The following is a 57671-nucleotide window of genomic DNA, read 5'->3' on the forward strand; positions in this document are numbered from 1 at the left end:
TATGAATTGTTAAAGACTATGGCCTAGTCTCGATGCATTGAGAGAGCATGGGAGTCCGGGCGTGCAGAGCAGTGCGGGTGTCATCAGGAACAATTACCTGAGCAAGGAAGAATCCTTCATGTATGACCGCGAAGGCCGGTTCCGCATGGAAGATACCATGAATGCGGCACGCATCGAATATACCGAAAAGGCCGTCATGCACATGGCGGCGCGCCGCTGCGACGTCATCCGCATTTCCCAGACCGAAGCGGTGCTGGCGCTGCTGACGAAATATAACCTGCCCAACCAGTTTTACCTCGATATTCCCGACGCCCGCATCACCAAGATCGGCTGCGTCATGTTGCGCGTCAACGCCAACAATACGATCCACGTCCGCTTCCTGCGCATGCTGACGCAGAAGGAACTGGACCGCATCTTCGTGTTCAGCACGCATCCGGCGCACAAGGACCGGAAGCTGGATATCCGGTCATTCTGACCATCTGTGGATCGGCAAAATGATCTGACAGGATCAGTGCGTCGTCCATATGTCCATCATGCGTCTGCCGCTACTGGATTGAGCTGTGCACCCGAAATCGCAGGCTTAAGAAAGTCCGCCCAGAACAGTCTGCTTCAACTTCACATCCGCCACCTCGGTGAAGGTCAGGTCGGCACGGCCGAAATAGGATTTCTGGTTGGTGGCTGACCAGTCGTTGCAGACCAGCTTGTAGCGCTCTTTCTTTTCCGGCTTTTCCGGCATGGCGTAGAGATAGTCGCCGGTGCGGGCGGCGAGTGGGATGTCGCCATCCTGGTTGCATCGCTTGAGGATCTGGACGAGCGCCTCACCGTCCACTTCCGTTACCATAAGCTTGCCGTCGAAACGCAGCGAAGCGTTGAAATCATAGCGGCGAATATCGCCCTCGGGCAGGCCGGCGCCGAAGGAGGTGTGGCCGACGAAGCCGACATCCGCGCCGGTTTTTGCGGCGATGAGTTGCGCCACATGGCGGCCTGCCTCATCGACGGTCATCGCCTTGGCGGACTTGCCGACGATTGCCCGCTCTTCGGCGGTGAGGTGCTTTTCCAGCGTCTGCTCGATCAGGCTCTTGAGGGCCGGGGAGGCGGGAGCGCTGCGATCGATGGCGACAGTCTCGATGGCAGCGGCCTTGCCGGGACCGGCGATCGTCGCCACCGTCATGGAGGTGCACCAGGAGCCGGTATGGACATAACGCGTCGCGCCCTGTTCATGCACGAAGTTCAGGTGATCGTGGCCGCCCACCAGCAGCGTACCGTCCGGCAGCAGCGGCAGGATATCGCGGTCGGCGACGACACCGGCGTGGCTCAGAACGATGCTGATCGCATCCGTCTTGACGATCCCCGGCAGATTGGCCTTTGCCCATTCGACCGGCTGCGGAATGTCGAGCATTTCTCGCGTTGCCTTCGGATAGGTATTGATCGCATTGGTGGCGAGGCCCGCCAGAACGACCTTCCGGTCGCCGGCGTTCACCTCGGCACTGGCTGGCGCATAGGGTTTTCCGCTGCGCTTGTCGATGATGTTGGAAAGCACGGTGACGCCGAGCGCCTGGGCGCGGGTAACAAAATTGGCGAGGTCGTTATCGATATCCGGCTCATGATTGCCGATATTGATGACGGTGGGGGCGAGCTTCGCGAGCGCCGAGAGGAATGTCCACTCGATTTCGCCGGCAGAACGTGCGGCCACTGCATTGCCGATCTCGAACAGGTCGCCGTTCAGCAGAATGATATGGGGTGCCTTGTCGGCGGCGATACGGGTTTCTATTGCCGCGAGAAGCTGGCCGATGCGCTCATAGGCGGAATGCAGGTCGGAGATGACGATTGCCCGCAGGGCCACGTCCTGTGCCATAACCGGCGTTGCCGCCACCAGCAGCGGCAGCATGGCGGTGCCGGCCATAAGCTTCAGCACATCACGGCGTTTGCTTGAGAAAATCGTCATGTTCTATGCCCCATCATCCGAAACTATGCCGCCGTCCCCCGGCCGATCGAAGAAGGCCCTAAAGGGAGATCATCACAGCCGCATGACAAGTCTGACGTTTAAGGAATGGGAAATAAAGCGGTTTCTGCGCAGGCTCATCCCGAGCGACACGATGCGGTCAAGCGTTGCCGCGGAGCAGAGTTGCAAGGCGAAAGCCCCGACGGGCCTTCGCCTTGCGAAAGGTCAATGGAACAGAACGCTGGCGCCCTGATCGGCCGGGCCGGCATTGCGGCGGAAGGGAGCGAAAAGTTCGCGGCCCATACCCCATTCATTGCCGGAAAGATCGGCGCGCGCCGGTTCGCGTTTCGCCAGCTCGGCGGCGGAAACAAGCACCTCAAGCGAGCCGGAAATGGCGTCGAGACGGATGATGTCGCCATCGCGGATGAGCGAGATCGGGCCACAATCGGAGGCTTCCGGCGTGACGTGGATGGCGGCCGGCACCTTGCCGGATGCGCCGGACATACGCCCGTCCGTGACCAGAGCCACCTTGAAGCCGCGATCCTGCAGCACGCCGAGCGGCGGCGTCAGGCGGTGCAATTCCGGCATGCCATTGGCTTTCGGCCCCTGGAAGCGGACGACGGCGATGAAGTCGCGGTTAAGCTTGCCGTCCTTGAAGGCGTCCTGGAGTTCCTGCTGGTCATGGAAGACGATCGCCGGCGCTTCGATGATGTGGCGCTCTGGCTTGACGGCGGAAATCTTGATGACCGATTTGCCGAGATTGCCGGTCAGCATCTTCAGGCCGCCGGTCGGCTGGAACGGGGTTTCGATGCTGGAAAGCACCTTCGGGTCGTGGCTCTGCTCGGGGGAGGGCTGGCGGGTGACGGCGCCCTTCTCGTCGAGCAGGGCATCCACGGTGTAGGCTGCGAGGCCCTGTCCGAAGACGGTGCGCACGTCATCGTGCACGAAGCCCTGTTTCAGCAGCTGCTTGATGAGGAAGCCCATGCCGCCGGCGGCGTGGAAATGGTTCACATCGGCAAGGCCGTTGGGGTAAACGCGGGCGAGCAACGGCACGATGTCGGAGAGGTCGGAAATATCCTGCCAGGTGAGGATGATGCCGGCGGCGCGCGCCATGGCGATCAGATGCATGGTGTGGTTGGTGGAACCGCCCGTCGCATGCAGGCCGACGACGCCGTTGACGACGGATCTCTCATCAATCATCTCGCCCGCCGGCGTGAACTCATTGCCCTGCGCGGTGATCGCCAGCGCGCGCTTGGCGGCCTCGCGCGTCAGCGCATCACGCAGCGGCGTGCCGGGATTGATGAAGGACGAACCGGGCATATGGAAGCCCATGATTTCCATCAGCATCTGGTTGGAGTTCGCCGTGCCGTAGAAGGTGCAGGTGCCGGGGCCGTGATAGGATTTGGATTCCGCTTCCAGAAGCTCGGCGCGGCCAACCTTGCCTTCGGCATAAAGCTGGCGGATGCGCGACTTTTCGTCATTCGGCAGGCCCGATGTCATCGGCCCGGCGGGAACGAAGACGGCGGGCAGGTGGCCGAAGGCGAGTGCGGCAATGACGAGGCCCGGCACGATCTTGTCGCAGACGCCGAGATAGACGGCGGCGTCGAACATGTTGTGCGACAGGCCGATGCCGGCCGCCATGGCAATGGCATCGCGGGAAAACAGCGAAAGCTCCATGCCCGGCTGGCCCTGGGTCACGCCGTCGCACATGGCGGGAACCGCACCCGCCACCTGCGCTATGCCGCCCGCTTCCTTCGCCGCATCGCGGATGATCGCCGGGAAGGTCTCGTAGGGTTGGTGCGCCGAAAGCATGTCGTTATAGGCGGTGATGATGCCGAGATTGGGCACCCGGTCGCCGGCAAGGATATCCTTGTCGGCGGGGGAACAGACCGCAAATCCATGCGCAAGATTGCCGCAGGACAGCACGGAGCGGTGAACACCCTTCGAAACCTGTAGCCGCAGCCGTTCGAGATAGGTCTCGCGGTAGGGCTTGGAACGTTCGACGATGCGGGCGGTAATGGCCTGAATGCGGGAATCGGCGGACATGGGCGTTCATCCTGTTCGTTGGTCGACAACCGGCGTTCCGGGAGGCGAATGCCGGTTGTCGTGTTTCAGTCTTCATGTCTTCGGGGCGCTTTAGCGGGCCGCTATCGCGGCAGAATGCTGGCCTAGGGCGCCCAGTATATATCCACGGGCGTTTCTGCCCGGTTCAGCACGGCGCGGATCGGCATTTCGTCCTCATCCTCGCCCGATTGTGCTTTCTCCAGCGTCGCCTTCTTGGCGGCACCTTCGATATGCAGCACCAGAAAATCGGCATCGTGCAGGCTGGAGAAGTTGAAGGTCAACCGCTCCTCTCCCGCATTCTCTGCCGCCATGGTCAAAACGCCGCGCGGTTCGTCAAGGTCCAGCGCCTCGTAGAGATTGTCGCCGCCCGGGAAGAACGATGCCGTGTGGCCATCCGTTCCCATGCCGAGAATGACGACATCGAAGGGGTCGCAGATCGCTTCGGTCTTGACGGTCGCAAGCGTGGCCGCATCTTCCGGCGAGGCCGCCGGCTGGAACAGCGGCACGAAATAGGCCGCCTTCGCCTTGTCCTGCAGAAGATTTTCGGCAACGAGGCGGTGGTTCGAGCGGTCGCTTTCCGGCGGCACGAAACGCTCGTCCACCAGTGTCACGCTGATATTGGGCCAGTCGAGATCGTGCCTGGAAAGCGCCTGAAAGAACAGCTTGGGCGTCGAACCGCCGGAGACGGCGATGCTTGCCGCCCCGTGATCCTTTGTTGCCGCATCAAGGCGCTTGGCAACCTCCGCCGCCAGAGCGGTGGCGAGTTCGGCGGCGGTGTCGAAGACGTGGATCGTTTCGCTCATCGCCAGGCCCTCAGTCGGCATCATGCCAGGTGCGGCCGTCGCGCTCGATCAGTGCGATCGAGCCGCTCGGACCCCAGGTTCCGGCCGTGTAACCCTGCACGCCTTGGGCCAGATCTTCCCAGCTCTTGAGGATGGGGTCGATCCAGTCCCATGCCGCTTCCACTTCGTCGCGGCGCATGAACAGCGTCTGGTTGGAGCGGATGGTATCCATCAGCAGCCGCTCATAGGCATCGGGGCTGCGCACGTTGAAGGCTTCGGCAAAGCTCATGTCCAACGAAACCTGACGCAGGCGCATGCCGCCCGGACCGGGGTCCTTGATGAGGAGCGACTGCTTGACGCCTTCATCCGGCTGCAGGCGAATGACCAGCTTGTTGGCTTCGATCTTGCCGGCCGCATCGTCGAAGATCGAATGCGGGATCTGCTTGAAGGTGACGACGATTTCCGAAACGCGGGTCGCGAGGCGTTTTCCCGTGCGGATGTAGAAGGGAACGCCGGCCCAGCGCCAGTTGGCGATTTCAGCCTTGATGGCGACGAAGGTTTCGGTGTTGGAAACGCCGCCTTCCAGCTCTTCCAGATAACCCTTTACCGGACCGCCTGCGGAAGCACCGGCGCGATACTGGCCGCGAACCGTCTGTTTTTCGACATTGCTGGTATCGATCGGCTTCAGCGAGCGCAGAACCTTGAGTTTTTCGTCACGCACGGCTTCCGCATTCATGGATGCCGGCGGCTCCATGGCGACAAGGCAAAGCAGCTGGAGAATGTGGTTCTGAACCATGTCGCGCAGCGCGCCGGCCTTGTCGTAATAACCGGCGCGGCCTTCGAGACCGACCGCTTCGGCAACCGTGATCTGCACATGGTCGATATGGGCGGAATTCCACAGCGGCTCGTAAAGCGCATTGGCGAAACGCAGCGCCATCAGGTTCTGCACCGTCTCCTTGCCGAGATAGTGGTCGATACGGAAGATCTGCTCTTCCTTGAAGACATGGCCGATGGTGTCGTTCAATTCCTGGGCGGAGGCCAGATCGCGGCCGATCGGCTTTTCAACCACGATGCGGGTCGAACGGGTGATCAGCTTGTGCTCGCGGATCTTGTCGGCGATATCGCCGAAAATGCCCGGCGCGACGGCCAGATAGAAGGCGCGTACGCGATCCTTGCCCTCATCGAGCAGCTTCTTCAGCACGTCCCAGCCATTATTGGTCTTCGCGTCGACCGGCACGTAGAAAAGCCGGTTGAGGAACAGGGAAACCTGCGTGTCGTCATATTCGCCAGCCTTCAGGTGTTCCTTCAGGGCGTCCTGCGCGAATTTGCGATATTCCTCATGGGTCATGACCGAACGCGACGCACCGATGATCCGTGTCGGCTCCGTGAACTGGCCTTCGACCTGGCGATGATAAAGGGCCGGCAGAAGCTTGCGCTCCGCCAGATCGCCTGTGCCGCCGAAAACGACACAATCAAAAGCTTCAACAGGAATGATCTGACTGCTCATATCGATTCTCTCGATCTTCAAGGGTTGGGGGCATCAATAATCTAATCGATTTAAAAATGCCAGACTCAGTTATGTGAAATTATGAATTTTGCTTCCGCCAACTCGTCTGCCGCCGGCAACAGTCTGTAAACATTGGCCTAAAACCTGTCTCGCAATGCATACCAAGAAAGCGCCAGGAAAAGCAGCGGCGTGCGCAGCGATGCCCCGCCGGGGAAGGAGGGCACCTTCAGCCGCGCAAACGGCGCCAACATGTCCTTTTTGCCGAGAACGAGATCGGCGTAGAGCTTGCCGCAATAATTCGACAGCATCACGCCATGGCCGGAGTAACCGCCGATGGAGGTGACGCCGGGCATGACCTCGCGCACAAAGACCTTGCGTGGCAGGGTAATGCCGACGGAGCCGCCCCAGGAATGGGTGATGTCGATGTCCCTGAGTTGGGGATAGATTTCCGCGATCTGCCGGCGGATATGGCTGGAAATATCGCGCGGCGTATCGGCCGTATAGGCCTCGCGGCCTCCGAACAGCAGGCGGTTATCGGCCGTCTTGCGGAAATAGCGCACCACGAAACGGGAATCGGCCACGGCTTCCTTGCCGGGAATAATCTCCGGATAGGCATCGAGCGGCGCGGTTGCCCCGATGAAGGAGCGGATGGGCATGATGTGAGCCGCCGTCACCGGTTCCAGATTGCCGATATAGGCATTGGTGGCGATCAGCACCCGCGGCGCGGTGAGTGTGCCGAAGGGGGTTTCGATGATGGTTTTGCCGCCCACTTGCCGGATGGATTTTGCCGGTGTCATTTCGTAAATGCCGGCACCTGCGGCCTGCGCGGCTTTGGCAAGCCCGACCAGCAGTTTCAGCGGGTGGATATGGCCGGTGCCGGTATCGCGCGTGCCGCCGAAATAGTGAGTGGAGCCGACACGTTTGCGCGCCTCGCCCCGCTCCATGTAGGAAATATGCGGATAGCCGTAGCGATTGTTCATCGCATCGACGCTTCTGCGATAATCATCCTCGTAAGCGGCCTTGTGCGCCACATAAAGCTGCCCGGGCAGATACTCCATGTCGATGCCGCGGCTGCTGGCGAAGTCACGCACGTAGTTCTTGGCATCTTCGGCGATGTCGAACAGAAGCTTGGATTGCTCGAAGCCGATCTCGCCTTCCATCTCGTCCGGAAAGGAGCGCTGGCCGGTGCCGAATTGCCCGCCGTTGCGTCCGGAAGCGCCATCGCCAAAACGATGCGCCTCGATGAGGGCGACGGAGACGCCGTTTTCTGCGAGGTTGCAGGCGGCCTGAAGGCCGGTATAACCGCCGCCGATGATCGCGACATCAACCTGCTTCGACCCGTCGAGGGCTGGATAGTCCGGCCGCTCGCCGACGGTTGCCTGATACCAGGAAATCCCCGGCGCAATCGGGCTTTGCCATGTCATGCTCGAGGTTCCTTACACGTTGAGAAGCAGGAATTCCCGCTCCCAGGGGCTGATCACCTGCATGAAGGTCTCGAACTCCCCGCGTTTCAGGCCGGCATAGAGGCCCACGAATTCATGGCCGAACACCCGGTCGAACTGCTCTTCGCCCTCCAGCAACGCCACGGCCTCAAGCAGACCACGCGGCAGTTCGATGGAGCCTTCATTGGCCGTATCGGCGGTGGGTTCGGTCGGCTCGATATTGTTGACGATGCCGAGCCAGCCGCAGCCGAGGGAGGCGGCAAGGGCCAGATACGGATTGGCGTCCGAGCTCGGCAGGCGGTTTTCGACGCGCCGCGCCTGCGGACCGGAAATCGGCACCCGGAAAGCGGTGGTGCGATTGTCGTAACCCCAGGCATTGTTGACCGGGCAGGCCATGTCCGGCGTCAGGCGGCGATAGGAATTCACGTAAGGCGCGAGCATGACCAGCGCGTTCGGCACATAGCGCTGCATGCCGCCCACGAAGTTGAAGAACTCCTTGGAAGGGCCGCCATCCTTGTTGGAGAAAATATTGCGGCCGCTGTCGATCTCCACCACTGACTGGTGGATATGCATGGCCGAACCCGGCTGGCCCTGCATGGGCTTCGCCATGAAGGTGGCATAGATGCCGTGTTTCAGCGCCGCCTCGCGGATGGTGCGTTTGAACAGGAAAACCTGGTCGGCAAGCTCGATAGGATCGCCATGGCGCAGGTTGATTTCCAGCTGTGCCGGACCCTCCTCGTGGATCAGCGTATCGATCTCGAGGCCCTGTTTTTCCGAGAAGTGATAGATGTCGTCGATCAGCTCGTCGAACTCGTTGATGCCGGCGATGGAGTAGCTCTGCCCACCGACGATGGAGCGGCCGGACCGGCCCTTCGGCGGGTGCAGCGGATAATCCGGGTCGTCATTCATGGCGACGAGGTAGAATTCGATTTCCGGCGCCACGACCGGCTTCCAGCCCTTTTCGGTATAGAGCGAAAGCACATTCTTCAGCACGTTGCGCGGCGTGTAGGGCACGAAATTGCCTTCCGCATCCACCACGTCGCAGATTACCTGCGCGGTCGGGTCGGTTTCCCAGGGCACGACGGACAGCGTGGAAAGATCGGGCACCAGCTTCAGGTCGCTGTCGCGCGGCTCATAACGGAAATTGGCGGTCTCGTCGGGATATTCGCCTGATATCGTGTGGCGGTAGAGCGCAGACGGCAGGGCAAGCGAGGTATCGCCCGTGAATTTCGCCGTCGGCATCATCTTGCCGCGGGGAACCCCGGCAAGGTCGGGGGTGATGCATTCTATATCCTCGATCCCGCGCGCACGCAGCCATTGCGCGGCTTCGCGCCAGGAGGAAACGCCACGGGGGGAGGAAAGGTCGAGGGGAGGTGTCTTTGCCATGGTTGCCTGTTTCTTCGGGCGGAGCATGGTTTTCTTCGGGGGCATGTATCACCGGGTCTGTGTTTCGACTGGCGCCATCATAACCGTAGTTTGGCAATTGGCGAGGGGGAAAGCGCCATTGACAAGTGGCGGCACTTCGAAAAGAGGAAAGGAAACGGAACGGATGGAATGATGACAGAGAAATGTGACGTGCTGATTTTGGGGGCGGGCGCCGCCGGTATGATGTGCGCCATCCGCGCCGGTCAGCGCGGCCGCTCCGTCGTCATTCTCGACCATGCCAAAGCGCCGGGCGAAAAGATCCGTATCTCCGGCGGCGGCCGCTGCAACTTCACCAATATCCATGCCGGGCCGAAGAACTATCTCTCCGCCAACCCGCATTTCGCCAAATCCGCACTCGCCCGTTACACGCCCCGCGATTTCATCGCTCTCGTCGAAAAACACCGTATTGCCTGGCATGAAAAAACGCTTGGCCAGCTCTTTTGTGACGACAGCGCCAAGGACATCATCCGCATGCTGCTTGGCGAAATGCAGGCGGTGAATGCGAAGCTGCGGCTCGAAACCTCGATCTCGGCTGTCACCCATGATGGCGGCCGTTTTCGCGTCACCACCTCAGGCGGCGTAATCGAAGCGGAAAGCCTCGTCATCGCGACGGGCGGCAAGTCGATCCCGAAAATGGGCGCGACCGGCTTTGCCTACCAGATCGCCGAGCAATTCGGTCTCAAGCTCATCGAGCCGCGCCCCGGCCTTGTGCCGCTGACGCTCGATCCCGCTTTGCTGGAAAGGCTGAGCCCGCTTGCCGGCGTCGCGGTTCCAGCCGAGGTCTCTCACGGCAAGACCTCGTTTGAGGAAGCGCTGCTCTTCACCCATCGTGGTCTGAGCGGTCCCTCCATCCTGCAAATCTCATCCTATTGGCGTGAAGGCGATGCGATCCGCCTGAAACTCGAACCACATCGCGATATCGCCGCGCTGCTGAAACAGGCGAAACAGAAGAACGGCCGCCAGTCGCCCCAGACGGCATTATCGGAAATCCTGCCGAAACGGCTCGCCCAGCACGTCGTCGAACAATCCGGCCTTACCGGCCATCTGGCCGATATGTCCGACAAGGCTCTGGCGAAGCTCGCGGGCGAGGTGCAGGACTGGCAGATCAAGCCCGCCTGTTCCGAAGGTTATCGCACGGCGGAAGTCACGCTCGGCGGTGTGGACACGACCGGCCTCGATTCCCGCAGCATGGCGGCGAAAGCGGTGCCAGGCCTGTTCTTCATCGGCGAATGCGTTGACGTCACCGGCTGGCTCGGCGGCTATAATTTCCAGTGGGCCTGGGCGTCCGGACAGGCGGCAGGCGAATTCGCGTGAGATGGGCTCAGTCAGTTGGTTGAAGCATTCTCTCTTCCGTCATTCCGGCCTTGAACCGGAATCCAGCCAGCCCAAGTCTTTGGGCTGAAATACTTTCTCGCCACACGGATATGCGTTGGCTGGACCCCGGATCTAGTCCGGGGTGACGGCGTGCGGATGGGCGCGTTTGCCAAATTCATCAGCCGAGTTTGTGGCCCGTTTTCGCCCTCTTTAACATTCTGTTAACAGGCGAGGAGTCATCCTGACCGAATGCCAGCAAAGCCGGATCGCTCTGCGATCCCGCTGCACATGATGTCAGGCTGGAGGCTCTTAACAGGGCATGGGTCGGTTGAGTTTTTCGTCAGGAGCCCGCGCATGAACAGATCCGCACATCGTCGCCCTCGCGCCATTGCCATCGCCCGCGCCGAAAGCGAGAGCCGGCAGATGGCCTTTCGCCTCGGCATCATCGCAACCGGCGCTCTCGCGGCTCTGATCGCCCTCTTTTACTGACCCGCGGTCCTTCGACTTCATCATTCCGACAAGTATGCGGAAAAGCCGCCACGGCCAGGACGCTTCGGCCATATCAGCATAGAACTTCTCTTCCTGCAGAATGGCTTCGTGCCGGGTGCGCGGCTGCTGGTTTTCGATGATGACCCGTGCTGCAAAAATCGCGTGCATGTTCGCTCTCCTTCTTATGCGGAGGGCCATGATGCACGCCGTTTTTTGATTTATCTGCGCAAGAAAATGCGCTACGTTTTTCACCGATGAAAAACGTCACCTGGGATTCCTATCAGCTTTTCCTCGATGTGTCACGCAGCGGCGGCCTGACCGGGGCGGCCGCGCTGACGGGTCTTAGCCCCGCGACCGTGGGGCGGCGCATGGTGGAGCTGGAGGAGCGCATCGGCAAGGCCCTGTTTCAGCGTAGCCAGACAGGATATGCCCTGACGGCGGATGGTCGCGCGCTGTTCGACCGGCTTCAGGCGATGGAAAATGCTGCCAGGGATATCGAGGGATGGCAGAAGGCATCCTTGGCCTCTTCCACCGTGCGCATCGCCGTCGGCACCTGGAATGCCTGGCTGCTGACTGGCAACTTCTCCGCCATCTGCACCGACCGTGATGATTTCCGCATCGATCTTTTCATAGCGGAACAGCGGGCGTCGCTGGCCCATCGTGAAAATGACATCGGCATCCGCGCTTTCGAGCCGCAGGAAAAGAACCTCGCCGCCATCAAGACGGGGGAGGTGGCCTATGCGCCCTACAGGCTGCGCAACGCCGCTGCCGCCGTTGCCGACCGCTGGCTGGCGGTGGCGGAAGACGGCGCCATTTCCACCTATCTGCGCTGGCCGCATGAGAACCGCCGCAGCGATATTGCTGTGACGGTGAACCGGCCGGTGGCGCTGCTCGATCTGGTGTTGGCCGGCGCAGGGGTCGCCGTGCTTCCCTGTTTCGTCGGCGATGCGGATGCACGGCTTCTTCGCGAGGGCGGCGAAATCGAACCACTCCGCCACAATCAATGGATCGTCATGAACAATGACGATCGCCACCGCCGCGATATACGGACGGTGGCGGATCGGATGACCCGTCTGATCAAAAGCCATTCCGATCTTTATGCCGGTCGCAAGAGCCGCCCGGCATAAGAGAAAGGCTGTCCCTCAGGCGGCGTCACGCCCCTGCGCGACGATGACGGGGATCAGAAGATCGCCCCAGTTGCCGCCGCCGCCATGGTGGCGGGCCGAGCGGACGAGCTCGACGGAAACACCGGCCTCGACGGCTTTCATGACAGCCTGGTTGAGGCGGTGCAGATCATTGGCCAGCATGCGGATGGCGGCCTGCTGATCCTGCGTCATGGCGGAGGATTGTTCCTCGGCGCGTTCCTTGACGTGGGTCTTGATGGGGTTGTGGGCATTCATGGCATTTCTCCTCTCTTTATTGGTCGGGGTTCTTGATCCGGTTTGCAAGCCCTTCCCAGCCTTTGATTGTTGCCGGGAAGGGCGGTTTTCTCGATTTATTCAGCCGCCGGGCGGAACTGGTCGTGCTCGGTGGATTCCTTCATGGCGGTCGTGGACGAGGTGCCGCCCGAGATGGCGAGCGACACGGCGTCGAAATAGCCGGTGCCGACTTCACGCTGGTGCTTGGTGGCGGTGTAGCCGTTCACTTCCGCCGCGAATTCCGCTTCCTGAAGCTCGGAATAGGCCGCCATCTGCCGGTCCTTGTAACCGCGCGCCAGTTCGAACATGCCGAAATTCAGCTGGTGGAAACCGGCGAGCGTGATGAACTGGAACTTGTAGCCCATCGCGCCGAGCTCCCGCTGGAACTTGGCAATCGTCGCGTCGTCGAGGTTCTTTTTCCAGTTGAACGACGGCGAGCAATTGTAGGCGAGCTTCTTGCCGGGATGCACCTTGTGCACGCCTTCCGCAAACCTGCGCGCCTGTTCGAGATCCGGCTTTGAGGTTTCGCACCAGATCAGGTCGCAATAGGGCGCATAGGCAACGGCACGGGCAATACAGGGCTCAAGACCGTTCTTGACCTGATAAAAGCCTTCGACGGTGCGGCCGGCATCGTAATCCACGAAGGGGCGGTCGCGCTCATCGATGTCGGAGGTCAGAAGCTTGGCAGCCTCCGCATCCGTGCGGGCGATAACCAGCGTCGGCACACCCATGACATCTGCAGCGAGACGCGCTGCCGTCAGGTTGCGGATATGCGCCGCCGTCGGGATAAGAACCTTGCCACCCAGATGGCCGCATTTCTTTTCCGATGCCAACTGATCTTCGTAGTGAACGCCCGCTGCGCCCGCCTCAATGAAGGCCTTCATGATCTCGAAGGCATTGAGCGGCCCGCCGAAACCGGCTTCCGCATCGGCAACGATCGGCGCGAACCAGGTGTCGACCGAAAGGCCCTTGCCTTCCGCCGTCTCGATCTGGTCGGCGCGCTGCAAAGTGCGGTTGATGCGCTTGGCAAGCTCCGGCGCGGCATTGGCGGGATAAAGCGACTGGTCCGGATACATGGCCGAGGCCGTGTTGGCGTCCGCAGCAACCTGCCAGCCGGAAAGATAGATCGCCTTCAACCCGGCGCGAACCATCTGCATGGCCTGGTTGCCGGAAAGCGCGCCGAGCGCATTGACGAAATTCTCCTCGTTGATCAGCTTCCACAGCCGGTTAGCACCCATCTCGGCCAGCGAATGGCGGATTTCGACGGAACCGCGCAACCGCTCCACGTCGGCGGCGGTGTAGGTGCGCTCGATGCCCTCGAAACGGCCCTGCGGTGCGCCCGGAACAAGTTTGTAAAAATCCGTCATACTTCTCTCTCCCATGACAAATGCGGTTTCTAAAACGGGCTGTCGTGAACTTCGTGTGGCGCCGTTCTGTGTGACTACATTTACATTTTTGGAGATTTCAACGCCAGAACAAACATAAAAACAGTGACTTGAAAGAGGTTATCCTGTAGGGTGCGTGACAGGGTGGAGTTGTAAAACTGTAAATTTTGTAAAAAGCTCTAGCCCGACGGGTTTGTAACAGGCTTGTATGAGTCACGGGATGGGAAGGTGAGGCTGTGTCGGAAAACAAGATTTTTGCCGGACCGCGCGTACGCCGTATTCGCAACGGTCTCGCATTGACGCAGACGGCCATGGCCGAGGCGCTGGCGATCTCGCCGTCCTATCTCAATCTCATCGAGCGCAACCAGCGGCCGCTCACGGTGCAGCTGCTTTTGAAGCTCGCTTCGGTCTATAAGGTCGATCTGGATGACCTGCAGGGCGAAAGCGCCGGTTCCGCCGGGCAGCTGCGTGAGGTCTTCGCCGATCCATTGCTGGCGGGTGAAGTGCCATCGCCGCAGGAACTGATCGAGGTCGCGGATGCCGCGCCCAATGCGGCAAGTGGTGTCCTCAAGCTTTACCGGGCCTACCGGGAGCAGGCGCAGCGCCTTTCCGACCTTTCCGATCTTCTGGCGCGGGAGGGGCATGAGACCGCGTTGTCTTCCACCCGGCTGCCGATCGACGAGGTGCGGCATGTCTTTGAAAACCGGCCAGCCTATTTCCATGCCATCGATGCGGCGGCGGAAGAACTCCATAAACAATTGTCGGCGGGTGATGATCTCGCCTCCGGTCTTCGTGCGTGGTTACAGAAAAACCACGGCATCGTTGTCAGAACTCTGCCGGTGCACGCCATGCCGAATCTGAGGCGGCGTTATGACCGCCATTCGATGCGGCTGTTTTTATCAGAACGCCTGTCGCAACCGGATCAGCTCCGGGAAATGGCGATGGAGACCTGTCTTCTGGCGCTGCGCGAAGAGATTGGGGCGGAACTGGAGGCGCTGGGCCTGAAGGGCGAGGAGGCGCGGCGTATCGCCCGTTTCGAACTGGCGCGTTATGCCGCCCATGCGCTGATGATGCCCTATGGCGCGTTCCTCAGCGCCGCCCAGCGCGCGAAATATGATCTCGATGTTCTGCGGTCGCGCTTCAATGTCTCGTTCGAACAGGCCGCCAACCGGCTCGTCAGCCTGCAACGGCCAACGGCCGCGGCGATCCCGTTTTTCCTGATGGAGATCGACAATGCCGGCAACCGCTTCCGCCTTGCCGGGGCCGGCGGTTTTCCGAGGGCGCGATTCGGCGGCCTCTGTCCGCGGCTCAATATTCACGCAGCCTTCGCCCAGCCGGGGCAGGTTCTGGTGGAAGCCGTGGAAATGCCGGACGGTGATGCTTTCCTCACGGTTTCGCGCACGCTGGAAGGCCCGCAGGCGGGTTTCGGCGAAAGGGTCAGGCGAACCGCCGTGCTTCTGGGCTGCGATCTCGGCCAGGCGGGGGAAACGGTCTATGGCCCGGCCGCTTCGGGCGCGGCACCCGTTGCCATCGGCCCCTCCTGCCGGCTGTGCGAAAGGCAGGGCTGCCTGTCGCGGGCGGAAGCACCGCTCACGCGTCCGCTCGGGCTGGATGAAATGGTCACGGGTCTCAGTGTTTTCGACTTCCAGTAGGTGTTTCCATCCGCTTTTTTGTGGCCGGAACACATTTGGTTGAAAATGCTGTGCCGCACATTTCCCGCTTGCTCCCTTTTGTTTTCCTTTCTAGTCTCTCGCAAAAAAGGGGATCACGCTCCCACCGTGAGGATGCGTTAACAGGAGACATCATGAAAAACCGTTCTCTCCGTCTGACCTTGGCTCTCACCACCGCGCTCGTTGCAGCAGGCTCGGCAATGGCCCAGGAGAAGGTCGTCCACGTCTATAACTGGTCGGATTATATCGACGAATCGATCCTTGCCGATTTCACCAAGGAAACCGGCATCAAGGTCGTTTATGACGTGTTCGATAGCAACGAACTCGTGGAAACGAAGCTTCTCGCCGGAAGCTCGGGTTACGATGTCGTGGTGCCCACCGGCCCCTTCCTCGCCCGCCAGATCAATGCCGGCGTGTTCCAGAAACTCGACAAGTCCAAGTTGCCGAATCTGAAGAACATGTGGCCGGACGTCTCCGAGCGTCTGGCGAAATACGATCCCGGCAACGAATATGCCGTCAACTACATGTGGGGCACCACCGGCATCGGTTATAACGTCGCCAAGGTGAAGGCCGCGCTCGGCGATGTTCCGGTCGATAGCTGGGATATTCTCTTCAAGCCGGAAAATGCCGAAAAGCTGAAATCCTGCGGCATCAATATTCTCGATGCGTCGGACGAAACCTTCGCCATCGCCATGAACTATCTCGGCAAGAATCCCGACAGCAAGGAAACCGCCGATCTCGAGGCGGGCGGCGACGTCTACATGAAGATCCGCCCCTCCGTGAAGACCTTCAATTCCTCCGCCTATATCGACGAACTGGCGAATGGCGATACCTGCATCACCATCGGCTGGTCGGGCGATATCCTGCAGGCGAAAACGCGCGCCGAGGAAGCCAAGAACGGCGTCGAAGTGAACTACGTCATCCCGAAGGAAGGCACCTATATGTGGTTCGACAACCTTGCCATCCCGGCGGATGCCAAGAATGTCGAGGAAGCGCACGCCTTCATCAATTATCTGATGCGCCCGGAAGTCATCGCCAAGGCATCCAACTATGTCCAGTATGCGAATGGCAACCTTGCCTCGCAGGCACTGATGGACGAGGCGGTCGCCAAGAACCCGGCGGTCTATCCCGATGCCGAGACGATGAAGAAGCTCTTCACCATCTCGCCCTACGGGCCGAAGGAACAGCGCGTGCTGAACCGCGTCTGGACGCAGATAAAGACCGGCAGCTAAGCGGATCCGGAGAGGGTGGACACCGTCCACCCTCATTCCTGTGCTCGTCACGGGAATCCAGCGACCTGAATCTGTCAGGTCAGATGAAGTCTTTTCAGCCCGGAGACTTGGGCTGACTGGGTCCCTGCTACATCCTCGGCCTGTTCCGGGGAACGGGGATGAAGACAGGTGGGGATGGCGTCGATCCGGCCTCGCTGTCGTATACGTTTCGATGGATTCTTGGTGAAATGGGGCGGGCATGGCAAAGACACTCGGACCGGTCAAACGCAAATTCAGCCCTTGGGACAATCCCGATGCGGTGCCCTTCATCCGTTTTGAAAACGTCACCAAGCGTTTCGGCGATTTCGTCGCCGTCAACAATCTGACGCTTGATATTTACGAGCGCGAATTCTTCTCGCTGCTCGGCCCGTCCGGCTGCGGCAAGACCACGCTGATGCGCATGCTGGCCGGTTTCGAAGAGCCGACCGAAGGCCGCATTCTGCTTCAGGGCAAGGATATTTCCGGTGTGCCGCCCTATAAGCGTCCCACCAACATGATGTTCCAGTCCTACGCGCTTTTCCCGCATATGTCGGTGGAAAAGAACATCGCCTTCGGCCTCGAACAGGACGGCATGGCCAAAGCGGAAATCGCTTCCCGCGTCGAGGAAATGCTGAAGCTCGTGAAGCTCACGGAATTTGCCAAGCGCAAGCCGAGCCAGCTTTCGGGCGGCCAGCGGCAGCGCGTGGCGCTCGCCCGTTCGCTCGCCAAGCGGCCGAAGGTGCTGTTGCTGGACGAGCCGCTCGGCGCGCTCGACAAGAAGCTGCGCGAGGAAACGCAGTTCGAACTGATGGATATCCAGACCAATCTCGGCCTCACCTTCCTCATAGTCACCCATGACCAGGAAGAGGCGATGACGGTGTCGGACCGCATCGCCGTCATGGACAAGGGCAACGTCGTGCAGGTGGCGACGCCGGCCGAGATTTACGAAGCACCGAACACACGCTACGTGGCGGACTTCATCGGCGACATTAATATTTTTGACGCGAACGTCGTCGCCAACGCCTCCGATATCGGCAGGCCGGGTCTGGTGACGCTGGATTGCGAAGGGCTGAAGGTTTCGGTGGAGCAGGAATGCGCGGCGGCGACCGGCAGTCAGGTGGCCTACGCCATCCGCCCCGAAAAAGTCCGCATCTCGCTCGACCAGCCCGCCGATAGCAGCATCAATTCCGCCTATGGCGAGGTCTGGGACATCGGTTATCTCGGCGACTTTTCCGTCTTCATCGTCAAGCTTGCCGATGGCCGTGTCATCCGCGCGGCGCAGGCGAATGTCTCGCGTCTCGTCGATCGCCCGATCACTTTCGGCGATATGGTATGGCTGAACTGGAAGCCGGATTCCGGCCTCGTCCTGACACGCTGAGGGAGGCTTGATATGGCGATCACCACTCCCGAAAACCGGCAAAGCCCCTGGCGCTGGCTGGTCGTTGCGGTTCCCTATTTCTGGCTGCTGCTGTTCTTCGCCGCGCCGTTTTTCATCATCTTCAAGATCTCGCTGTCGGATACGGCCATATCCATGCCGCCCTATACACCGGTCTTCGAAGGGTTTTCGAAGCTCGGGGCGTTCTTCTCGCAGCTCGATTTCGAGAATTACCTGTTTCTGACGGAAGACCCGCTTTACATCGACGCTTACCTCTCGTCGCTGCGCATCGCCTTCATCTCCACCTTCCTGCTTCTGCTGATCGGTTATCCCATGGCGCTGGCCATGGCGCGCGCGCCGTCATCCATCCGCCCGACGCTGGTGATGCTGGTGATCCTGCCGTTCTGGACCTCGTTCCTGATCCGCGTTTACGCCTGGATCGGCATTCTGAAGCCGGAGGGCCTGCTGACGGTGCTGTTCCAGTGGCTCGGGTTTCTCGGACCAGACCAGCAGGTCAACATCTTCCGTACCGAAACGGCGATCTTCATCGGCATCGTTTATTCCTATCTGCCCTTCATGGTGCTGCCGCTCTATTCAGCGCTGGAAAAACTCGACAATACGCTTCTCGAAGCTGCGGCCGATCTCGGCTGCCCGCCCTGGAAGGCCTTCTGGAAGATCACCTTTCCGCTCTCCCTGCCGGGCGTGGTTGCCGGGGCGATGATCTGCTTCATCCCGATCACCGGTGAATTCGTCATTCCCGATCTGCTTGGCGGCGCGCAGACGCTGATGATCGGCAAGACGCTGTGGACGGAATTCTTCGGCAATCGCGACTGGCCGCTGGCCTCCGCCGTGGCCGTGCTGCTTCTGCTCCTGCTGGTGGTGCCCATCGCCATCTTCCAGAACCAGCAGAAGAAAGTGGGGTGAGGCCATGAAGCGCGGAAAATTCGACATCACCGTCCTCACCCTCGGTTTTGCCTTTCTCTATATCCCGATCATCATCCTGATCGTTTATTCCTTTAATGCCTCAAAGCTGGTCACCGTCTGGGGCGGCTTTTCGCTGCAATGGTATAGCTCCATGTGGGCGAACCAGGGGCTGATGGATGCGGCCTGGGTGACGTTGCGTGTCGGTATCCTCAGTGCCACCATCGGCACCATCCTTGGAACGCTGGCGGCGTTGTCGCTGACGCGGTTCGCGCGCTTTCCGGGCCGGGTGCTGTTTTCCGGCATGATCTATGCGCCGCTCGTCATGCCAGAGGTCATCACCGGCCTGTCGCTCTTGCTGTTGTTCGTGGCCGTCGGGGTGGATCGCGGTTTCTGGACAGTGGTCATCGCCCACACCACCTTCACCATGTGTTATGTGGCGATCGTCGTGCAGTCGCGCCTTCTGACCTTCGATCGCAGCCTCGAGGAAGCCGCGCTCGATCTCGGCTGCCCGCCGGTCAAGACCTTCTTCCGCATCACCCTGCCGCTGATCTTCCCGGCCGTCATCGCCGGCTGGATGCTCGCCTTCACGCTATCGCTCGACGATCTCGTTATCGCCAGCTTCGCCACCGGTCCCGGTGCGACGACGCTGCCGATCAAGATCTATTCGCAGGTTCGCTTGGGCGTGACGCCGGAAATCAACGCCATCTGCACGATCCTGATCGGTCTCGTGACGATCGGCGTCATCGTCGCCTCCATTGCCTCCAAGCGCACCGAATTGCAGCGGATGCGTGATGAACATGCGGCTGCGCGACACTGACCAGACGGAACGCCTCGGTTTCTTCGCGTTACTGTTGAAATCGCGATAAAATCAGAAACCTGTAATTTAGTTTTGGCACTTTACGGTCTCAGAATAGGAATTTTCGTCGGTAATTGATCGATTTTGGTTTTAACTCCTTGTTAATGGGAGTTGGCGGAAAGTAAATCCAACGCAGGGCCGTCATATGTTTGATGGCCGGGATTGATAATTTCCAAATGGCGAGATTGTCCCCCTTTCTCTCGTTGAAAAGCACAACTCATACAGGCGGCCGCAAGGCCGCCTTTCTTTTTGCGAATGTTGCCGGTGCCCCTCAGTGATTTTCCGGATGATCCATCGATTTCGAGACGAGCAGGACGGGAATAAGCCCGGCAATGATGATGATGATCGCCGGCACGGCGGCATCCTGCACCCTTGAGCGGGATGCATCCTCATAAACCAGCGTGGCAAGCGTGTTGAAACCGAAAGGCCGGAGCAGGATGGTCGCCGGCAGTTCCTTCATGGATTCGATCAGCACCAGAAGGAAGGCGGTCAGCGCGGCCGGCCGCATATTCGGCAAAAGCACCTTAAACAGCGTCTGCGCCCGGTTGCGCCCAAGTGTGCGCGAGGCCATGTCGATATGCGGTGAGAGCTTCTGGAAACCGGCATCCAGCGTGCCTTCCGCCATGGTCATGAAACGCACGGCATGGGCATAGATGATGGCAAAGGCGGTGCCGGAAAGCAGCAGCCCGCTGGAAAAGCCGAAATGGGAACGGAGGAACCCGTCAACACCATTGTCGAGGCTTGCGAGCGGAATGAGCACGCCGATGGCAAGCACGGTTCCCGGCACGCCATAACCCATGGAGCCGAATCTTGCGGCCACTTTTGAGGTGCGCGAGCGCTCTGTGCGGATGGCATAGGAAAACACGAAGGCGGCAATCAGCGTCACAAAGGCGGCCGAAAGCGAGACTTCGAGACTGTGCCCGAGCGCTTTCAAAAGCTTTGGCGCCATAAGCGCATCCAGCCTTTTCACGGCATAACCGCCCAGCACGATGACCGGAATGAAAAAGCCACTTGCTACCGGCAGGAAGCAGAACAGGCTCGCGCACCAGCGCCGCCCGCCGGTCAGCGCCTTCAGCCGGTGGCGCTGCGCCATGCTCGTCGCTTTCGGTGCCCCGAAGCGCTGTTTTTCCCGGGCATTGCGTTCGACGACGATCAGCGCGCCGACGATGATGAGGATGATGGCGGCGATCTGGGTCGCATTGGCAAGATTGCCGCGATTGAGCCAGGTCTCGTAGATGGTGAAGGTGAGCGTCTGGACACCGAGATATTCGACAGCGCCAATGTCGTTCAGCGTCTCCATCAAGACCAGCGACAGCCCGATGGCAATCGCCGGCCGCGCCATCGGCAATTGCACGGAGAAGAACACATTCAGCGGCTTTGCTCCGAGTGTGCGGGCCGCTTCAGCCGCAAACCGCCCCTGCATGGAAAAGGCGGCGCGGGCGGAGAGATAGACATAAGGGTAAAGCACCGAACTCAGGACGATCACCGCACCGCCGAGCGAGCGGATATCGGGAAACCAGTAGTCACGGATGTTGTGGTAACCGAAGGCGGCGCGCAACGCGCTCTGCACCGGCCCGGTGAAATCGAGAAACTCGCCGAATGCATAGGCCGCCAGATAGGAAGGGATCGCAAGGGGCAGGACAAGTGCGGCAGACATCAGCCGCCGCAGTGGAAATTCGAATGTGGTGACGAGCCAGGCGCAGACGATCCCGAAAAACGCCGTCGTCGCGGCCGTCAGCCCCAGCAACATGAAGGTGCGGAACCCGGCGCGTGGCAGGACATTGGCGAGAAGATGCTGCCATCCCTCCGTGCTGCCGGTCAGCGCCAGCCAGAAGATCGCCAGAATGGGCATGGCGGCAATGGCCGCGATAATGACCGCCGTAGTCGGCAGCACTGAAACGCGTTTTGCCGCTGGATGGGGAATAGTCATGGGCATGCGGGCCTGTTGTCTTGCGAAAGCCTCAACGCGTTACGCATCCCCTGGTACACTGTATGACCCAACGAATTCTTGTGTTGTCGCATCCGCATTTCCCTCATTCCTGTTCCCCGGGCTCGTTGCGGGGAACAGGAATGAGGAAAATGCGGTGGCTTCGGAAAACCACCTGCTTCCTACCGCCGCATTGCTACGCCCGCATGGCCTCAGTTGGCAAGAACCCGCTGCGATGGAAAGGTGATTTCCACCAGCGTGCCTTCATTCGGCGTGGAGGTGATGGAGAAATTCGCTCGGTTGGCGTCGACCATGGCTTTCGTCAACGGCAGGCCAAGCCCGGTGCCATCACCGCGCACGCGCTTGCCCGACGACGCCACCTGCCGGAACGGCTTCATCGCCTGTTCCAGTTCCGCCCGTGTCATGCCGATGCCGGTGTCGCGGATGCGCAGCGATACGCTGCCATTGGCCTCATAGGCGGTGGAAACAACGATCTGGCCGCCGGATGGGGTGAAGCGGATGGCGTTCGACAGGATGTTCAGCACGATCTGCTTGATCGAGCGCAGGTCGGCGACGATCTGCGGTACGGATTGTGCCAGCGCCGTGCGGATGATGACGCGCTGGTTATTGGCCTGCGGCTGCACCAGCGAGACGGCTTCGGCCACCGTCTCGTTCAACGGCACGGCGATGAAATCCACATCCATCTGCCCGGCCTCAATCTTGGAAATATCGAGCAGATCATTGACGATATCGAGCACGTGCCGGCCGGAACGGCCGATATCATTGGCATATTCCACATAACGCGGATGGCCGATCGGCCCGAAACGTTCCGTCGCCATCATGTCGGCAAAACCGATGATGGCGTTGAGCGGCGTGCGGATTTCATGGCTGACGCGGGCAAGGAAATCGGTCTTGTGCGCATTGGCGGTTTCCGCCGCACGCTTGGCGTTGCGCAGCTCTTCTTCCGTGCGCTTCCACTGGGTGATGTCGCGGATGACGGCGCAATAGCCATGGGAAGATTTGAGCCGGCCGATGGTCATGAACAGCGGCAGGAAACCGCCGGATGCCTCGCGGCCGATCACTTCGCGGCCGTCGTTCAGCACGCTGGCGACGCCGTTATTGGCAAGGCCGGAGAGATAATCCAGCACGGCGCGCTGGCTCTCATGGGCAAAGAGCGTCACGAAGGGTTTGCCGGCGATTTCGCCATTATCATAGTTGAACAGCGCGCTGGCGGAACGATTGAGCGAGCGGATTTCGCCCTCATCGCCCAGAAGCACCACGCCATCGGTAGCGGTTTCCAGAATGGAATGCAGCTCTTCCACTTCGCCCTGCAACAGGGAGAGGCTGCCGGCCTCGGCATTTTCCGGATCTGCAGCGGTATTTTCATTGGCCGCCGTAACCGACACCGGCTTTTCTTCCAGCGGAACCAGCGACAGCATCAGCGCCTTGGTCTCTTCCCAGCGGATGGATTGCAGCCGCGCCTTGACCGGGATGATGTCGTTTTCGGCGCTGACGACCACCATGCCGCCCTCGTGGTTCGGCATGTCTTCCAGTTCCTGCCGTTGCAGCAGCGCTTCCAGTCCGCCCACTTCTTCCAGTTCGACTAACGAGTCATAGCCCGTCAGTCGCAAGAAATCGGGATTGGCGTGGATCAACCTGTCGCCGGCATGCACCAGAAGCGCCACGGGCATCTGGTCCAGTGTCTCGGCCGTCAGCGAATCGGCGGGGCGAACGGACGGGCTGACCACGGCGGCGGCAATATTGGTAACCGACTGCTCGCCAGCCGCAGCCGCCTGCTGTTCTTCTGAACCGCTCTCATCTGCGGGTGCGCGAATGGCCGCCGGCTGCTCACCACGGACATAATCGGCGAAAAGATCGTCTTCTTGTTCCGGCTCTTCTTGTGTCGGTTCTTTTTGCGCGGGTTCCGCCGCCTTTCCGTCATTTGCCATGCCGGAGGGCGCGCTTTCCGAAATATCCGCAGCGATATCTTGCTGGACATCCTGCACGGCGGAAACGGCTTCCGTCTCCGGCTTCCGGCTTTCCTCCGAAACCGTATCCGTGGGCGCGAGCGCCCGGCCGATTTCGCGGAAGGCGGCCTGCTCGCCTGCGGTCAGGCCTTCGCGGGAGCGCGAGCGGCGTTCCTCCAGATGAACGATCTTGTCGGAATAGGATGGCTCCGGTGCGGGCGCCGTGACCGGCGCTTCGAATTCCGGCGGCGTGTAATCATGGTGCTGTTCGTCCGGCGAAACCTCGTTCGCAGTATCGTCTGCGGTTTCGACCTCCTCAATCGGGGTTTCAGCCTCTGCCGCCGAGCCGGAATTATCGTCCGCGTCGTCATCCTCGTCGATAAAGGCCAGCAGTTCATGGCCCTCATCTTCGATGGCGGGCTGCGGCAAAACCTCTGCCGGATCAGCCTCTTCGCCGTCCAGGAAGGTCAGGCCTGTCGCGTGCGGGTCCTCGGTGGCATCGGCCAGCCGCACGATGCCGAAACCACGGAAACCGTCAAATTCGCGCAGGCGGGTATAGGTGGGCAGGGCGGCGAGATCGATCGGCACCATCAGGGATGTGCCTTCCACCGGCCAGTAGATCGTCTTGCCCGACCAGGTATCGCGGCGACCGAGAAGCTCACGGATCTTACCGTCCGGATCGAGATTGAACAATGCGGCGACATCGGCGAAACCCATGCCTTCCACGGCCGCCGCCTTTGCACCCACGGCTTCCGCGAATTCATGCGAGATCGAGCTGAAACGCCCCTCGGCGTCGATTTTCCAGACAAAGCGGGAGGCGCGCGCACCGGGATTGAAGACAAAAGGCCGTGCTTCCTCCGCAGGTGCCGTTTCCACCGGAATATCCCCGTTGGCCGATGGGGCATCCGCTGCCGTTGCGGCTTCGGCAATCCCCTCTTCCGCTGGTGCGTTCTCCGCCTCCACGGCCTCTTCGCCCTGATCTTCGCTGACTGTCCGGTCGGTTGCGGGAACCACCGCTTCATCCGCGTCGAGTTCGAAGAGATCGGCGATGTCGTCGGTCATCGCCACATTCGCGGCGGCATCGGCATCCCGCAGGGGAACGTCCAGAGGAGCATGCGTTTCGGTTTCCAGCAAAGGCAAGACGTGGTCCTGCTCCACCTCGGCTTCCGCCTCTGCTTCGTCTTCGGGATCGGCCAGTATGTCCTGCTCGTCTTCCACATCCTCTATGCCGGCAACAGCATCAAGAACGGCATCGAAAGAGGCTGCCGCCGCGATGACGGGCGCGGTTTCCGCAACCGGCAAGGCGGGTTCTGCTATGGCCGGGGCCTCCTGCGGCTTCTCCTCGGTAAAGCCGTTGACGGGATCGAGCGTCCCGAGCGCGGTTTCCACCACGAACATCAGGTTCAGTTCGGGCGATGCCGTGATCTGGCCGGTGGCGGCGGGCAGATAACCCTTGCCGGTCGGCACCGGGCGCTTGACGAGGTGACCGGACTGGCCAGCGGCCATTTTCACCAGGGTGCGTGCGGTGTGCGGCGTAATGCCGAGCGACGAAAAGCCGGGCGAGGCGGCAATGATCTCATTGTCGCCGTTCAGAACCGCCATATGAATATCCGGATCGTCAAACCCTTCGATCATGCGCCGGGCGCATTCGGCCACGTCGGGCGCGGCCTGGTCGGTGAGAGCGGAAAACAGAATGGCCGGATGGCCAGGCTCCGCCTCGATGATTTCCGCGCGGGCGGTGACGGCAAGGCTGCGAAAACCCGAGGTGATGCGAATGGTAAACGGCAGGCCGTCGCCGGCCTTGGAAAGCCGGGCCGCCGTGGCCGCCAGTTGCCGGAAGGTCACGTCCTGCCGTTTCGGCCCCTGTTCCAGAAAATCGTAAACCATCGGCGTGCCGAACAGCGCCGCGCCCCGCCCATTGGCCCAGAGAACATTTTGAAGATCGAGCGAAAACAGCGCCATGGCTTCACCGCGCCCGAAACCTTCACGCACCCGTTCATGCACTGCGATATCGATAAAGGGATACTGGACGGCGGGCATGTCGAAACCTATTCTGGCACTACCGGACCTTGCGGGCTTTTCAGCTTCCTCATGAAGCCGAAACGTAAACCTGCTAAGGCATCACGTTAACAGAATTTTAAATAACTTCACAGCGCGGCCCGGTCCACCGCCCGGTGGATGAATCGCCAAATAGAGTTAACATCAACAGGCCCATTCGCGCTTCCCGCTCCCAGGGCACCCTATCGAAAAGCACTTGCCTTTCTCAGCCTTTTTTCGCAAAATTCGAAGAGGCACTTGCAAATGGGGAAAACACCTTTTATGTCACCCCCCGTGACGCCGCTTCGGCGTTTCATGTGCGGTTGTAGCTCAGTTGGTTAGAGCGCAGGTTTGTGGCACCTGAGGTCGGTGGTTCGACCCCACTCAACCGTACCATTCCCCTCTCCCAGTAAGTTTATATGTCACAAGGACTTACCGGGAGAGGGGAGTTTCCCTCTCGACACTGATGGCGTTCATGATTTGCGGAAAGTTTCCGCAAGTCTTCACGCTGCCCCGACCGGCCTCCTTATTTCGAGAATCCTCCGAAACCGTTGCTGCGACTACGATGATCCGTACCCAGCCTTGACGATGCACGCATCCTCCCCACACCCAGCCTGCCAAAAACCATTTGGCTAAAATCGCCTGCGCTGGTATTGTCCACCCAACGAAACCTTATGAAAGCCAGCAGCATAGCGTCTACGCTTGTGCGCGGCGAAATGGACAAGACAGTGATCGACCCCGGAAACGGCCCAAAGCCGTCGGAACAAGGGGCGTCGGTGGCGAACAAAGGGAAAGCGAAGCGATCCCGTCGTGGCAAGAAACACAAGCGTGACGGTAAGCCCCGTGACGCTGCTGTGTTGTCGCATGATGTTGCCGCGGATGTTCCGGCCGGTTCCTCCTACGTATCGGCTCTCGAGCCGGATGCCGAGCCGCGCAAGAGAAAGCGCCGCAGGCGTTCTCGCGGCAAAGGCACGTCTCAGCAGGCTGTGGCTGCCGCCAGTGGACAGGCGCAGTCTCCAGCCACGCCTGATGGTGCAAATTCATCCTCCGTGCCGCCCGCTGGCCCGCGAAAATCGCGTAACCGCAAACGCGGACATCGCGATCCGCGCGGTCGTGACCCGCAGGGCCGTCCACTGGTTCCCACCCATGCGCCGAAACATGTCGGCAAGCAGAATGGCCGTGCGAATGGCTCGGCGCAGGAACCGCACCGGTCGCAATCCGAAATCTCCGCCCGCCACGCCGGCCGCCAGCATGAGCATGGCCAGGAGCCGCTGGCGGATATGTATGCGGCGCTTGATCTCGGCACCAATAATTGCCGCCTGCTGATCGCGCAGCCGACGCGGCCCGGCCAGTTCCGGGTGGTCGATGCCTTTTCGCGCATCGTCCGGCTGGGCGAGGGGCTGGTGTCGAGCGGCCGGCTTTCCGATGATGCGATGGACCGCGCCGTGGAAGCGCTGAAAGTCTGCTCGGCGAAACTCTCCGGTCGTCCGATCCGGCGCATGCGGTTGATCGCCACCGAGGCCTGCCGTGCGGCTTCCAATGGCGAGGAATTTCTGGCGCGTGTCACGCGGGAAACGGGGCTGAAGCTCGAAATCATCAGCCGTGAGACGGAGGCCCGGCTTGCGGTTTCGGGCTGCGCGTCGCTTGTCGGGCGTGAAGCACGCTCCGTCGTGCTGTTCGATATTGGCGGCGGATCGTCGGAAATCGCGGTCATCAAGGTCGGTGAAAATCGCTCGAACCGGCTCGCCAACCACATCACCCACTGGACATCGCTGCCGGTCGGCGTTGTCACGCTGTCGGAACGCCATGGCGGCCGCGACGTGACGCCGGATGTGTTTGCCGCCATGGTGCGGGAAGTCGAAGGGCTGCTGGATGCCTTCCATTGCCCGCCGCTCGCGCCACAGATGCACCACGAGGATTTTCACCTGATCGGAACCTCAGGCACGGTGACGACGCTTGCCGGCGTCCATCTCGATTTGCCGCGTTATGATCGCCGCAAGGTGGATGGCCTGTGGCTTTCCGATGCCGAGGTGACGGCGATGCAGGACAAGTTACTGGCATGGGATTTCGCCGGCCGCGCCGCCAATGCCTGCATCGGTCCTGATCGGGCCGATCTGGTTCTGGCCGGCTGCGCCATTCTCGAGGCCATTCGTCGCCGCTGGCCGGCACGCCGCATGCGGGTGGCGGATCGTGGTCTGCGTGAAGGCCTGTTGACGGATATGATGGCGGATGACGGCGCATGGCGGCGCAACCGCATAAGGCGCATGCAGATTGTACGGCAGGACAGAACGGAAGGTTTGACATGAGCAAGGCGCCGACAAGCACCAATCGCACCGGCCGCAAGATCGGCCAGAAGGTCAAGAAGACCAAGCTCAAGGCCTCGTCGCGCCGCTGGCTGGAACGTCATATCAATGACCCCTATGTGCAGCGCGCCAAGCTTGAAGGCTATCGCGCCCGCGCCGCCTTCAAGCTTCTGGAAATCAACGACAAGCACCAGATCCTCAAAGGCGCACACCGCATCATCGACCTTGGTGCCGCGCCCGGCAGCTGGTCGCAGATCGCCGCCAAGGTGACGGATTCGACCGAGGATGACATCCGCGTCGCGGCCATCGACTTCCTCGAGATCGATCCCATTCCCGGCGTGAAGATCCTGCAGCTCGACTTCCTCGATCCGAGCGCGCCGGAAAAGCTGATGGAGGCCGTCGGCGGCACGCCCGATCTGGTGTTGTCGGACATGGCTGCGCCCACCACGGGCCACCAGAAGACAGACCATATCCGCACCATGCATCTCTGCGAAGTCGCGGCCGATTTCGCCGTTCAGGTGCTGGCGGAAGGTGGCCATTTCCTCGCCAAGACCTTCCAGGGCGGCACGGAAAAGGCGTTGCTGGACATGCTGAAGAAGAACTTCAAGCAGGTCCTGCATATCAAGCCGGCGTCTTCACGCTCGGAATCGGTCGAGATGTTCCTGCTCGCCAAGCACTTCAAGGGCCGCAAGAACGAGCCGGCAGTGGATGCCGAGCCTGAAGAGGCAGTCGAAGACTGATCACTCCGCCGGTTGCGAAACCTTGCCGCGGTGGCCGGAAACGGCCGCCCCGGCCTGTGCATCCATGCGGATGATCGGCACGATGGCGAACAGCGACACCAGCGCGACGATGGTGAAGGCGATGTGGAAATCGGCAAGCTGCAGATGCGTGCCGGACATCATGCTGCTGACTTCCAGAATGGAAGCGGCGAAGGCAACACCCAGCGCCAGGCTGATCTGTTGCAGCACTGACGCCATCGAGGTCGCCTGGCTGGCCTGGCTGTCCTCGATATCGGAATAGCTGAGCGCGTTCGATCCGGTGAAGAAGAAGGAGCGGGCAAATCCCGCCGTGACCAGAAAGATCATGATCAGCGGATAGGGCGTTTCCGGCGTGAAGAAGCTGTTGGCGAGCGTCGTGAGCGCGCCGACGATACCAGCCCCGATCAGCGTCGAGCGGAAACCCGTTGCCGCAAACACCCGTTTGGCCATGAATTTCGTGGTGATCGCCCCGATAGCGCCGGCAAAGGTGATCATGCCCGATTGGAACGGATTGAGCCCGAAACCGATCTGCAACATCAGCGGCATCAGGAAGGGTATGGCGCCCGTGGAAATGCGGAAAACGGTGCCGCCGATGGAAGCCGCCCGGAAGGTCGCGTTCTGGAAAATGCGAAAATCCAGAATGGGGGCGGGGTGGCGCGCGGCGTGGCGCAGATAAAGAAAGCCGCAGATAAAACCGATGATGGTCGAAGCGATGCCGATGGCCGGCGGCAGGGCGGGAAGGCTGACGACGGAGAGGCCGAACACCACACCGGAAGCGGCGATGCCCGACAGCACGAAACCCTTGCCGTCCATGGGCGGCGGATTGGTGGTTTCGATTTCCGGCAGGAAGATCGTCGCGAGCCAGATGCCGATGATGCCGATCGGCACGTTAATGAGGAAAATCCAGTGCCATGAAAAATAGGTGGTGATGAAACCACCGATCGGCGGACCTGTGAGCGGCCCGACGAGCCCCGGTATGGTCAAGAGCGCCATGGCGGAGACGAGTTCGCTGCGCTTGGTCGTGCGCAGCAGCACGAGACGGCCAACGGGCGTCATCATCGCCCCACCCATGCCCTGCAGGAAACGCGAGAGAACGAATTCGAACACCGAGGAGGAAACCGCGCAGCAGATCGAGCCCACCACAAAAACGCCGATGGCGAAACGGAAGATTTTCTTCGCACCGTATTTGTCGGCCATCCAGCCGCTGATGGGAATGAAGATCGCCAGCGCCACCATATAGGCGGTCAGCGCGAGCTTCAGCGTGATTGGCCCGACGTGGAGGTCGGCGGCAATCGCCGGAAGCGAGGTGGCGATGACGGTGGAGTCCATCTGCTCCATGAAGAGAGCGACTGCCAGGATCAGGGGAATGATGCGGTTCATGAAGCTGCCTGCGGTTTTCCGCTGCGACAAAGGATATCGCCGTTCCTCCTACGCCTGATAAGACGGCTTGCCAACACGTTAATTATCAATTTCTCAAGTTCCGATCAAACCTGCGTGAGGCCGGTTTTCTTGCAACTTTCTCGCTCTATTGTCCGTTGGGCCAGTTCAGTTGGCGATCACGGCCAGTTGGCGATATCGGAGACAAGATGATGACCCAATCCTTGAGCATGAGCAGACGCGGCCTCATCGGTGCGGCCGGCGCAAGCGTTCTCGGTGCACCGCTTTTGATGGCGCGCAGTGCAGACGCCCAGACCAACCAGCCGCAGACTTCCATGGAGATAAAACACGCGATGCCGCCTGAAACCAACCGCTTCAAGCTCGGCAACTTCGAAGTGCTCGTCGTCAAGGACGGCTCGCGCGCCGCGCCCAATCCGGGTGAGACCTTCGGCACGGACCAGTCGGCCGAGACCGTGGGCAAATTGCTGGAAGACAATTTTCTGCCGAAGGATCAGTTCGTCAATTCCTTCTCGCCGCTTCTCATCAATACCGGCTCCGATCTCGTGCTGTTCGACACGGGTTTCGGCGAGGCCGGCCGCGGCGCCGGCAATGGCCGCCTGACCGAAGGCATGGCTGCGGCCGGTTACACGCCCGAGGATGTGACCGTGGTGGTGCTGACCCATATGCATGGTGACCATATTGGCGGGCTGATGGAAAAGGGTGCGCCGGCCTTTTCGAAGGCGCGTTATGTGTTCGGCCAGGCGGAATATGATTTCTGGACGAATGAGAAGCGCGTCGGCACGCCTGCCGAAGGCGGTCACAAGGGCGTTCTCGCCAATGTCAAGCCGCTGGCGGAAAAGGCGACCTTCATCGGTGACGGCGCCAGTGTCGTTTCCGGGATTACCAGCGTGGCGGCTTTCGGCCATTCGCCGGGCCACATGATTTTCCGTGTCGAATCGGAAGGCAAGCAGCTGATCCTGACGGCGGATACGGCCAACCATTTCGTGCTTTCCCTGCAGAAGCCAGACTGGGAAGTAAAGTTCGACATGGACAAGGCGGCCGCCGCCGCGACCCGCAAGAAGGTCTATGACATGATCGCCACTGACCGGTTGCCTTTCCTCGGCTATCACATGCCTTTCCCTTCTGTCGGTTATGCGGAAAAGCTGGATACGGGTTACCGCTTCGTGCCGAAATCCTACCAATTCGACATCTGATATCTGCTGCAATGCAGCAACAGAGGAAACCCGGAAGGTTATTCCGGGTTTTTTCTATTCCCTTCCTGTCATGAACGTGTTACCAGCCCTCGCCAACTTCCAAGCAATCCTTGCAGGGCGCCGGGGTGAACTTTTCGTTCCGGAACGGCCACGCATTTTCAGTATGAAGGAATTTGGTCATGGCACGCATCATTCAAACACCCACTGGTTTGGACGCTCTCACATTTGACGATGTGTTGCTGCAACCCGGACATTCCGAAGTCATGCCGGGACAGACGAATATCGCCACCCGCATTGCCCGCGATATCGATCTGAACCTGCCGATCCTGTCTTCCGCCATGGATACGGTCACTGAAGGCCGTCTCGCCATCGCCATGGCCCAGGCCGGCGGCATCGGCGTCATCCACCGCAACCTGACCCCCATCGAACAGGCCGAAGAAGTCCGGCAGGTGAAGAAGTTCGAAAGCGGTATGGTCGTCAACCCGGTCACCATCGGCCCGGACGCGACGCTCGCAGAAGCGCAGGCGCTGATGAAGGCGCACGGCATTTCCGGTATTCCGGTCGTGGAAAACGGCGGTTCCGGTGGTCACAAGAACGGCCGTCTCGTCGGCATCCTCACCAACCGCGATGTGCGCTTCGCTTCCGATCCGCAGCAGAAAATCTACGAACTGATGACCCGCGAAAACCTGGTCACGGTCAAGGAAAGCAGCGTCGATCAGCAGGAAGCCCGTCGCCTGCTGCACAAGCACCGCATCGAAAAGCTGCTGGTTGTGGACGCCAAGGGCAATTGCGTTGGCCTCATCACCGTCAAGGATATCGAGAAGTCGCAGCTGAACCCCAACGCCACCAAGGATGCGCAGGGCCGTCTTCGCGCAGCCGCCGCCATCAGCGTTGGTGCTGACGCCATCGAGCGCGCCGAGCGCCTTATCGATGCCGGTGTCGACCTTCTGGTCGTTGATACCGCCCACGGCCATTCGCAGCGCGTGCTGGATGCCGTCTCGCTGGTCAAGAAGATGTCGAACTCGGTTCGCATCATCGCCGGCAATGTCGCTACCGCCGATGGCACCAAGGCGCTGATCGATGCCGGCGCGGACGCCGTCAAGGTCGGTATCGGCCCCGGCTCCATCTGCACCACCCGCATCGTCGCCGGCGTCGGCGTTCCGCAGCTGGCGGCCGTCATGGCGTCGGTGGAAGCGGCCAATGCGGCTGACATCCCCGTTATCGCCGATGGCGGCATCAAGTTCTCGGGCGATCTGGCCAAGGCGATCGCCGCCGGCGCTTCCGCCGTCATGATCGGCTCGCTGCTCGCCGGTACCGATGAAAGCCCGGGCGAAGTGTTCCTTTATCAGGGCCGTTCCTTCAAGGCCTATCGCGGCATGGGCTCCGTTGGCGCCATGGCGCGCGGTTCCGCAGACCGTTATTTCCAGGCCGAAGTGCGCGATACGCTGAAGCTCGTGCCGGAAGGCATCGAAGGCCAGGTTCCCTACAAGGGACCGGTTTCCGGTGTGCTGCATCAGCTGGCCGGCGGCCTGAAGGCTGCCATGGGTTATGTCGGCGGCAGCAACATCAAGGAATTCCAGGAACGCGCCACCTTCGTGCGCATCTCCAGCGCCGGCCTGCGTGAAAGCCACGCACACGACGTGACGATCACCCGCGAAAGCCCGAACTACCCCGGCGCGGTTTGATCTTTCGAGGCGAATCCGTAAAAGGATACTGAGTATTTGGCGCTCCCCGATTCATGCCGGATCGGGGAGCGTTTTCATGATTGGAGAAGAAAGCATGTCACCCACGACCGCAATGTTCTGGCCGATGATCGCCCATGTCTTTCTGGTCTTCTGGCTTTACGGTCTTCTGATCATCCGGCGCAACAAATACACCTTCAAGGATCGCGAATCGGCGATCAAGCTGCGTAACCGGGGCGAGGAGGCGCGCGAAAGCTATCTGGTGAACCGCAACATCGCCAACCAGTTCGAACTGCCGGTGCTGTTCCACGTTGCCTGCCTGCTGCTCTACATCACGGATGCGGACAATATCGTCACCGTCGTTCTGGCATGGCTGTTCGTGCTTTCGCGCTGCGCCCATTCCTATGTCCATGTCACCAGCAACCGCCTGCGCCAGCGCGGCGCATTGTTCGGCATCGGTTTTGCGCTCATCGTCTGCCTTTGGGCTTGGCTCGCCATCTGGTTGGCGCTGGAGTGAAACAGCAGCGTGAGGTTGCCTCATAAGTGAGACAATCCCACCGCGCAAAATGCTCCGGCTTGCGATGGGTCAATTCCATGACGCCCCATCCCCGTTAATCTCTGCCCGCCGTCGAGGATTTCAGGCGAGCAGAGATTAGGGAGTATGTCATGGCTAAGACAATGAAGGCGGCGGTCGTCCGCGCATTTGGAAAACCGCTGACCATCGAGGAAGTGGCGATACCGGATCCCGGCCCCGGTGAAATTCTCATCAACTACAAGGCGACGGGCGTTTGCCACACCGACCTGCACGCCGCAACGGGTGACTGGCCGGTCAAGCCCAACCCGCCCTTCATTCCCGGCCATGAAGGTGCCGGTTATGTCGCAAAAATCGGCGCTGGCGTTACCGGCATCAAGGAAGGCGACCGCGCCGGCACGCCCTGGCTCTACACCGCCTGCGGATGCTGCATCCCCTGCCGCACCGGCTGGGAAACGCTGTGCCCGAGCCAGAAGAACTCAGGTTATTCCGTGAATGGCAGCTTTGCCGAATATGGCCTCGCCGATCCGAAATTCGTCGGCCGCCTGCCGGACAATCTGGATTTCGGCCCGGCTGCACCCGTGCTTTGCGCCGGTGTCACGGTCTACAAGGGTCTCAAGGAAACCGAAGTCCGGCCGGGTGAATGGGTGGTCATTTCAGGCATTGGCGGGCTTGGGCACATGGCCGTGCAATATGCCAAGGCCATGGGCATGCATGTCGTTGCCGCCGATATCTTCGACGACAAGCTGGCGCTAGCGAAAAAACTCGGAGCCGACGTTGTCGTCAACGGTCGCGCGCCTGATGCGGTGGAGCAGGTGCAGAAGGCGACCGGCGGCGTCCATGGCGCGCTGGTGACGGCGGTTTCGCCAAAGGCCATGGAGCAGGCCTATGGTTTCCTGCGTTCCAAGGGCACGATGGCACTTGTCGGCCTGCCGCCGGGATTCATCTCCATTCCGGTGTTCGACACGGTGCTGAAGCGCATCACGGTGCGCGGCTCCATCGTCGGCACGCGGCAGGATCTGGAGGAAGCGCTGACCTTCGCCGGTGAAGGCAAGGTTGCCGCCCACTTCTCCTGGGACAAGCTCGAAAACATCAATGACATCTTCCACCGCATGGAAGAGGGCAAGATCGACGGCCGTATCGTCGTGGACCTCGCCGCCTGACGTCAAAACCGGTTGCGGCGCTCACGCAAATGTGTGGCGCCGCTTCCGCCCGCCTTGTTCCCCGCCCTGCGATCTGCGCTATCCTTCCACATCCGCGCGTTCAAGGAGGATAGAGCGATGGACAAGCCTAAGATTACCCAGGCCATGATCGACGCTTACGATGAATATACCCATCTCAGCCTCGATCGTCGCAAATTCATGGAAAAGCTTACAGTGCTTGCCGGTTCGGGCGCTGCCGCGGCTGCCATTGCGCCGCTTCTTTCGGCCAACAGCGCCCGTGCGGCCATCGTTGCGCCTGACGATGCGGGCATTGTCGCGGAAGACGTGACCTATCCAGCGCCCGGCGGCGAGATGAAGGGTTACCTCGTCACGCCGAAGTCGGTATCCGGCCCCATTGGTTCCGTCATCGTCATCCATGAAAACCGTGGCCTGAACGACCATATTCGCGACGTGGCGAGACGTGTGGCGCTCGCCGGTTTCCGGGCGCTTGCGGTCGATTTCCTCTCGCCGCAGGGTGGAACGCCCTCGGATGAGGACAAGGCACGGGAAATGTTCAGCGGTCTCGACATGGAGGCAACCGTCGCCAATGCCGAAGCGGGCAGGGTGTGGCTTGCGGCAAGGCAGGGGGCAAATGGCAAGGTTGGCGCGGTCGGTTTCTGCTGGGGCGGCGGGCTGGTCAACCGGTTTGCCACCAAATCGGCAGGCTTGAATGCCGGTGTCGCCTATTACGGCCAGCAACCAGCGGCGGCCGATGTGCCGGCCATCAAGGCGCCGTTGCTTTTGCATTATGCCGGTCTCGACGAGCGCATCAACGCTGGCATCGATGCCTATAAAAAGGCGCTGGAGGAAAACGGCAAGACCTTCGAAATCTTTGTCTATGACGGCGTCAACCACGCCTTCAATAATGACACGTCATCGGCGCGTTACGACAAGGCGGCCGCTGATCTCGCCTGGGGGCGGACGACGGATTTCTTCCGGAAATATCTGGCGTAATTCTTCAGGTTCGGCCTGTCAGGGTGCAGCTTTTCCAGAGATGGAGAGGCTTCACCATGGACCAATATGGCATCGCGGTTTGCGCTGGATTTTGGGGCAAGGCAAAACGGAGCCTGCCTCACGCGCGCAGTTCCTGAAACTGAACGGCCACGCGCAAACCGGGGTTGTTGTTCGAAAGCGTCACGGCGGCGCCGTGTAGTTCCGATATGGCTTTGACAAGGCTCAGGCCAAGTCCGGACCCCGCGGTGGTTCTGCTTTTCTCAACCCGATAGAACCGGTCGAACACCTGCGCCCGGTCTTCGTCTGATATGCTTGGCCCGTTATCGGCGATATTTAACAGGATCTGTCCTTCCCCGCGCGACACTTCGAGGCAAATTCTTGACCCGACGGGGGTATGCCGCATGGCGTTGGACAACAGGTTCGCCAACAATTGGCGAATGAGATCAGGATCGCCATTGATCCGGCAGCCGCCCGCAGCACCGTGCATCGTCAGCTCATAGCCTTCCTCCGCGGCAATAACCTCATAGGTTTCGTAGATTTCACCGACGATGTCGCAAAGATCGAAGGCGGTGAAGCGGGCGGTCCTGCTTCGCGCTTCGATCTGGGCAATCCGCAGAAGAGCATCGAACGTATTTGCTATGGATCGCAGTTCTTCAAGAGCGGTCTCAACGCTGGTCCTCATCTCGTCAACCGCATGCGCATTGAGCGCATCTTCCAGCACGAGGAATGTCCGGCCAATCGGGGTCTTGAGGTCATGGGCGACGTCGGTCGTCACCTGCTTCAATGCTGCTACGCTGGAGTCCAGTCTTGCCAGAGCCACATTGATTTCCGCTGAAAATATGTCGATTTCATCCATGCGTGATGAAATTGGAAGCCGTTTTGAAAGCTCGCCATGTCCGATGGCGTGGGCGATTTGCGCCAGCGACGAGATGCGGCGGCGCGTTCGATACGCCAATATGGCGGCTCCCGTCATGCCTATGGAAAGAACGATCGCGGTCGCCCATCCGAAACTGATGAGAACGATGCGGGCCAGTTCATCCGTGTCTCCGGAGTTGACCCCCACCACGAGAGCGTTCGGCCCCAGAGGACCATTGAAAAGCTTGTAGTGGGAAGCACTGCCGTGATGGTCGTTGGGTTCAAGGATCGAATAACCGGATGGGACATCCGAAAATCGATTGCTTCCCGCGAGCAGTTCTCCGGCCGGGCTGCGCAATGCGTAGATGGTCTCCTGGCCTCTAATTGCTGGGCCGTGATTGTCGATCATGTCCACGGCGCCCTGAATGCCGCGTGCGTCGAAGGCCGATGCGATCTCCCGATAACGCTCCTGGACATTGGCGTTCAGGCGGTCGTCGAGGAAACTGACAACCATCCGGTAAGCTGCGATGTTTGCACCAAGCGATGCGGTGATGAACAGGGCGATGTAGATGATTGCCAGCCTGACGGCGGTGCTTTTCAGAAAGCTAGCGCCGGGCATGCAGGGTGTAGCCCGTGTTCTTGACGGTATGCAGAAGCGGCTGGTCGAACGGTTTGTCGATTTTCGCCCTCAGCCGGCTGATGTGCGTTTCCACGACGGAGCTTTGCGGGTCGAAATTGAAGTTCCAGATTTTTTCGAGAAACATCGTTTTCGTCAGGATTCGACCTTCGTTGCGCATGAGCAGTTCCAGAAGCGAGAATTCGCGTGGCAAGAGGTCGATCCGCTGTCCTCCGCGCGACGTTGTTCTGGTGACGAGGTCCATTTCGAGGTCGCCCACGCGCAGGCGCGTCTTCTCCGTGGCAATGGGCGGTCGCCGAACGAGAGCATTGATCCTGGCCGTCAATTCCGAGAAAGCGAACGGTTTTACCAGATAGTCGTCGCCGCCGGCTTCCAGCCCTTCGACGCGGTCGTCAACACCGCTCATCGCCGTCAGAAAAAGTATGGGAACGCATATCGAAGCCGCGCGCAGGCTCTTGACCAGATTGAGACCATCCAGTCCGGGGATCATGCGGTCAACAACGGCGATGTCATATTCCCCATCCAGTCCCGCAGCCAGTGCGTCACGCCCGTCTCTGACCCAGTCGACCGTATGGCCAGCCGAGGTCAGCCCCTTCGTAATATAGTTTCCGGTTGTATTGTCGTCTTCTACTAGAAGTATTTTCATGGATGATGACGTTGCCTGAAATCCGGATTTTCTATGGGGCGGCTGGTCCTGCTCACGCCGGAAATCAGGCTTTATTGCGGCATTTCACGGATCTGCAGATTTACAAATTTGTATAGTCGGCGACAGGCGGCTGAAAAGCCGGGGTTTTACTTTCACGATGCTGCAAGCCGCAGTGTTACCTGTTACGAGGATTTAGACCATGATCAAAAATCTGACCGTCGCCGCCTTCGTCCTGATTTCCGCAACCTCCACCGCTTTTGCAAACGGTATTCTCAGCAACATCGCTTCGCCGATTGCAAAAATCACCCAGGATCACGGAAATGCGGGCGATACGGCGGCATCTGTCTCCAATCCGGAAGTCCGTTTCCGCGTGCTCGATAACGGCATGGTCGAACGCACGAACAGCCGTTTCGACACCTCCATGATGATCGACCCTTCGGCCGAGCTTCGCGAGAGAAACCGCCGATAAGCTTTATGATGACGACACGCTCGGCGGTCAGAGGCCGCCGAGCTTATGGCATTCCGCGTCGCGGGAACAACCCATACTACCGCGAAGCGTCAGCCGCGTTACGGGTGAGTGGATGGAAAAACGAGCTGTATTGCGGCTTGGCAAGCGATACGGATACTCAGCTTTTGCCGCGCTTCAAATGCTCATCAAGCCTTGGCATGATCTCCACGAAATTGCAGGGCAGGTGGCGATAATCGAGCTGGGCCTTGAGAATGCCGTCCCACGCGTCCTTGCAGGCGCCCGGAGAGCCGGGCAGCACGAAAATGAAGGTCGCGTTGGCCACGCCGCCGGTTGCGCGCGACTGGATGGTGGCGGTGCCGATCTTGTCGTAGGAGATGCGGTGGAAGAGGGCGGAAAAACCGTCCATGCGCTTTTCGAACAGCGGCTCCAGCGCCTCCGGTGTCACGTCCCGGCCGGTGAAGCCGGTGCCGCCGGTGGTGATGACCACATCCACGCCCTCAGACAGCGTCCATTCGCGCACGGTGTCGGCAATCGCTGCCTTGTCATCCGGCACGATGGCGCGGGCCGCGAGCCTGTGGCCCGCTTCTTCCAGCCTTGCGACGAGCGTGTCGCCGGACTTGTCGTTCTCCAGCGTGCGGCTGTCCGAAACGGTCAGAACCGCAATGCCAAGGGGAATGAAGGGTCTATCGCCTGCCATGGCCTTATCCTCGAAATATCCGGCCCTCAAATGGTCCGCGTTGCCTGAAAATACCAGCCGGGGCGTTTCTTCCGAAGCGATGTTTCCGCGTTTTTGGCGGCATCGAAGGAATGAAAAATCCCGAAACAGGTTGCCCCCGAACCGGACATTCGGACAAGGGCGGCCCCTTCCTCAGACAGCAGCCCGGTTATCTCTCCGATTTCAGGCAGCAGCGCCTGAGCCGGCGGTTGCAGATCGTTGCGGCTTTGGTCAAGAAAATCCATCCAGCCAATTGTCGCATGGGCGGGCAGGTGCGGATTGGCCTTGTTCTGCAATCGCCGGAAAATCTCCGGTGTCGAGACGGCTTTCAACGGGTTGGCCAGAACCATGAAGAGTTCCGGCAGGTCGGTGAACGCTTCGATGTCCTCGCCAATACCACGCGCGATCAGCGGCCGGCTTGCAAGGCACATCGGCACGTCCGCACCGAGCTTCAGTGCAAGAGAAGCAAGCTTTTCCGGCGCGATCGTGGCACTCCAATGCCGCAAAAGCCCGCGCAGCGTCGCCGCGGCATCCGCCGAGCCGCCACCGATGCCCGAAGCAACCGGCAGGTTCTTTTCAAGGTGGATGTCGACCGGGCGGACGGCCTGGCCTGTTGAGGCAAGAGCATCGCGTAGCATGTCTCTGGCTCGGGTGACGAGATTATTGCCGCCATCGCCGGCGCTTAGAAGATCGCCGAAGGGGCCGGAAATGGAGAAGCTGTCGGCGTCGGTGTCGCGAATGCGGATCACATCGCCGGCCTCGGTGAATGTCACAAGCGTTTCGAGCAGATGATAACCATCCGCCCGCTGGCCGGTCACATGCAGCGCCAGATTGATCTTGGCCGGGGCCGCCTCGATTGTTTCGGTGGCCCCGGAAACCTCATGCATGCGCATGCCGCGTCAGGATTTCTTGTCCGGAGCAGGGGTCGCCGGTGCCGGGGGAGCCGGCGGTTGCGGCACCACGTCCTTCTTGGCGGTGTTTTCAGCGTCCTTTTCGACAGGCGGCAGGCCGTTGGCGATCTTTTCCTTCACCTTGGCCTTGTCCACATCGTCATTGTCGCCGATCAGGGCACGGTTCCACTGATAAACGGCCTCGATCTTGCGGCCGACGCGCCAATAGGCATCGCCCAGATGGTCGTTGATGGTGGGGTCACCGGCCTTGAGCTCGATTGCGCGTTCCAGCTCCGTCACGGCCTGGTCGAAGTCGCCAAGGCGATAATGTGCCCAGCCGAGCGAATCGACGATATAACCGTCGTTCGGCCGAAGCTCGACCGCGCGGCTGATCATCTTCATGGCTTCATCGAGATTGATGCCCTTGTCTACCCAGGAATAGCCCAGATAATTCAGCACCTGCGGCTGCTCCGGGTTCAGTTCCAGCGCCCGCTTGAAATTTGGTTCGGCCTTGTCCCATTGTTTCAGCCGCTCATAGGCGATGCCGCGCTGGAAGAACACCGACCAGTCGGATTTCTGCGCCACGGCGCCGATGACCTCGATGGCCTTGTCGTAGTTCTCCGCCATGGCCCGGTAATCCTTGGCGTCCGAAAGCACGCTGCCATAGGCGAGGTAGGAACGGACATCCTTCGGATCGGATTCAAGCAGGGATTTGAGATGCTTGCGCGCCTCGTCCACCTTGCCGGTCTGCGCCAGCGTCAGTCCGAGCTGCAGCTCGGAGATGCGGTACATCGGCGAATCCTTCGGCACTTCGCGATAGAAGGTGATGGCACGCTCAGGCTGCTTCATCGCTTCGGCAAGACCGCCGAGAAGGATGAGCGTATCCGGGCTCTTGGGATCAAGGGCGCGCGACGTCTGCAGGTAAAGGGTCACGATCTCTTCGGCGCCTTCGCGGTTCAACGCACCGGCAATCGAGAACATGACGCTGGCGGCGCCCTCCACTGCATTGGTGATCTGCTGTTCCGGCTTTTCGCCCTTTTCAATCGCCTCGCGAAGCGCTTTCAGCGGCGCGTAGTTCGGTGCGAACGTATCACCGACGGCGATCGCATCCAGTGCCTTCTGTTTGTTGCCGGCGGAAGCTTCCAGCCGCGCAAGCGCCATGACCGCGCGCATATAGGTATCGGAGGCCGTGGCTCCGCCTTCACGATCCGTCACGGCTTCGTTCAGGCTCTTGCGGGCGGCTTCGGTATTGCCGGAAACCAGCGCGATGGCCGCTGCATTGTATTTCTGGAAGATCGAAATCCAGCCCGGGCCCTTCATATTGTTGACGAGCGCCAGCGCTTCCTTCGGCTTGCCGGAACCGGCACGCGCCCAGGCGGTCAAAAGCGTGTTGACCATGCGGTCGAGATCGTTCGGACCGGTATATTTCAGGATCTTTTCGGCCTTGGTGAATTCCTTGTCCTTGATGGCGTCAAGACCGCGCACGATGGTCGTCACACGCTCCACCGAGGTATCGTCCTTCATGGAATCGGCGATCTTCGCGCCGGCCTCGAAGTTGCCGCTCAGAAGTTCGGCGATCATCAGCCGCTGGCGGATTTCCGAATTGGCCGGATCATATTCCAGCGCCTTCTTGTAGAGTGAAATCGCGGTGGGATAATCCTGGTCGACATCGGCATTGCGCCCGGCGAGGAAAGCGCCGGAGAAGGTGTTCACCTTGCCGGGATCGAAGGTAACGGCTTTGTCTTCCGGTTTTGCCTTCGTCTCCGCAAAGCCGGGGCTGGCACCCGCACCGATTGCGAGAGCAGCGGCAAGAGCCGCGCTGCAGAGAAGACGGAGTGCTGGTTTACGCCGCATGAGGGAACCTTTGCCTTTGTGCGAATGCACGGAAAAATCAGTTTCCATTATTGGTCACGATAGAATGGCTTTTTTGAAGCAACCCCGCAAGAAATTATGGCTTTAGCCACAATCACACCTTGCGGAGAAACCGGCCCGGAACGTCGGGCGGATGGTCCTGTCCATCCGCCGTTTGCATGGCCTTGTGCCTCAGTTGAGACGCTCGATGCAGAAGTCGATGACTTCCAGCAATGCGTCTTTCCAGGCGCTTTGCGGCAGGGGCGCAAGTGCGTCACGGGCAATGGTGCCGTAATGCGTGGCGCGGCCGATCGTATCGGCAAGACCGTTATATTTGGTGATCAGGCCGAGCGCCTTCTCCAGGTTCTCGTCGCTGCTTTCGCCCTTTTCGATGGCGTTGCGCCAGAAGGCGCGCTCATCCTGCGTGCCGCGGCGATAGGACAGGATAACCGGCAGCGTGATCTTGCCTTCGCGGAAATCGTCACCGGTGTTCTTGCCGAGATCGGCGGACTTTCCACCGTAGTCCAACACGTCATCGACCAGCTGGAAAGCGAGGCCGAGATTCATGCCGTAGGATTTGAGCGCGCTGCGGGTTGCCTTGTCCGTCTTGGCGACGATGGGGCCGACTTCGGCTGCGGCGGCAAAGAGGGCGGCCGTCTTGGCACGAATCACCTGCAGGTAATCGTCCTCGGTCGTTTCCATGTTCTTGGCGACCGAAAGCTGCAGCACCTCGCCTTCGGCGATCACCGAAGCTGCCGTGGAGAGCACGTCGAGCGCATCCAGCGAACCGACATCCACCATCATGCGGAAGGCCTGGCCGAGCAGGAAGTCGCCGACGAGAACGCTTGCCTGGTTGCCCCAGATGGTGCGCGCGGTGGATTTGCCGCGGCGCAGATCGCTTTCGTCCACCACATCGTCGTGCAAAAGCGTCGCCGTGTGCATGAACTCCACGCTTGTGGCGAGCTTGATGTGATTGTCGCCCTCGTAGCCGAACATCGAGGCCGAGGCGAGCGTCAGCATCGGCCGCAGGCGCTTGCCGCCGGAGGAGATGAGATGATTGGCCACCTCTGGTATCATCTGGACATCGGAACCGGCCTTGGAAAGGATAAGCTGGTTCACCCGTTCCATGTCGGGGCGGGTCAGGTCGACAAGCGGCTTGACGGATGCGAGTTTGTTTTTGCTTTCTTCAAGCGGTATGACGACGCCCAAGGGACAGGACTCCTGTTCGAATTTGTATTTGACAATAAAAACTGGCGCCTTGCGCGGCAAGGGGCGAATTGCCGCTAGCCATTCAAAAAGATGGGAATTTAGGGCTTATCCATGCGTGAACTGATCCGTACCAACGATGCCGTGCTTCTTTCCTTCGCTGAAAGCCTGATGAAGGACGCCGGCATCCATTGCCTCATTGCCGATCAGGCGATGAGCATTCTGGAGGGATCGCTCGGTCTTTTGCCGCGAAGGTTCCTGGTGGAAGAAGACCGTGCCGACCAGGCCCGCCGCATTCTCATCGATGCCGGGCTGGGCGACGAGTTGCGCAACGAAGAGGCTTGAGCGGCGGTGGGCGACGGCATTTCCGAAACGATCGACGCCTTTCACCGGGGCCGGTTTCACATCATCCAGCCGAAGGGCAGGGGGCACCGGGCGGGCATGGATGCCATGCTTCTGGCCTCCCTGGTGGCGGATGACCGCGCCTGCCGCATTGCCGATCTCGGCGCCGGCGCCGGCGCCGCCGGCATGGCGGTGGCGGCGCGGCTCGAAAATGCCGAAGTGACGCTTTACGAGCGCTCCCCGGAAATGGCGGAATTTGCCCGCCGCAGCCTCGAATTGTCGGAAAATGCCGCTTTTTCCCCTCGGGTGAATGTGCGCGAGGCCGATGTGACCCTGCGGGCGAAAGCGCGCGCCGAAGCGGGGTTGCCCGATGATTATTTCCATCACGTCATCATGAACCCGCCCTATAATGATGCGGGCGACCGCCGCACGCCGGATGCCCTGAAGGCGGAAGCGCATGCCATGACGGATGGCCTGTTCGAGGACTGGATCAGGACCGCGGGCGCGATCATGGTTTCGGGCGGGCAGCTTTCGCTCATTTCACGGCCGCAATCGGTGGCGGAGATCATCGCCGCCTGCGGCAGCCGTTTCGGCGGCATGGAGATCACTCTCATCCATCCGCGTCCCGGCGAGGATGCGGTGCGCATGCTTGTGACCGCGATCAAGGGTTCACGCGCGCGACTGTCCTTCCGCGCGCCGCTCATCATGCACGAGACCGGCAGCCATGCCTTTACTCCCTTCGTGGATGACCTGAACAATGGCCGTGCCGCCTATTCACGTAATGTAAGGGCAATCCGGTCCGCGTCATAAATATCGCGGTTCCGCCGGTCGCAAACCATTGCGTTTTCCGGGGCGATACATACATCCGTGACGAACGGATAAATGCTGCGAGGATTGAGTAGTGGGTTTTCTGAAGTATCTGGTGCCGAAACGCTTTCGTAAAAAAGAGCTCGTCATCCCGGTGGTGCGCATGCATGGCGCAATCATGGCCGGCGGCAACCAGTTCCGTCCCGCTCTCAATCTCGCCTCCTATGCGCCGCTGCTTGAAAAGGCCTTCGCCATCAAGGATGCCCCGGCCGTCGCCATCTCGCTCAATTCGCCCGGCGGCTCGCCGGTGCAGGCGCGGATGATCTATAACCGCATCCGCCAGCTGGCCGAGGAAAAGGACAAGAAGGTCCTGATCTTCGTGGAGGATGTGGCAGCCTCCGGCGGCTACATGATCGCGCTTGCCGGCGACGAGATCATCGCCGACCCCACCTCCATTGTCGGTTCGATCGGTGTCGTGTCCGGCGGTTTCGGCTTTCCGGAAATGCTGAAGAAGATCGGTGTGGAGCGCCGCGTCTATACGGCCGGGGAGAACAAGGTCATCCTCGATCCGTTCCAGCCGGAAAAGGAAGGCGATATCGACTACCTGAAGTCGCTGCAGGTGGAAATCCACACCGTCTTCATCGACATGGTCAAGATGCGCCGCGGCTCGAAACTGAAGGGCGATGAGGCGATTTTCTCCGGCCTGTTCTGGACCGGCATGCGCGGCCTCGATCTCGGCCTGATCGACGGACTGGGCGACATGCGGGACGTGCTGCGCCGCCGTTACGGCGAAAAGGTCAAGCTCCAGCTCGTCAGCGGCGGGCGCTCGCTGTTCGGTAAAAAGGTGCCGGGCGTGAATGCCGCGCTTGGCCTCGACGCGGACAGGCTGGCGGCCGGAGCCGTCTCGGGTCTTGCGGAGGTCGCCGAAGAAAAGGCATTGTGGTCGCGTTTCGGTCTATGATGTCGCGGGAATAAAGCCCTATGGCGCAGCTCATTACAATTCTTCTGCTGGTGGTGGGATCCATCATCCTCTATCGCCGCTTCGTTCGCGATGCGGAAAAGCTTTCGGCGAAATCGAAACAGCGCGAGAAGGAACGCGAAACCGGCGCCATTGGCACGCTGATCAAGGATCCCGAAACCGGCGAGTACCGCGTGAAGCGCGAGGACGAGACGTAAGGCTTCGGCTTTACGCATAAAACCTTGACCCCCACGCCACGCCGTGGCACCAGTCCGCATCCGAAGTAAGTCAAGGCTTACTTGTCCTCCTAACGCCGCGATGACTGAAATGACCGATATTCCCGACCATATGAACCCGAAGCGTTCCTTTCAGGCGTTGATCCTGACGCTGCACAATTACTGGGCCGACAAGGGCTGCGCGGTGCTGCAGCCCTATGATATGGAAGTTGGCGCGGGCACGTTTCATCCGGCAACCACGCTGCGTGCGCTGGGGCCGAAGCCGTGGAAGGCCGCTTATGTGCAGCCCTCGCGCCGCCCGTCCGACGGCCGTTATGGGGAAAACCCGAACCGTTTGCAGCATTATTACCAGTACCAGGTCATTCTGAAGCCCAATCCGTCCAACCTTCAGGAACTCTATCTCGGTTCGCTGAAGGCGATTGGCCTCGATCCGCTCTTGCATGATGTGCGCTTCGTTGAAGATGACTGGGAAAGCCCGACGCTCGGCGCCTGGGGTCTCGGCTGGGAATGCTGGTGTGATGGCATGGAAGTCTCGCAGTTCACCTATTTCCAGCAGGTCTGCGGCATCGAATGTTCGCCGGTGGCGGGTGAGCTCACCTATGGTCTGGAGCGTCTGGCCATGTATGTTCAGGGCGTCGACAATGTCTACGACCTGAACTTCAACGGCCGCGAGGGCGAAGAGAAGATTTCCTATGGCGACGTCTTCCTGCAGGCCGAGCAGGAATATTCCCGCCACAACTTCGAATTTGCCGATACGGCCATGCTGCATCGCCATTTCATCGATGCGGAAAAGGAATGCCTGGCGCTTCTCGCTGCCGGTGCGCCTGGCGATGACGACAATCAGCGCCTGCACAAATGTGTATTCCCGGCCTATGACCAGTGCATCAAGGCCAGCCATGTCTTCAACCTGCTGGATGCGCGCGGCGTGATCTCGGTGACGGAACGCCAGAGCTATATCCTGCGCGTGCGCACGCTGGCGAAAGCCTGCGGCGAAGCCTTCCTGCTGACGGATGCCGGCGGGCTGAACTGGAACAGGGCCGCCTGATTTTGGAAGATGGTTTCACGCCAAAGTTTCAATGCATTTGAAAGGCCGTTCTTGACGGCCTTTTATTTTGCGTTGATGGATGACGTGAAACATCATGGTGGATTTGAGTATGAATATTAGAAGCCTAGTTTTTTTACCTGTATTGATGCTCTCGTGTCTTCTCGGTAACGCTGCGGCTGCCGAAACAACCGAATGGATGAGCGGCAACGATGCCTTTGTGCGCGCAGATAAGCTGCGGACGTTCGGCATGATCGTTACGCGTATGGATTGCAAGGACAGCGGCCAGCGATCACTTGATGTTGGTAGCGCACTCGTCCGCATGCACTACACGCGCAACACGAAGATGCTCGACTGGAGAATAGACGGCTGGAACCATCTGCAGGAGAACAAGAACTATTGGGCGGAACGCGGTTACACGCTTGCCTCTCACACCGTTTTTGTAAGGAAGACATCCGGTCTGCGATTATATTGCACCGTCTACAATAAATGACGTGGCACGCTGGTCGCGGTTTTCTCCTCCTCGCAAAAAGGGACAGAATGACCGAAGCCCCATGACTTTGCGGCAATGAGCCGCTATCGTGCGCGCATCGAAGCTGGGAATCGCAATTCATGTTCATCACGCTGGCAATCATCGCGGCAATCGCGCTTTATGTCGTCTTCATCTATAACGGCCTCGTCAAGGCGCGGCAGATGAAGGAAGAGGCGTGGTCGGGCATCGACGTGCAGCTGAAGCGCCGTGCCGATCTCATTCCCAACCTCATCGAGACCGTGAAGGGTTACGCGGCGCATGAAAAGAGCACCTTCGAGGAGGTGATCAACCTGCGCAACCGGGCACAGGCCGTGCCGGCTGGCGATGTCGAAGGCCGTGCCCAGGCGGAAGGGTTGCTGTCGCAGGCGCTCGGCAAACTTTTTGCCCTCGCGGAAGCCTATCCCGACCTCAAGGCCAACACGAATTTTCTGGAATTGCAGCGGTCGCTCGAAACCATCGAAGGCGAACTCCAGATGTCGCGCCGTTATTACAATGGCGCCGCGCGCGATCTCAACGTCAAGGTGGAGAGCTTCCCCTCCAATCTGGTCGCTGGACAGTTCGGTTTTGCCAAGGCGCCCTATTTCGAGATCGACAACCCGGCCGACCGCGCCGTGCCGACCGTGAAATTCTAAGCACCGGCTCCCAATCTCCCGCCGATATTCCGATAATCCGGCCTTTCGCCGCATTCTTTGACAAGACGACAATCATGATCGAACTGACCATCACCCCGCCCGGCCACCCACTTTCCGGCAAGGTGGAGCCGCCCGGTTCCAAATCCATCACCAATCGCGCGCTTTTGCTCGCCGGTCTTGCCAAAGGCAAAAGCCGTCTGACCGGCGCACTGAAAAGCGACGATACACTTTATATGGCCGAAGCCCTGCGCGAGATGGGCGTGAAGGTCACCGAGCCTGATGCCACCACTTTCGTGGTCGAAAGCTCGGGCGTGCTGCAGCAGCCGGAAAAGCCGCTTTTCCTCGGCAATGCCGGCACCGCCACCCGCTTCCTCACTGCCGCCGCTGCCCTTGTGGATGGCGCCGTCATCATCGATGGCGACGAACACATGCGCAAGCGCCCGATCATGCCGCTGGTGGAAGCGCTGCGTTCGCTCGGCGTCGAGGCGGAAGCGCCGACCAGCTGCCCGCCCGTTACCGTCTGCGGCAAGGGCACCGGGTTCCCGAAGGGCAGCGTCACCATCGATGCCAACCTCTCCAGCCAATATGTGTCGGCGCTTCTGATGGCTGCGGCCTGCGGCGACAAGCCGGTGGACATCATCCTCAAGGGCGAGGAAATCGGCGCGAAGGGTTATATCGATCTCACCACATCGGCCATGGAAGCCTTCGGCGCGAAGGTGGAGCGGGTCAGCAACGCCATCTGGCGCGTGCACCCGACGGGCTACACGGCAACCGATTTCCACATCGAGCCGGATGCCTCCGCCGCCACCTATCTCTGGGGCGTGGAGCTTCTGACCGGCGGCGCGATCGATATCGGCACGCCAGCCGATAAATTCACCCAGCCGGATGCCAAGGCCCATGAGGTCATGGCGAAGTTTCCGCATCTGCCCGCCGAAATCGATGGTTCGCAAATGCAGGACGCCATTCCGACCATCGCGGTTCTGGCCGCCTTCAACGAAACGCCAGTGCGTTTCGTCGGCATCGCCAATCTGCGCGTCAAGGAATGCGACCGCATCCGCGCCGTCTCGCTCGGCCTCAACGAAATCCGTAACGGTCTGGCGCATGAGGAAGGCGACGACCTGATCGTGCATTCCGATCCGTCGCTCGCGGGCCAGACGGTGAATGCTTCCATCGATACCTTCGCCGATCACCGCATCGCCATGAGCTTTGCACTGGCGGCGCTGAAGATCGGCGGCATCGCCATCCAGAACCCGGCCTGCGTGGGCAAGACCTATCCGGGCTACTGGAAAGCGCTTGCCTCGCTTGGCGTCGAGTATACGGAAAAGGAAAACGCTGCCGAGCCGCAGCATTAGAAGAACGGTTCAACTCCGTCATTCCGGCCTTGAGCCGGAATTCAGCGCGATCAAGGACTTGATCGCGAAAGACTCTTCAAGCTGCGCCGACGCGCGGCTGCTGGATACCGGGTCTAGCCCGATATGACGGAAACGACTGTACGTGCATCAGTTGAAACCGGAAACGCTCTGACCCCTCAAGGAGGATCGCCCGTGAAGACCATCGCCGCAAGACTTCTCGCGCTGTTCGTCTTCCTGGGCGTGGCCTTCCCGGTTTTGGCGGAAGAGTTCATACGCTCCTACCACTCCGTTGTGGAAATTGCGCAGGACGGCAAGCTGACGGTGACGGAAACCATCACTGCACGCGCCGAAGGCCAGAACATCAAGCGCGGCATCTTCCGTGATTTCCCGCTTTATGCGCTCGATGCCAATAACCGCCGCACCAAGGTGGATTTCAACGTCGTTTCGGTGGAGCGTGATGGTGCGCCGGAAAACTGGCGCACCGAAAATATCGATGGCGGTATCCGCATCTATACCGGCAGCGCCGACCGCTTTTTGCCGACCGGCGAGCACATCTTCCAGATTACCTACACCACCGCCCGGCAAATCCGTTACTTCAGCGATTATGACGAGCTGACCTGGAACGTCACCGGCAATGGCTGGCAGTTCCCGATGGGCGAGATTTCCGCCACCATCACGCTACCACAGGGCGTCAAGGCTACCGATACCGCCGTTTTCACCGGTCCCCTTGGTGCCAAGGGCAAGGATGCGCGTATTCTAAGTGAAGGCAACGAGGTGTTTTTTGCCTCCACCCGCCCGTTTTCGGTGGGCGAGGGGATGACGGTTGCGGTCAAGCTGCCCAAGGGGGCCATTGCCGCGCCGGAGACCTCGCAGGAGGCGGGCTGGTGGCTGCGGGATAATCTCGCCATCCTGCTTTCCGGCGGCGGGCTTTTTGCCGTGCTGCTTTATTATCTCCGGGCATGGTTCGCGGTGGGCCGCGACCCCGCCAGAGGTGTGATCGTGCCGCGTTGGGATGCGCCGGAGGGGCTCTCCCCGGCCCTGGTCAACTACGTCGATAACAGAGGTTTTTCCGGCGCCGGCTGGACGGCGCTCTCCGCCTCGGCCCTTGATCTGGCGGTGAAGGGTTATGTCGTTCTGGAAGACCTGAAGAATTCCATCGTCATTCGCCGCACGGAAAAGGCAACCGCCGCCGATCTGCCAACCGGGCAGAAGACGCTGCTCTCCTCCATCGGCGGTCCACGCGAAACACTGACCATCGACAAGGCCCACGGGGCGGAGGTTGAGAAGGTCGGCAAGCAGTTCCGCGCAGCGATAGAGAAGGAACACCGCGGCAAATATTACCGCAGCAATGCCGGTTACACCGTCTTCGGCATCTTTTTCAGCATTGCCGTCATCATCGCGACGCTTGTCTTTGGTGACCTCGATGAGAGCGCCATTGCCGCCGTTCTGGTCTTCGGCTTTTTCGCCTTCTTCTTCAGCATCCTGTCGATTGGCATCGGCCGGCAGTTCTCGCGCGGCGCGCCGCTGCGCAAGCGCATTGGCGGCATCGTCATGCTGGCTTTTGCCGGCTTCGTGGCCTTTTCAGCCATCGGCGGCATCGCCACACAAATCCTGCTGGATGTGACGCATGACACAAAGTCGCTGGCGCTGGCCGCGATTGGCGGCATCGTGCTCACCAATGCGCTTTTCCTGTTCCTGATGGGTGCGCCAACGCCGCTCGGCCGCAAGCTGATGGATGGTATCGAAGGCCTCCGAACCTATCTGACGCTGGCGGAAAAGGACCGGATGAACATGGCAGGTGCGCCGGCCATGTCGCCACAGCATTTTGAAACGCTGCTGCCCTATGCCGTGGCGCTCGGCGTCGAAAAACCGTGGAGCCGCACCTTTGAGGCCTGGCTTGCGACAGCCGCCGCCGGTGTCGCTGCGGCAAGTTATGCGCCCGGCTGGTATGCGGGCAGCAATTACGGCAGCTTTGGCGACCGTATCGGCGGCTTTTCCACCTCCATGGCCAATACCATCGCGTCGACCATTCCCCAGCCGGTCAGTTCCTCCGGCTCCAGCTTTTCGGGCGGTGGTGGCGGCGGTTCTTCCGGCTCCGGCGGTGGCGGCGGTGGTGGCGGCGGCTGGTAACGCCCGAGCGCGGTAATTTAACCGAATGCATTGGTGACTTTTGCCGCGTTGCTTGCTAAGCCGACCGCAATCGTCCGACAACAGATAAAGTCCTGATCCCATGCCTGATCTTCTGCTTGAACTCCGCTCCGAGGAAATCCCCGCCCGCATGCAGCGCAAGGCGGCTGGCGATCTGAAGAAACTCGTCACCGATGCCTTGGTAGAGAGAGGGCTGACCTATGAGGGCGCGCGCGAATATTGGACGCCACGTCGCCTGACGCTGGATATTCGTGGCCTCAACGCCCGCTCCGCCGACGTGCGTGAGGAAAAGAAGGGTCCGCGCACCGATGCCAATGAAAAGGCCATCGAGGGCTTCCTGCGCGGCGCCGGCCTCAATGATATTTCCGAGGCTCAGGTCGTTTCCGATCCGAAGAAGGGCGATTTCTACATCGCCATCATCAACAAGCCCGGCCGCCCGGCGGAAGAGATCATCGCCGAGGTGATGCCCGGCATCATCCGCTCCTTCCCCTGGCCGAAATCCATGCGCTCCGGCCCGGCTTCCATGCCGAAGGGTTCCAGCTATGCGGGCATTGAAGGCAAGGGCTCGGAAAGCCTGCGCTGGGTGCGGCCGCTGCAATCCATCGTCTGCCTGTTCGGCCCCGAACATGACGAAACGCAGGTCATTCCTTTTGCGATTGACGGCATCGTCGCCGGCAACGTCACCTATGGCCACCGTTTCCATGCACCCGGCCCGATCACCGTGCGCCGTTTCGAGGATTATGTCTCGAGCCTCGAAAAGGCGAAGGTCATTCTCGACGCCGAGCGCCGCAAGGATATCATCCTGCACGATGCCAAGGATCTGGCCTTCGCCAACGGTCTCGAGTTGGTGGAAGACGAGGGTCTGCTGGAAGAAGTTTCCGGCCTCGTCGAATGGCCGCAGGTGCTGATGGGCACCTTCGAGGAGGATTATCTGCAAATCCCGGCGGAAATCATCCGCCTCACCATCAAGACCAACCAGAAGTGTTTCGTCACCCGCAATCAGGGTGCGGAAGAGGGGCTTTCCAACCGCTTCATCCTGATCTCGAACATCGAGGCAAGCGATGGCGGCAAGGAAATCATCCATGGCAATGGCAAAGTCGTGCGCGCCCGTCTGTCGGACGCCCGCCATTTCTGGAACCGCGACCAGGGCGATCTCCCCGATCTCGAAACGCTGAAGGATTCGGCTGCGAAATTCAGCCTCGATCTCAAGAAGCCGCTCGATCAGCGCATGGCCAAGCTCGATGCGTTGAACGTCACCTTCCATGCCAAGCTCGGCACGCAGGGTGAACGTGTGGCCCGTATCCGCGAGCTGGCCAAGGCACTGGCCCCGGTCGTCGGTGCCGATGAAACGCTGGTGGACCGCGCGGTGGTACTGGCCAAGGCCGACCTGCGCACCGAAGCCGTTGGTGAATTCCCCGAGCTTCAGGGCCTGATGGGCCGCAAATATGCGACCTTACAGGGCGAAAACGAAAGCGTGGCCGCTGCGATTGAGGATCACTACAAACCGCAAGGCCCCTCCGACCGCCTGCCGGCCGACAAGGTTGCGATTACGGTCGCTCTGGCCGACAAGCTCGATACGCTCGTCGGTTTCTGGGCCATCGATGAAAAGCCGACGGGTTCGAAGGACCCCTTCGCGCTGCGCCGCGCGGCATTGGGTGTGGTACGTATTCTGCTTGAGAAAAACGTGCGGCTTCCGCTGCTGAGCGTTGCGAAGGATCCGGACCTTCTCTCCTTCTTCCACGACCGCCTGAAAGTCTACCTCCGCGATCTCGGCGCGCGTTACGATCTGATCGACGCTGTCCTGACGCCCGAATCCGATGATCTCCTGATGATCGCCCGCCGTGTTGAGGCGCTCACCGCCTTCATCACCGGCGAGGATGGCAGGAACCTTCTGGCGGGTGCCAAGCGCGCAACACAGCTTCTGGCCGCCGAGGAAAAGAAGGGCACCGTCGTCGCCGATGGCGTTTCGGAAGAGCTTTTGAAGCTCGATGCCGAAAAGGCGCTTTATGCGGCGATCAAGACCGCCTCTGCCGATGCCGCCAAGGCCGTTGCCGGTGAGGATTTCCGCTCGGCCATGCAGGCGCTTTCGACGCTGCGCGCGCCCGTGGACAAGTTCTTCGAGGATGTGCTCGTGAATGACGAGGATGCGGCCATCCGCGCCAACCGTCTGGCGCTGCTGAAGGCCATCCGTGAAGCGACCGGGACGGTTGCGGATTTCTCGAAGATTACGGGGTGATGGGTTTTGGGTGGCCGGGACGGCAACGTGCGCGGTTCACCCCCCTCTGTCCTGCCGGACATCTCCCCCTCAAGGGGGGAGATCGGCAAGGCGGTTGCTCCCCACAAAAATTTGCAACGTCGAATATGATCGAGGCGTCGCCACGATTCGATCTCCCCCCTTGTGGGGGAGATGCCCGGCAGGGCAGAGGGGGGTAAATCCGGCTTCCACCTTCACCGGACTCGTTTTAGATTGATCGACATGATCCCCAAAATCCTCATCAGCGCCTGCCTCCTCGGCCAGCCCGTCCGCTACGACGGCAAGGGAAAACCTCTAACTCACCCGGCAATCGAACGCTGGCGGAAGGAGGGCAGGCTGGTAACGATCTGCCCGGAAATGGCCGGCGGCATGCCTGTCCCACGTCCGCCGGCGGAGATAGAAAACGGGGCTTCTGGCCTTGATGTGCTGGAGGGCCGCGCCCGCGTGCTGGAGGTGACCGGCGGCGATGTCACGGCCCAATTTATCGCCGGTGCGGAAAAGGCGCTGGCCTTCGCCAGGGCCCATGCCTGTACCCACGCGCTGCTGATCGACGGCAGTCCGTCATGCGGATCAGTCGCGATCTATGACGGTTCGTTCTCCGGCATCAAACACGCGGGCAATGGCGTGACCTCGGCGTTGCTCGAAAAAGCCGGTATTGCGGTCTTTTCCCCGGCCGATATCGACCGACTGGACGCGCTGACACGTTGAAACAAAAAGCGCCGGAGTTTCCCCCGGCGCTGTTCTTCATCGATAGCCTCGGAGCATATCACCCCGCCATCCGCATCTCGCGCACCACATCATGCAGCTGGTGGCCGGAAGAGACGCGGAAGCCGCGGATGAGGTTCAGCAGCTCTTCGGTGTCGACTGCCAGCGCTTCGGCCGATGCCGTGGTTTCTTCCGCCATGGCGGCATTGTGCTGGGTGGCGACGTCGAGCTGGTTGAGCGAAGACGAGATCGAGCGCAGCGTCGTATCCTGTTCGGCGGCCGAATGGGCGATCTTGCTGACGATCTCGTTGGCGGATTTGATCTGGTCCGAGATGCGTTTCAGTGCGTCGCCGGCTTCGCCGACAAGGCGCACGCCGTTTTCTACCTGGGCGGAAGAGCGGGCGATTTGGTCCTTGATCTCCTTGGCGGCGGCGGCGGATTTTTGCGCCAGTTCGCGCACTTCCTGCGCCACCACGGCAAAACCCTTGCCAGCTTCCCCGGCACGCGCCGCTTCCACGCCGGCATTCAGCGCCAGAAGGTTGGTCTGGAAGGCGATGTCGTCGATCACGCCGATGATGTTGGAAATCTGGTCGGAGGATTGTTCGATGCCGCTCATCGCGGTGATCGCCTCTTCCACCACCCGGTCGCTGCGCATGGCTTCCGAGCTGACGGTAGTGACGCGCTTGGCGGCATCCGCAGCACCTTCCGCCGTCTGGCGCACGGCAACCGTCAGCTCGTCAAGCGCTGCGGACGTCTCTTCCAGATTGGCGGCCTGCCGTTCGGTGCGCTGCGAAAGCTCGTTGGAAGCCTTGCGGATTTCTTCCTTGGAGCCGCCAATGTCGATGCTCTTGGAATTCACCTTGGCCATGGCGGCGTCAAGATGGGTCAGCGCCTCGTTGAAGTTGTCGCGCAGCGCCGCATAACGGTTGCCGAGATCGCCACAACGCACGGTCAGATCGCCGCCCGCCAGCTTTTCCAGTGCCTCGCCGATGGTGGTCACGACGCGTGCCTGCAATGCGGCCTCGTCACGCTGCATGTCGAGATTGTTCTGGCGCTCGGCATTGAGCTGCCGCTGCTGTTCTTCCTCGCGGCGCTGCATGGCGTGGCGCTCGCGCACCTTGTCCTGAAGCGAGGCGGTGGCCTTAGCCATCATGCCCACTTCGTTCGTCAGGCCGGTATGGGGAATGGTGAGGGCGACATTTTCATTGGCTACTTCACCGAGGGCACGGTGAATATCGCCAAGCGGTTTCGAAATGCCACGGATGACGTAAAAGGCGGCGGCAAGCGCCAGCACGAAGATGGCGGCGCCGATCGACAGCGCCTTCATCACCTCGCCGCGGACCTGCGCGTTCAGATCATCGATATAAACGCCGGTCACGACCACCACCTGCCAGGGTTCGAAGGCAAGGGCATAGGAACTCTTGGCGTAGTCATTGCCTTCCATGCCGGGCTTCGGGCCGTAAAAATCCGTCTGGCCGCCGCCATTGCGGCCAAGCCGCACCAGCTCGTCGCGATAAGCGAAGCCCTTGCTGTCCGGCTTGCCCTTGAAGCTTTCGCCGACCCGTTTCGCATCGGGATGGAACTTCATCGTCACGTCGTAGTCGTAACCGAAGAGATAGCCGTCCGGGGTAAAGCGGATGGCGCTGACGGTGGCGTAAGCCTGTTTCATGGCCTCGTCGCGTGAAAGCGTCCCGGCCTTTTCCTTGTCATGGAAGGATTGCAGGATGGAAATGGCAGATTGCACCTGCGTGCGCAGCATGCCGTAACGCTCCTCATAGATCGCGTCGGTGGCGGATTTCAGCTGATAGAAGGTCGCCACGGCGAAAGCGGCCATCAGGGCCACCACGAGCACGATCAGTTGACGGGAAATGGAAAGATTCTTCATGGGCGCTCACAAGCGTTTTGCGTCGCGAGCCGGAAAAAGCCGCGCGCTGCCGAAGTTTCGGAAATGGGACAGGGCGCCTTATGCGCGGTGAAGGGCCTGAAAAGCGGGCAACCGCTCCGGCCGCATATTGTGCTGCATCGCACCATGAACGCACTTAGCGGCCAAAAATTTGAAGAAATATTTAATTAGTAAAAGCTTTATCAGCTTCGGCAGGCGGAATAATGATCGGGGAATCTATTCTTCGCCGAATGGTTGTTTTGGTTTTTGGAAATGCAGCGGCGGCGCGATTATTTGACATTCGTCATGAAAAGCGTCACCCGCCGGTCAGTTACCGCGCAGTTTGAAATCCGGGAAGGCGGGCGCGGAAACGGCGGAGGCGCTGGCGGGTCCGGCGGCATTCTCCATGGAGATTTTCTTGACGGCCGCCGTGGTCGTCGTCAGGTCGATGCCGGCCGGCGCCGATACCGTTTCAGCAGGCGTCACCTCGGGTTCTGCCTTGTCATGGGTAGCGATTGCGGTTTCTCCCGGCATCCATGCGGGATTGGTGCTGAGGAAGGTGACGGGTGCGCCGCCGAGCCATGCTTCCGTGCGCATCAGCGTGCGCTTGCCATCCACTTCGCGCATTTCCGTGTGCTGGGTGCCGGGCTGGATGGAGGGAATGGCATAACCCTGTGTCGCGGGTTTTTCCTTAAGGGGCTGGCAGCCTGCGCAATCATGCCGGATGAAGCTGCCATTGCTCACATGCACGCCGTTGATATATTCGATGGAAGACGCCATGGCCGACCCGCCGGTCAGCGCGACAATCGCTGTCAGAAAAAGACGACGCATCGAAAACCCCCGAAGTGACGGCGCAAATCCGTGATTGAGGCACGGTGCGCCATTCAATGTTCAGGCGAAGATTAGCGGTCTTTCGTTTCCATCGGGTCAGCAAACTTGGTAAAAATTGAACGAAATCGTCGTTCGAACCCGTTTGCTTTGCAGATCAGGCCTTTTCGCGCGCCACAGCCTGCCAGCCAATATCGCGGCGGCAGAAACCGTTTTCCCATTCCACCTTGTCCAACAGCGCATAGGCGCGCGCCTGCGCCTCCGTCACGGTCTTTCCGAAGGCGGTGACGTTCAGCACACGGCCGCCGGTTGCGACAAGTTTGCCGTCCTTCAGCGCGGTTCCGGCATGGAAAACCTTCGCCTCCTCGCTGGCATCGGGAATATGCGCGATCGGCGTATTCTTGTCATAAGCGCCGGGATATCCCCTGGAGGCGAGAACGACGGTCAGCGCCGCATCATCGCGCCATTCCGCCTCAACCTTGTCCAGCGTGCCGGTGGCGGTGGCGTAGAGGATCGGCAGCAGATCGCTCTTGAGGCGCATCATCAGCACCTGGCATTCGGGATCGCCGAAACGCACGTTATATTCAATCAGTTCCGGGCCCTTGGCGGTAATCATCAGGCCGGCGAAGAACACGCCGGAGAAGGGATTGCCGTCCTTGGCCATGCCGGCAATCGTCGGCTCGATGATTTCCTTCATGGTGCGCTCCACCATGGCGGGCGTCATGACAGGGGCAGGGGAATAGGCGCCCATGCCGCCGGTGTTCGGGCCGGTATCGCCATCGCCGACGCGCTTGTGATCCTGCGCGGTGGCGAGCGCCAGCGCGGTCTTGCCGTCGGAAAGGCAGAAGAAGCTCGCTTCCTCGCCATCGAGAAAGGCCTCCACAACCA

48 protein-coding genes and 1 tRNA gene (1 of these 49 running past the window's edge) are annotated in these 57671 nt (G+C 60.5%); 28 read left to right on the top strand and 21 right to left on the bottom strand.

Going from position 1 to position 57671, the window contains the following annotated elements; translation table 11 throughout:
* Positions 1-118: 118 nt before the first annotated feature.
* Complete coding sequence (locus O3S81_RS07695; protein WP_034501827.1) at positions 119-475, top strand: hypothetical protein; 357 nt, start codon at positions 119-121, stop codon at positions 473-475.
* A gap of 105 nt (positions 476-580) precedes the next feature.
* Here the strand turns inward: O3S81_RS07695 and O3S81_RS07700 are convergent, their stop codons facing one another.
* From O3S81_RS07700 to O3S81_RS07725, 6 genes are all read right to left on the bottom strand, one after another.
* Positions 581-1945 carry a metallophosphoesterase gene (locus O3S81_RS07700; protein WP_269342040.1) on the bottom strand — a complete coding sequence of 455 codons (1365 nt, stop codon included), beginning with the start codon at positions 1943-1945 and terminating at the stop codon, positions 581-583.
* A 222-nt stretch (positions 1946-2167) separates the two neighbouring features.
* Positions 2168-3988 (bottom strand): phosphogluconate dehydratase, encoded by a 1821-nt coding sequence (gene edd / locus O3S81_RS07705; RefSeq protein WP_269342041.1) that lies wholly within the window; start codon positions 3986-3988, stop codon positions 2168-2170.
* Positions 3989-4110: 122 nt separating this feature from the next.
* Positions 4111-4809: a 6-phosphogluconolactonase gene (pgl, locus tag O3S81_RS07710; protein WP_269342043.1), complete on the bottom strand. Its 699-nt coding sequence runs from the start codon at positions 4807-4809 to the stop codon at positions 4111-4113.
* A 10-nt stretch (positions 4810-4819) separates the two neighbouring features.
* Complete coding sequence (gene zwf / locus O3S81_RS07715) at positions 4820-6295, bottom strand: glucose-6-phosphate dehydrogenase (protein ID WP_269342045.1); 1476 nt, start codon at positions 6293-6295, stop codon at positions 4820-4822.
* A gap of 137 nt (positions 6296-6432) precedes the next feature.
* Positions 6433-7719 (bottom strand): NAD(P)/FAD-dependent oxidoreductase, encoded by a 1287-nt coding sequence (locus O3S81_RS07720; protein ID WP_269342046.1) that lies wholly within the window; start codon positions 7717-7719, stop codon positions 6433-6435.
* A 12-nt stretch (positions 7720-7731) separates the two neighbouring features.
* Entirely contained in the window at positions 7732-9168 is a 1437-nt protein-coding gene (locus O3S81_RS07725) for a glutamine synthetase family protein (RefSeq protein WP_269342047.1), read from the bottom strand.
* Positions 9169-9291: 123 nt separating this feature from the next.
* Here O3S81_RS07725 and O3S81_RS07730 point away from each other — a divergent pair, with 123 nt between their 5' ends.
* Positions 9292-10476, top strand: a complete 1185-nt coding sequence (locus O3S81_RS07730; protein WP_269342049.1) for an NAD(P)/FAD-dependent oxidoreductase — start codon at positions 9292-9294, stop codon at positions 10474-10476.
* Positions 10477-10785: 309 nt separating this feature from the next.
* Here the strand turns inward: O3S81_RS07730 and O3S81_RS07735 are convergent, their stop codons facing one another.
* Positions 10786-11133: a hypothetical protein gene (locus O3S81_RS07735; protein WP_269342434.1), complete on the bottom strand. Its 348-nt coding sequence runs from the start codon at positions 11131-11133 to the stop codon at positions 10786-10788.
* An 86-nt stretch (positions 11134-11219) separates the two neighbouring features.
* On the opposite strand from O3S81_RS07735, the gene O3S81_RS07740 reads away from it, so the two are divergent.
* Entirely contained in the window at positions 11220-12092 is an 873-nt protein-coding gene (locus O3S81_RS07740; protein ID WP_269342051.1) for a LysR family transcriptional regulator, read from the top strand.
* Between the two features lie 15 nt (positions 12093-12107).
* On the opposite strand, the gene O3S81_RS07745 is transcribed toward O3S81_RS07740, so the two are convergent.
* Together O3S81_RS07745 and aceA are read right to left on the bottom strand one after the other, a co-directional pair.
* On the bottom strand, positions 12108-12365 hold the full coding sequence (locus tag O3S81_RS07745) for an SMc00767 family acetate metabolism repressor (RefSeq protein ID WP_004432604.1): 258 nt from the start codon (positions 12363-12365) through the stop codon (positions 12108-12110).
* 95 nt (positions 12366-12460) lie between these two features.
* Complete coding sequence (gene aceA, locus O3S81_RS07750; RefSeq protein WP_269342052.1) at positions 12461-13750, bottom strand: isocitrate lyase; 1290 nt, start codon at positions 13748-13750, stop codon at positions 12461-12463.
* Between the two features lie 254 nt (positions 13751-14004).
* Here aceA and O3S81_RS07755 point away from each other — a divergent pair, with 254 nt between their 5' ends.
* The 5 genes from O3S81_RS07755 (at position 14005) to O3S81_RS07775 (ending at position 19804) form a co-directional block, all read left to right on the top strand.
* Positions 14005-15420: a helix-turn-helix domain-containing protein gene (locus O3S81_RS07755; RefSeq protein WP_269342053.1), complete on the top strand. Its 1416-nt coding sequence runs from the start codon at positions 14005-14007 to the stop codon at positions 15418-15420.
* Positions 15421-15572: 152 nt separating this feature from the next.
* Entirely contained in the window at positions 15573-16670 is a 1098-nt protein-coding gene (locus O3S81_RS07760) for a polyamine ABC transporter substrate-binding protein (protein WP_269342055.1), read from the top strand.
* A 238-nt stretch (positions 16671-16908) separates the two neighbouring features.
* The gene (locus tag O3S81_RS07765; RefSeq protein WP_269342057.1) at positions 16909-18066 is read left to right on the top strand and encodes an ABC transporter ATP-binding protein; all 1158 of its coding nucleotides are present in this window, start codon (positions 16909-16911) and stop codon (positions 18064-18066) included.
* Between the two features lie 12 nt (positions 18067-18078).
* A complete protein-coding gene (locus O3S81_RS07770; RefSeq protein WP_269342059.1) occupies positions 18079-18987 on the top strand; it encodes an ABC transporter permease subunit in 909 nt (302 codons plus the stop codon).
* Between the two features lie 4 nt (positions 18988-18991).
* Positions 18992-19804, top strand: coding sequence for an ABC transporter permease (locus O3S81_RS07775; RefSeq protein WP_269342060.1), 813 nt, complete (start codon positions 18992-18994; stop codon positions 19802-19804).
* A 310-nt stretch (positions 19805-20114) separates the two neighbouring features.
* Here O3S81_RS07775 and O3S81_RS07780 read toward each other — a convergent pair whose 3' ends face one another.
* Positions 20115-21779, bottom strand: a complete 1665-nt coding sequence (locus tag O3S81_RS07780) for an ABC transporter permease (RefSeq protein ID WP_269342062.1) — start codon at positions 21777-21779, stop codon at positions 20115-20117.
* 203 nt (positions 21780-21982) lie between these two features.
* A complete protein-coding gene (locus O3S81_RS07785) occupies positions 21983-25777 on the bottom strand; it encodes an ATP-binding protein (protein WP_269342063.1) in 3795 nt (1264 codons plus the stop codon).
* Between the two features lie 316 nt (positions 25778-26093).
* On the opposite strand from O3S81_RS07785, the gene O3S81_RS07790 reads away from it, so the two are divergent.
* The 3 genes from O3S81_RS07790 to O3S81_RS07800 all read left to right on the top strand — a co-directional run bounded on the left by O3S81_RS07790 (position 26094) and on the right by O3S81_RS07800 (position 28817).
* Positions 26094-26170, top strand: a tRNA-His gene (locus tag O3S81_RS07790).
* Between the two features lie 278 nt (positions 26171-26448).
* On the top strand, positions 26449-28080 hold the full coding sequence (locus O3S81_RS07795) for a Ppx/GppA phosphatase family protein (RefSeq protein WP_269342064.1): 1632 nt from the start codon (positions 26449-26451) through the stop codon (positions 28078-28080).
* Positions 28077-28817, top strand: a complete 741-nt coding sequence (locus tag O3S81_RS07800) for an RlmE family RNA methyltransferase (protein ID WP_269342065.1) — start codon at positions 28077-28079, stop codon at positions 28815-28817. The genes O3S81_RS07795 and O3S81_RS07800 overlap by 4 nt, the downstream gene beginning before the upstream one ends.
* On the opposite strand, the gene O3S81_RS07805 is transcribed toward O3S81_RS07800, so the two are convergent.
* On the bottom strand, positions 28818-30215 hold the full coding sequence (locus O3S81_RS07805; protein ID WP_269342066.1) for an MDR family MFS transporter: 1398 nt from the start codon (positions 30213-30215) through the stop codon (positions 28818-28820).
* Positions 30216-30424: 209 nt separating this feature from the next.
* On the opposite strand from O3S81_RS07805, the gene O3S81_RS07810 reads away from it, so the two are divergent.
* The 5 genes from O3S81_RS07810 to O3S81_RS07830 all read left to right on the top strand — a co-directional run bounded on the left by O3S81_RS07810 (position 30425) and on the right by O3S81_RS07830 (position 35796).
* Positions 30425-31426, top strand: a complete 1002-nt coding sequence (locus O3S81_RS07810) for an MBL fold metallo-hydrolase (RefSeq protein ID WP_269342068.1) — start codon at positions 30425-30427, stop codon at positions 31424-31426.
* A 179-nt stretch (positions 31427-31605) separates the two neighbouring features.
* Entirely contained in the window at positions 31606-33111 is a 1506-nt protein-coding gene (gene guaB / locus O3S81_RS07815; RefSeq protein ID WP_269342069.1) for an IMP dehydrogenase, read from the top strand.
* A 112-nt stretch (positions 33112-33223) separates the two neighbouring features.
* Positions 33224-33625 (top strand): MAPEG family protein, encoded by a 402-nt coding sequence (locus O3S81_RS07820; protein ID WP_269342435.1) that lies wholly within the window; start codon positions 33224-33226, stop codon positions 33623-33625.
* Positions 33626-33774: 149 nt separating this feature from the next.
* The gene (adhP, locus tag O3S81_RS07825) at positions 33775-34803 is read left to right on the top strand and encodes an alcohol dehydrogenase AdhP (RefSeq protein WP_046800638.1); all 1029 of its coding nucleotides are present in this window, start codon (positions 33775-33777) and stop codon (positions 34801-34803) included.
* A gap of 117 nt (positions 34804-34920) precedes the next feature.
* Complete coding sequence (locus O3S81_RS07830) at positions 34921-35796, top strand: dienelactone hydrolase family protein (protein ID WP_269342072.1); 876 nt, start codon at positions 34921-34923, stop codon at positions 35794-35796.
* A gap of 118 nt (positions 35797-35914) precedes the next feature.
* Here O3S81_RS07830 and O3S81_RS07835 read toward each other — a convergent pair whose 3' ends face one another.
* Positions 35915-37060: a sensor histidine kinase gene (locus O3S81_RS07835; RefSeq protein ID WP_269342073.1), complete on the bottom strand. Its 1146-nt coding sequence runs from the start codon at positions 37058-37060 to the stop codon at positions 35915-35917.
* A 196-nt stretch (positions 37061-37256) separates the two neighbouring features.
* A complete protein-coding gene (locus O3S81_RS07840) occupies positions 37257-37934 on the bottom strand; it encodes a winged helix-turn-helix domain-containing protein (RefSeq protein ID WP_269342075.1) in 678 nt (225 codons plus the stop codon).
* Between the two features lie 199 nt (positions 37935-38133).
* On the opposite strand from O3S81_RS07840, the gene O3S81_RS07845 reads away from it, so the two are divergent.
* Complete coding sequence (locus tag O3S81_RS07845; RefSeq protein ID WP_269342077.1) at positions 38134-38403, top strand: hypothetical protein; 270 nt, start codon at positions 38134-38136, stop codon at positions 38401-38403.
* Positions 38404-38560: 157 nt separating this feature from the next.
* Here O3S81_RS07845 and moaB read toward each other — a convergent pair whose 3' ends face one another.
* From moaB to O3S81_RS07865, 4 genes are all read right to left on the bottom strand, one after another.
* A complete protein-coding gene (gene moaB / locus O3S81_RS07850) occupies positions 38561-39100 on the bottom strand; it encodes a molybdenum cofactor biosynthesis protein B (protein WP_174007429.1) in 540 nt (179 codons plus the stop codon).
* A gap of 26 nt (positions 39101-39126) precedes the next feature.
* Positions 39127-40011: a 4-(cytidine 5'-diphospho)-2-C-methyl-D-erythritol kinase gene (locus O3S81_RS07855; protein ID WP_269342079.1), complete on the bottom strand. Its 885-nt coding sequence runs from the start codon at positions 40009-40011 to the stop codon at positions 39127-39129.
* A gap of 6 nt (positions 40012-40017) precedes the next feature.
* A complete protein-coding gene (locus O3S81_RS07860) occupies positions 40018-41862 on the bottom strand; it encodes a tetratricopeptide repeat protein (protein ID WP_269342080.1) in 1845 nt (614 codons plus the stop codon).
* Between the two features lie 189 nt (positions 41863-42051).
* A complete protein-coding gene (locus O3S81_RS07865) occupies positions 42052-43068 on the bottom strand; it encodes a polyprenyl synthetase family protein (protein WP_269342081.1) in 1017 nt (338 codons plus the stop codon).
* Between the two features lie 111 nt (positions 43069-43179).
* On the opposite strand from O3S81_RS07865, the gene O3S81_RS07870 reads away from it, so the two are divergent.
* The 11 genes from O3S81_RS07870 (at position 43180) to O3S81_RS07920 (ending at position 54076) form a co-directional block, all read left to right on the top strand.
* A complete protein-coding gene (locus O3S81_RS07870; protein ID WP_003503261.1) occupies positions 43180-43410 on the top strand; it encodes a putative signal transducing protein in 231 nt (76 codons plus the stop codon).
* Between the two features lie 6 nt (positions 43411-43416).
* Positions 43417-44217 carry a tRNA1(Val) (adenine(37)-N6)-methyltransferase gene (locus O3S81_RS07875; RefSeq protein ID WP_269342083.1) on the top strand — a complete coding sequence of 267 codons (801 nt, stop codon included), beginning with the start codon at positions 43417-43419 and terminating at the stop codon, positions 44215-44217.
* 91 nt (positions 44218-44308) lie between these two features.
* Positions 44309-45175 carry a S49 family peptidase gene (locus O3S81_RS07880; RefSeq protein ID WP_269342084.1) on the top strand — a complete coding sequence of 289 codons (867 nt, stop codon included), beginning with the start codon at positions 44309-44311 and terminating at the stop codon, positions 45173-45175.
* Between the two features lie 20 nt (positions 45176-45195).
* Positions 45196-45390, top strand: a complete 195-nt coding sequence (locus O3S81_RS07885; RefSeq protein ID WP_269342085.1) for an NfeD family protein — start codon at positions 45196-45198, stop codon at positions 45388-45390.
* 100 nt (positions 45391-45490) lie between these two features.
* Entirely contained in the window at positions 45491-46453 is a 963-nt protein-coding gene (locus tag O3S81_RS07890; RefSeq protein ID WP_269342087.1) for a glycine--tRNA ligase subunit alpha, read from the top strand.
* Between the two features lie 94 nt (positions 46454-46547).
* On the top strand, positions 46548-46943 hold the full coding sequence (locus O3S81_RS07895) for a hypothetical protein (RefSeq protein ID WP_269342089.1): 396 nt from the start codon (positions 46548-46550) through the stop codon (positions 46941-46943).
* A gap of 119 nt (positions 46944-47062) precedes the next feature.
* On the top strand, positions 47063-47614 hold the full coding sequence (locus O3S81_RS07900) for a LemA family protein (RefSeq protein WP_269342090.1): 552 nt from the start codon (positions 47063-47065) through the stop codon (positions 47612-47614).
* 74 nt (positions 47615-47688) lie between these two features.
* Positions 47689-48966, top strand: a complete 1278-nt coding sequence (locus O3S81_RS07905) for a 3-phosphoshikimate 1-carboxyvinyltransferase (protein ID WP_269342091.1) — start codon at positions 47689-47691, stop codon at positions 48964-48966.
* A 192-nt stretch (positions 48967-49158) separates the two neighbouring features.
* The gene (locus tag O3S81_RS07910; RefSeq protein ID WP_269342092.1) at positions 49159-51096 is read left to right on the top strand and encodes a DUF2207 domain-containing protein; all 1938 of its coding nucleotides are present in this window, start codon (positions 49159-49161) and stop codon (positions 51094-51096) included.
* Between the two features lie 100 nt (positions 51097-51196).
* Positions 51197-53350: a glycine--tRNA ligase subunit beta gene (glyS, locus tag O3S81_RS07915; RefSeq protein ID WP_269342093.1), complete on the top strand. Its 2154-nt coding sequence runs from the start codon at positions 51197-51199 to the stop codon at positions 53348-53350.
* Positions 53351-53590: 240 nt separating this feature from the next.
* Positions 53591-54076: a DUF523 domain-containing protein gene (locus O3S81_RS07920; protein ID WP_269342094.1), complete on the top strand. Its 486-nt coding sequence runs from the start codon at positions 53591-53593 to the stop codon at positions 54074-54076.
* A 58-nt stretch (positions 54077-54134) separates the two neighbouring features.
* Here the strand turns inward: O3S81_RS07920 and O3S81_RS07925 are convergent, their stop codons facing one another.
* From O3S81_RS07925 to purD, 3 genes are all read right to left on the bottom strand, one after another.
* Positions 54135-55958 (bottom strand): methyl-accepting chemotaxis protein, encoded by a 1824-nt coding sequence (locus O3S81_RS07925; RefSeq protein ID WP_269342096.1) that lies wholly within the window; start codon positions 55956-55958, stop codon positions 54135-54137.
* Positions 55959-56282: 324 nt separating this feature from the next.
* The gene (locus O3S81_RS07930) at positions 56283-56786 is read right to left on the bottom strand and encodes a plant virulence effector HPE1-like domain-containing protein (RefSeq protein ID WP_269342097.1); all 504 of its coding nucleotides are present in this window, start codon (positions 56784-56786) and stop codon (positions 56283-56285) included.
* 154 nt (positions 56787-56940) lie between these two features.
* On the bottom strand, positions 56941-57671 hold the 3' portion of the coding sequence (gene purD, locus O3S81_RS07935; protein ID WP_269342099.1) for a phosphoribosylamine--glycine ligase. It continues 541 nt past the right edge of the window; the window shows 731 of its 1272 coding nt (coding positions 542-1272); the start codon falls outside the window, past its right edge; it ends in the stop codon at positions 56941-56943.

Origin of the sequence: Agrobacterium sp. SOY23, from assembly GCF_027212525.1 — a bacterium.
GTDB lineage: Bacteria > Pseudomonadota > Alphaproteobacteria > Rhizobiales > Rhizobiaceae > Agrobacterium > Agrobacterium tumefaciens_I.

Coding starts and splice junctions, on each gene's coding strand:
- O3S81_RS07695 (WP_034501827.1), top strand. CDS start 119: ATGTATGACCGCGAAGGCCGGTTCCGCATGGAAGATACCATGAATGCG.
- O3S81_RS07700 (WP_269342040.1), bottom strand. CDS start 1,945: ATGACGATTTTCTCAAGCAAACGCCGTGATGTGCTGAAGCTTATGGCC.
- edd (WP_269342041.1), bottom strand. CDS start 3,988: ATGTCCGCCGATTCCCGCATTCAGGCCATTACCGCCCGCATCGTCGAA.
- pgl (WP_269342043.1), bottom strand. CDS start 4,809: ATGAGCGAAACGATCCACGTCTTCGACACCGCCGCCGAACTCGCCACC.
- zwf (WP_269342045.1), bottom strand. CDS start 6,295: ATGAGCAGTCAGATCATTCCTGTTGAAGCTTTTGATTGTGTCGTTTTC.
- O3S81_RS07720 (WP_269342046.1), bottom strand. CDS start 7,719: ATGACATGGCAAAGCCCGATTGCGCCGGGGATTTCCTGGTATCAGGCA.
- O3S81_RS07725 (WP_269342047.1), bottom strand. CDS start 9,168: ATGCCCCCGAAGAAAACCATGCTCCGCCCGAAGAAACAGGCAACCATG.
- O3S81_RS07730 (WP_269342049.1), top strand. CDS start 9,292: ATGATGACAGAGAAATGTGACGTGCTGATTTTGGGGGCGGGCGCCGCC.
- O3S81_RS07735 (WP_269342434.1), bottom strand. CDS start 11,133: ATGCACGCGATTTTTGCAGCACGGGTCATCATCGAAAACCAGCAGCCG.
- O3S81_RS07740 (WP_269342051.1), top strand. CDS start 11,220: ATGAAAAACGTCACCTGGGATTCCTATCAGCTTTTCCTCGATGTGTCA.
- O3S81_RS07745 (WP_004432604.1), bottom strand. CDS start 12,365: ATGAATGCCCACAACCCCATCAAGACCCACGTCAAGGAACGCGCCGAG.
- aceA (WP_269342052.1), bottom strand. CDS start 13,750: ATGACGGATTTTTACAAACTTGTTCCGGGCGCACCGCAGGGCCGTTTC.
- O3S81_RS07760 (WP_269342055.1), top strand. CDS start 15,573: ATGAAAAACCGTTCTCTCCGTCTGACCTTGGCTCTCACCACCGCGCTC.
- O3S81_RS07765 (WP_269342057.1), top strand. CDS start 16,909: ATGGCAAAGACACTCGGACCGGTCAAACGCAAATTCAGCCCTTGGGAC.
- O3S81_RS07770 (WP_269342059.1), top strand. CDS start 18,079: ATGGCGATCACCACTCCCGAAAACCGGCAAAGCCCCTGGCGCTGGCTG.
- O3S81_RS07775 (WP_269342060.1), top strand. CDS start 18,992: ATGAAGCGCGGAAAATTCGACATCACCGTCCTCACCCTCGGTTTTGCC.
- O3S81_RS07780 (WP_269342062.1), bottom strand. CDS start 21,779: ATGCCCATGACTATTCCCCATCCAGCGGCAAAACGCGTTTCAGTGCTG.
- O3S81_RS07785 (WP_269342063.1), bottom strand. CDS start 25,777: ATGCCCGCCGTCCAGTATCCCTTTATCGATATCGCAGTGCATGAACGG.
- O3S81_RS07795 (WP_269342064.1), top strand. CDS start 26,449: ATGAAAGCCAGCAGCATAGCGTCTACGCTTGTGCGCGGCGAAATGGAC.
- O3S81_RS07800 (WP_269342065.1), top strand. CDS start 28,077: ATGAGCAAGGCGCCGACAAGCACCAATCGCACCGGCCGCAAGATCGGC.
- O3S81_RS07805 (WP_269342066.1), bottom strand. CDS start 30,215: ATGAACCGCATCATTCCCCTGATCCTGGCAGTCGCTCTCTTCATGGAG.
- O3S81_RS07810 (WP_269342068.1), top strand. CDS start 30,425: ATGACCCAATCCTTGAGCATGAGCAGACGCGGCCTCATCGGTGCGGCC.
- guaB (WP_269342069.1), top strand. CDS start 31,606: ATGGCACGCATCATTCAAACACCCACTGGTTTGGACGCTCTCACATTT.
- O3S81_RS07820 (WP_269342435.1), top strand. CDS start 33,224: ATGTTCTGGCCGATGATCGCCCATGTCTTTCTGGTCTTCTGGCTTTAC.
- adhP (WP_046800638.1), top strand. CDS start 33,775: ATGGCTAAGACAATGAAGGCGGCGGTCGTCCGCGCATTTGGAAAACCG.
- O3S81_RS07830 (WP_269342072.1), top strand. CDS start 34,921: ATGGACAAGCCTAAGATTACCCAGGCCATGATCGACGCTTACGATGAA.
- O3S81_RS07835 (WP_269342073.1), bottom strand. CDS start 37,060: ATGATCGACAATCACGGCCCAGCAATTAGAGGCCAGGAGACCATCTAC.
- O3S81_RS07840 (WP_269342075.1), bottom strand. CDS start 37,934: ATGAAAATACTTCTAGTAGAAGACGACAATACAACCGGAAACTATATT.
- O3S81_RS07845 (WP_269342077.1), top strand. CDS start 38,134: ATGATCAAAAATCTGACCGTCGCCGCCTTCGTCCTGATTTCCGCAACC.
- moaB (WP_174007429.1), bottom strand. CDS start 39,100: ATGGCAGGCGATAGACCCTTCATTCCCCTTGGCATTGCGGTTCTGACC.
- O3S81_RS07855 (WP_269342079.1), bottom strand. CDS start 40,011: ATGCGCATGCATGAGGTTTCCGGGGCCACCGAAACAATCGAGGCGGCC.
- O3S81_RS07860 (WP_269342080.1), bottom strand. CDS start 41,862: ATGCGGCGTAAACCAGCACTCCGTCTTCTCTGCAGCGCGGCTCTTGCC.
- O3S81_RS07870 (WP_003503261.1), top strand. CDS start 43,180: ATGCGTGAACTGATCCGTACCAACGATGCCGTGCTTCTTTCCTTCGCT.
- O3S81_RS07885 (WP_269342085.1), top strand. CDS start 45,196: ATGGCGCAGCTCATTACAATTCTTCTGCTGGTGGTGGGATCCATCATC.
- O3S81_RS07890 (WP_269342087.1), top strand. CDS start 45,491: ATGACTGAAATGACCGATATTCCCGACCATATGAACCCGAAGCGTTCC.
- O3S81_RS07895 (WP_269342089.1), top strand. CDS start 46,548: ATGGTGGATTTGAGTATGAATATTAGAAGCCTAGTTTTTTTACCTGTA.
- O3S81_RS07900 (WP_269342090.1), top strand. CDS start 47,063: ATGTTCATCACGCTGGCAATCATCGCGGCAATCGCGCTTTATGTCGTC.
- O3S81_RS07905 (WP_269342091.1), top strand. CDS start 47,689: ATGATCGAACTGACCATCACCCCGCCCGGCCACCCACTTTCCGGCAAG.
- glyS (WP_269342093.1), top strand. CDS start 51,197: ATGCCTGATCTTCTGCTTGAACTCCGCTCCGAGGAAATCCCCGCCCGC.
- O3S81_RS07920 (WP_269342094.1), top strand. CDS start 53,591: ATGATCCCCAAAATCCTCATCAGCGCCTGCCTCCTCGGCCAGCCCGTC.
- O3S81_RS07925 (WP_269342096.1), bottom strand. CDS start 55,958: ATGAAGAATCTTTCCATTTCCCGTCAACTGATCGTGCTCGTGGTGGCC.
- O3S81_RS07930 (WP_269342097.1), bottom strand. CDS start 56,786: ATGCGTCGTCTTTTTCTGACAGCGATTGTCGCGCTGACCGGCGGGTCG.